Raw genomic sequence first — 57,671 nt, forward strand, 5'->3', positions numbered from 1 at the left:
ACCCGGATTATCGCAGCTCATCCCGCGGGGAAATGCTGCTGCAACGGGTGGAAAGCCAGGCGCGTCAGATGGGTTTGCAAAAGCTGTTCGTGCTGACCACACGCAGCATCCACTGGTTCCAGGAGCGTGGTTTCACGCCGGCGGAAGTGGACGTGCTGCCGATGCAAAAACAGGCGCTGTACAACTACCAACGCCGTTCGAAGATTCTGCTGGCGGACTTGTAATCCTCTGCGGGCGTGGCCTACGCCCGTCTTCTTTCAAGCTGTAGCCTTGTTGACTGCAGTTTGAAAGCCTCAGTACCCGTTTCGCTTTTATACCGTTATCTGCAAGCGCTCCGCCAACCCGCTGCGGCGTTGGGTTGGCGTGCGGATCGCCCGCATCAGCACGCTATCGGTGGCATACAGCGAAAGCTGACTACGTGCGCGGGTGATGGCGGTATACACCAGTTCACGGGTCAGTACCGGCAGGAAATGATTGGGCAACACCAGCACCGTATGATCAAACTCCGATCCCTGGGACTTGTGTACCGTCATTGCATAGGCGGTTTCATGCGCCGGTAAACGGCTCGGTTGCACCGATTTGATGTTGCCGTCCGGCAGTTGGAAGTGCACGCGCAGCTCGCCGCTCTCATCACGCAAGGCGATACCGATATCGCCGTTAAACAGCCCCAGCGCACTGTCGTTGCGGCCAATCATCACCGGACGACCGGGATACCAACGCCCCAAAGCCCCTGGCGTACGCTGGATCAGCCCGGCCCGTTGCAACCCCGCCTCGATACGCTCGTTCAGCCCGGCGATACCGAATGGCCCTTCGCGCAGCGCGCACAGCACCTGGAAACGACCAAACGCCTCCAGCACCTCTCCCGCATCCGCCCTGGCGGCGACCCGCTGCAAATAATCACCATAGCCTGCTACACAGGCGTTCAGCAGGGCCTGATAGTCCTCCGTTTCTGCCAATGGGTAACCCGCAACGTCACTGAAGCTGCCGCTGAGTGCCCAAGCCGCCCGCTTGCCGTCACCGGCATTCACCGCAAAGGCCAATTGGCCAATGCCCGAATCGGCATCAAAACGATAGCTTTTGCGCAGCAGGCACAGGCTATCTCGTACCGCCGCTTCTGCCTGTGCACTTTGCCCCTGCAACAGGCAGCCGGTCAGCCGGGTGAGTTGTTCCGCGCGAGCCGCGCTGTATCCCTGCTCGGCAAAACGGCAGATATCCCCCAGTACAGCACCGGCCTCTACCGACGCCAGTTGATCTCTGTCGCCAAGGAAAATCACCCGCGCCTGGGTGGGCAATGCGGCAATCAAACGCGCCATCATCGGCAGATCGACCATTGAAGCCTCGTCCACCACCAGCACATCCAGATGCAGTGGGTTGCCGCGGTGATAACGCATGCGCTGGCTATTGGGCTGAGCGCCCAACAGGCGGTGCAGCGTCGACGCATCGGTGGGGAACAGCGCGCGTTGCTCTGGGGTTAACGCCAACTGCCTGCCGGCGCTGCCGAGCGATTCGGTCAGACGCGCCGCCGCCTTGCCGGTGGGTGCCGCCAGTTGAATACGCAAGCGCCTTCCATCGGCAAGCTGTACCAGCGCCGCCAGCAATTTGGCGACGGTGGTGGTTTTGCCGGTGCCCGGCCCACCTGAAATCACAGCAATACGCCGCGTCGCGGCCACTGCGGCAGCAATTTTCTGCCAGTCCGGCTCATTCGTCGCCTCGCCGAACAGCCGATCGAGAATGGCACGCAGCTCGGGCTCGTCAACCGCCTGATGGATACTGTCGCTGCTGATAAACTCTGCCACCTCGCCTTCGTTCTGCCACATGCGCTGCAGGTACAAACGCTGCTGTTGCAGCACCATCGGCATGGCGCTGCTGCCGTCACCCACCGCCGCACTGGCCGTCAGGCGCTGCTGCCAACGGGCAAGATCCGGTTGCCCAGCCGCCAGCCACACGGCTTGAGCCAATTCCGGCTGACGCCCCTCAAACAGATTTTCCGGCAGTAACTGCTCCAGCATCAAACAAACATGGCCGGCGCCGGCCTCTGCGCTGAGACAAGCTGCAGCCAGCAAAATGTCAGGCTCTTCCTCCCCGGCCACTATACGGGCGAACTGCAAGTCCAGCGGGCGCAGCACGCCAAGTGCCTGCGCACGCTCCAGTAGAGCGATCATGGTTCATCCTCCGCCGTAATGGCTTCGCCGCTGAACAGGCGGTCCATGCCTTCCACCAACTGCGTCGCTGGGCGGCAGGCGAAAATGCCGTTTCCCGGGTGCTGTGCGTCTACCCCGCGCAGGAACAAATAAATCACTCCGCCGAAGTCGCGCTGATAGTCATAATCCGGCAACCGATGGCGCAGATAACGATGCAGTGCCAGCGTGTACAGCTGATATTGCAGATCGTAGCGGTGTTCCGCCATCGCCTGCTCCATCGCCGCACGGGTATAAGCGCTGCTGTCCTCTCCCAGCCAGTTGGATTTGTAATCCAGCAGGTAGTATTTTCCCTGCCAGCAAAACACCAGGTCGATAAACCCCTTCAACATTCCCTGCACCTGCTGGAAATTCAGCGTCGGGCAGCGGGCTGAAAGCGGATCGTGTTTTTTCACCAGCTTATCCAGCTCGCCCGCCTGCAAAAGCTTTTCTATGGGTAAGTAAAACTGCAGTTCGGCCTGTTTATGCTGCGGTGCCAGCGCCGACAACGAAACACCGGCATCATTGAGCGGGACATTCAGCAACACCTGCATCCATGCCAGCAGTACCGGTTGCCAGTGCTCGGCAAACCCTTGCTGTTGCAACTGTTCAAACAGCCATTGCTCATCAAGGGGTTGGGTGAAATCCAGCGTTTCAAACAGGCTGTGCAGGAAGGTTCCCGGTGCAGCGCCGCGCGGGAAGGTATGCGGTGTGAGCGCTGGCTCACTGTCCAGTGCCTGTTCGCCTGCGGCGTCGACATCCAGCCGTGGCAGCAGATCCTGCATCAGGCCAGAGCCGTGTTGCTGCAGGCCGGTGTAACTGGTCACCCGCCAGAAATCCTGCACCGGGCGCGTGAAACTTTTTGCCGCCAGTTCGGTTAACGCCGGCGCTTGGGGCAGCCAGGCCTGTTCATCCAGTTGTTCAACCAACGACAGCGCAATTCCCCCTCCAGCCAGTTGCTGCAGACGTTGTTGCAGCCAGGCCGCATCTCCGGCCTGGCCGGCCTGCACCAGGTAACCCAGCGCGCTGCGGTGCAAATCGGTATCACCCTGTTTCTTGCGTGTGCCCTGGATCAATGGCGCCATGCCGATGCTGCAGTGGTATACCGAACGGGTCAAGGCTACGTACAGCAGGCGCAAATCCTCCGCCAACCGTTCTTCTTCCGCCCATTCGATACTTTCTTCATCGGCGTTAAGGTCAAGCAGGGCCTGGAAACTCTGCCGATCGTGGTACAGCACCTGCTGCTGCTGGCGGAAATTGCCGACGAACGGCAACCAGACCAGATCGAACTCCAGCCCTTTCGATTTATGGATGGTGATCACCTTCACCAGATGGCGATCGCTTTCCAGCCGCAGTTGCTGGTTGTCGGATTGGCGATTTGGCTGGGCAATCTGCTGTGCCAGCCAGCGCACCAGCGCATGTTCGCTGTCGAGTTGCGCAGAGGCCTCTTGCAACAGCTCCCCCAAGTGCATCACGTCGGTCAATCGACGCTCGCCGCCGGGGCTGGCCAGCAGATTTTCCGCCAGGTGGCGCTCATTCATCACCTCACGCAGCATGGGCAAGACACCACGGCGCAGCCAGAGCGTGTGGTATTCATCGAACTCATTGACCAGCATATCCCAGGCGCGTTCGTTGCGATTCAAGCCGTCCAGCGCCTGCGTATCCAACCCCATCAGCCCGGTCGCCATGGCGCTGCGCAGCGTACGCTCCTGCTCCGGCGCCAGCACCGCCTGCAACAGCCACAGCAAATCCTTGGCTTCCGGCGTATCAAACACGCTGTCGCGGTTGGACAAATAGACCGACGGGATGGCCAGAGCGCTGAGCGCATCACGCACCAACGCCGCCTCATTGCGGCTGCGCACCAGCACGGTAATATCGGAAGCCTGCACCGCCCGCCGCTTTTCGCCGTCCACCAGCCAGGCCTGCTGACGTTGCCCAGCACTGAGCCAGTCACGGATTTGCGTGGCGCACAGGCGCGCCATCAATTGTTGGTACTCACTAACGCCAACGCCTTCACCCTGCTGCAGCCAAAACTGCATCGCCGGCTGTGGCTGATCATTCAGCTCAAACGCCAACCCGCGATTTTTCTCGGCGGCGGCCACCTCAATAAAGGGAATTTGACCGAACAGGAAGGGTTTTTCTACCTGAGTAAACAGATGGTTAACGCTACCCACCATTGCCGGTGACGAGCGCCAGTTAGTCTCAAGCGTGTAGTGGGCGCTTACCTCGGAACGGGCGCGCATATAGGTAAAGATGTCGGCACCGCGGAAGGCATAAATAGCCTGTTTCGGGTCACCTATCAGCAACAGGCCGCATTCCGACCGGCCGACGTAGAGCTTTTGGAAGATACGGTATTGCTGCGGATCGGTATCCTGGAACTCATCGATCATCGCCACCGGATAACGCTGGCGAATCGCCTGCGCCAACCGCTCGCCGCCTTCACTTTGCAGCGCACTGTCCAACCGGCTTAGCAGATCGTCAAAACCCAGTTCGGCGCGTTGGCGTTTCTCCTGTTGAATGGAGAGACGAATCTCACTCAGCGCCCGCGCCATTATCAAATCGCGCAGCGTCAGCGGCTCATCAAACAACTCATCTATTGCCACAAACAAGGCATGTCGGGGCGGATCGCCCTTTTTGGTTTTATCCAGCAGCACTGACTGACGGAATTTTTCCAGCTCTTTCGGCAGTTGGTAATCCTGGGTTTCCAGCACCACCCATTCGCCCACTTTATGCAACCAGTTAGGCAGGTGTTTGCTGCTGTAGCTGCGCTTATCAACGCCGGACTGGCTGATTAGCGTCTCCAGATCCCCCGCCGCCGCCTGCCACTGTGCTTTGATAGCCTCAATGCGCGCCACGATCTGCTCATGGCGCACCAATACCGTTTCTTCATCTTTCGGTGGCCGACGCAACGTTGGCGCTTCGCCGCTCAGATAGCCGGAAAGATCGGCCAGCAGCGCCTCCGGGCCGCTCCACTCCTGGCTCACCGCCCGGGCGACGCCCAGCGGTAACGGATAACAATGGCGACGCCAAAAGTCTGCACAGGCTTGACGCCGTAGCGGCAATTCATCCTGCACCAGCGTTTGCTCAAACAGAATGCCGGACTCAAAGGCGTTGTGGGTCAACATGCGCTGGCAAAAACCGTGGATGGTGTAGATCGCCGCTTCGTCCATCTGCCGTTCGGCCGCTAGCAGTTGCGCGGCGGCATCGGGCAGATCGTCAATCTCCGCCATCAGCGCAGACAACAAAGGGTCCTTGCTGAGACCGCGGACGCAAGCAATGCGTAACGCATGGATATTGCTGCGAATACGCCCACGCAGTTCTTCGGTGGCCGCCTCGGTAAAGGTCACCACCAGAATCTCCTCCACCGTCAGCCGCCGGGGAAAGGCCGCCGCCTGGCCCAGGCCAAGCAGCAGGCGCAGATACAGCGCACCTATGGTAAAGGTTTTGCCGGTCCCCGCCGACGCTTCTATCAGCCGTTCGCCAAACAGCGGCAGCGTCAGCGGATCAAGCCTCTGCGGGGCAGTCTCTGTCATGGTGTCGCCACCTTACGCGGCAGAGTTTGCTGCAGGGCAGAGGCGTTTGGATAGGTGACCCAGTCTTGCTGCACGGCATAATCCGCTTTCTCTTGCCCGCTGCCGCTGACCTGCGACAGCACCGCCAACCCCTGCGGCTGGATGACCGCCTGGTGGAAGTAATCCGCCAGCTTGGCCGGCGTCAGTTGCTTAACCTGCTCAATCAGCTTCTCGCGGGTATCGAAGGTAAAATTGCCGCGATCGAAATCATTGGCAAAGCGGCTGGCTTCTTCGCTCAAGGTTTGCGGGCGCTGCTTCAGTTCGTTGATCATCGCCTGCTTGTACTGTTCAAAATCCGCGTCTTTCATCTCACGCAGGCGCTTTTCAGTTTTCGGGTAGAAATCCTGATAGCGTTGATACAGATATGCCGGCTGCTTGCTGTTGCTTTGCAGCAGGAAACCAATTCCCCACTGGCGGCCCACTGACATTGGGAAAGCAAACACCGCATAACCCAATTGTTCCTGAGTACGCAGTTGGCTGTAGAACCAGGGCTGGATAATCTGCCCCAGCAGCGAGCTGTAAGCCATGCCGGTCACTTCATCATACCCGGTCGGCACATAGACTGCCGCCAGCGCCGAGTCGGTGCTGCTGCCCGAACGCTGCAGGTTAGCCAACTGTTTTTTAGCCACTTCAACGTCTTCGCCGTGCCACCATTCAATACCGGTGCAGCCCAGGCGGTGTTTCAGCGTTGAGGCCAGAGTATCCACCTGTTGCTTGCTCATGTTGCCCACCACCAGCAACTCCGGTGTGGCGTCGGCCAACAGGCTGTCGCGGTATGCCAGAACGTCTTTCAGCGTCAGGGTCTTCAGCACCTCGCGGCGCTCACTGCGCTCGGAGTACGGCACGCGGGAAACCATCTGCACCGGTTGGATCGCCAGCTCGAACGCTTTCCCTTTCTCAGCCGAATCCAGCTGTTCCAGATACCAGGATTTGGCCTGTGCCAGTTGATCTTCCGTCGGCGTGAAGTTGGAATAGCCCTCAATCAGCGAGGTCAGCAACTGCGGCAAACGCTGGGTAAAGCCGTTGGCATTGAACATCAGGCCATTGTTCGGCGAAGTCGAGAAGCTCAGCCCGCCAATCGAGGCCTGATAACTCAGTTGATCCAGCGAAATACCCGCCAGATAGTCGGTCAGCGAAAACAGCACCTGATTGCGTGCGGAGTCCATGGTTTTTGCGTTGCGGAACGCCACTGTGACATCGGCTTTCGGCTCGTCGGCAAAGTAACGGCTTGGCATATACAACACCCGCAGACCCGGCTGATCGACCACCATTTCCGGTTTCTTGAACTCGTGAGACGGTTTGTTCAGGGTAAAGTCATCGGGAATATACGGATTCAGCGCAGGCAACGAGAGACTGATCCCCTTGCCCAACTGCTGCCACTGTTCGAAACGCTGCGGCTCGATTTTATCAACCTGATAAGGTGCGTTGACGAAATAGGCCATCTTGTTATGCGGCTCATTCGGGCTGACAAACCAGATGCGCGCATTTTGCGGCGTCATGGCGTCCAGCCGTTCGGCAATCGCCTTGGCGTCATAGCGATCGGCCAGGTAAGGCGCATCCAGCGTGTGTTCTACCGGCACGCGCAGCATGGTGTCCACCAACCATTCTATGTAGTCCATATCGCGGGTGATCGACGGGTAGCGGAAATCCAGGTTGAGAACGTGGGAGATCTCATCGAAATAGCTTTGCTTGATGCCTTCGCTGCGCAGCATTTTCAGGTAGTTAAAGATGGCGGCCACCACCTCGTCACGCTTGGCCAGGCCTTTATCGGTCAGGGATACGCTGATTGAGAATACCCCGCCGTTGCGATCCACCATCGGATCGGCCCCGGCATTGATCGCATCCGCCAGCCCCTGTTTTTGCAGCCAGTCAGACAGGGTATTTTGGCTACGGTTGCCAATCAGGTAGCTAATATAAGTATCGGTCTTACTGCGGAATTCAGCGCTGTTGTTATCGATGCGGAACTCCACTTTCAGCTGCTTGCGCGGCTGTGCCGGCACATAGTGGATAATGATGCCCTGCTGTTCAGGGGTGACCGCCGGGACGGTAATTGGCGGCACGCTGGCTTCGCGATTGGGCACTTTGCCGAACGTATTGGCCGCCAGTTCGGCCAGTTCCGGCAATGGCTTGCTGCTGTACAACACACCCATCATCAGGTTGCCCGAATAATAACGCTGGTAGAATGACGTCAGTTCGTCATGCAGCTTGCTGCCCGGCTTGTCCTTCAGGGTATCGAGGTTACCGCCAGAGAAACGCGCGCTCGGGTGAGCCGGGTTCAGCGTTTCCGCCCCGACCTGCGCCATGCGCATGCCGTCGCGTGAACGCGCCATCGTCAGTTCGGCATTGACCGCATTGCGTTCACGATCGGCATTGCCGGGATCCAGCAGAGGCTCCGCAATGGCGTCCGCCATGCGGTCTACCGCCGGCGCTAACGCGTCGTTTTCCACTTCCAGATAGAACGCGGTGCGATAAGACGCGGTGCTGGCGTTATGGCTACCCCCGTGCTTTTTCAGAAACTCCGCCAGGTTTTCCGGCTGCGGATAGCGCTTGGACCCCATCAGCACCATGTGCTCCAGGTAGTGCGCCAGCCCAAGTTGGCTGTTCGGATCCTCCAGCGATCCCACCGGCAGCGCCAGTGCTGCCAATGATTTTGGCGCCTGAGCATCGGATACCAACAAGACGGTCATGCCGTTTGCCAGCTTAATCGCCTGATATTGGCGTGGATCGTGATCGCTTTTGTTGATCTTCTCCGCCAGCGGTTGCCATCCCTGTGCGGCCCAGCTTAACGGTGCCCAACACATGGCCAATAATACTAACCCGGTAATGCGGGCCAACTGTCTGCGCATATCCAAAATGAACCCCTATTCTGACACCGCTACGCCAAATCCCTGACGTTGGCGGTGTGCATCAAAACAACACAACAAAAGGCTATATACCTGTACGTTATGTAAGACCGGAGCTAACCCCGATAGTTGAATATAATCCTGCTTATTTTTACCACCTCAGGGCAATCAGTACCACCGGGGATGTGACCTAAGGTCATGCCAAGGGATCAGCCTAAATTATGCTTCGCCACCGGCAACAGGTAACGTTCTGTTTCGGCCAGAATTTGCTCTAAACAGGCATTGTCCAACTGACGGAATACTCGTTGGACATAGGCGTCTTCGCCTTCTCCAGGAATACGCTGATCGCCCTGCCAGGTTTGCAATAACTTGGCCCGCGCTTTGATTTGTACCTCTTCATCCCAGTCAATGCTCTGGGTTTCCGGTTGATAGCACTGGCTCAGCCACGCCCAACCGCTTTTATTCAGCAAGAGCAACGGCTGGCATAAACCACGCTGATAACCCGCCACCAGCTCAGCCAACTGCTCGCGGGCATCCTCGGCGGTTAACGCGGCAAAACGCCACGCGGCGCCTTTGCGGCCATAAATACGGCTTTCCCCCGTGCCGCCAGCGCAGCAGTAAGCCAGATGTTCCAGCCACAACAGTATGCCATCAACCGCCGACAGGGTGGCCGGCCGCCAGCGCAGCAACCCATCCTCCTGTACCTGATGCAACCAGCCGCTGATATGCACCCCGGCAATGTCGATATCCAGTTCCAGACTGTGCCCCTCGCTGCGTTCGGCGCGCACCTGCTCGGCCAGTTCGCTCATCTCCTCTTGCTGTTTCTGCCAGTAAATCTCGCCGAAGGGCCCAAAAGGCAAGCCGCCGGCGGCACGCGCCCGCTGGAACAAACGGGCGGCATCCTCGCCGTCAATCAAGGTATTCAACAATTGGCTGTTGAGCTGGTAGCGGCTGAGATTATCCAGGATGAAAGGCTCTTCGTCCGGCAATTCGGTTTCTTCAAGGATAAAACTGACCCCCAGCCGCAGTTGGAAGAACGCGCGGATTGGATGGCGATAGAACCGCAGCAAATCATCCAGCGAGATCTGGGTCTGCTCATCAGGCAATAGCGGTTGGTTAAACGGCGGATGCGCCGCACCGCGTTTATCAGCTGCGGGCAGCCATTCGGCGGCATAGCTTTGCGCTTCCGTGCCGGGCAAAAAATTCTCGGCGGCGAACGGCATGCGCGCGTGCCAGCTAAGCAAGTGTTTACCGACCTTCAGTGCGCTGGCATCGGCGTCCAGCGCCTCATCACCCGGCAGGCAATAACTTTGCTCCAGATACTCCAGCAGTTCGGTTACCAGCACCGAAGGGTAACGCAGGCTGTTATCCTGAATGGAACGACCGATAAAGCTGATATACAGCCGCTGCTGTGCCGACAGAATCGCCTCCAGGAACAGATAACGATCGTCGTCGCGGCGGCTGCGATCGCCGCGTTTTACCTGCTGTGCCATCAGATCGAAGCCCAGCGGCGGCAAAGTGCGCGGATAAACCCCGTCGTTCATGCCCAGCAGACAAACCACTTTGAACGGAATGGAACGCATCGGCATCAGCGTGCAGAAGTTGATTTGCCCGGCGAGGAAGCGTTGACTGATACGTTCCTGATCGAGACGCGCAGCCAGTTCGTCACGCAGAATAGTTAATGGCACCTCATCGGGGTAGCGCGCCGCCAGCCCGTGTTCAAACACTTTGCTCCACTGCTGCTCAATCAGCGCCAGTGCCGCCTCGGTTTCGCCGTCCGGCTCAAAGAAGGTATCAAGCAGTTGGCGGCAAAGCGGCAGCCACTCCGACAAAGAACGCGCCTCGGTCAACCGTTGCCGCCAACGGCTGAGGGAGGCCAACAGTTCGGCCAACTGCCCGGCCAGCTCCGCGACCAGCCCGCTCGATTCATCATAAGGCAGCACACCCTGCCAGTCCCCGGCATTGCTGTCCATGGCGTAGCCCAACAGCATTCGGGTAATGCCGAATTGCCAGGTATGCTGGCCGGTGGCCGGCAGATCCAGTTCACGTACGTTGTCGTCATCCAGCCCCCAGCGGACACCGGACTCCCCAACCCAGTGGCGTAACAGGCGCAGCCCCTCCTCCTGGATAGAGAAACGCGCCGCCAGCGCCGGCACTTCCAGCAGCGCCAACACTTGTTCGGAAGTAAAACGGCTCTGCGGCAGATCCAGCAGCGAGATAAACGCCTGCAACGCCGGGTGCGACTGGCTCGCCTTGCGGTCAGAGATCGCAAACGGCAGATAGCGTTCAGGGGAGGCATTGCCGAACACCGCCTGAATATAAGGCGTGTAGCTGTCGATATCTGCCACCATCACGATGATATCGCGCGGCGTCAGCGCAGGATCTTCCGCCAGCATGGTCAACAGCTGGTCGTGTAAAACCTCCACCTCACGCTGCGGGCTGTGGCAAGCGTGCAGGCTGATAGAGCGATCCTCGGGATCGAGCCGGCGTTTGGTCGCGCTGCTCTCCAGCGTCTCCAGCGTGGTGCCGATGACGGCGCTATTTTTCAACTCCAGCATATCGTGCTGAATGGCGTGCAATAAGTTATCCGCAGGGATATCTACAAACGCAAAAATCTCCTGTGCGGATTCTATCTGCGAGAGTAAAAAGTGGTGGTCACGCCCCAACTTGCCCCATGAAGCCAACAGCGGGTTGGGCAGATCTTGTTCGCCTTCAGCATTAAACAGCGCGGCGGCGTTATCGGGATCTCTGAATAATGCATATTCCGTTTTATCCTGATAATGGCGCCGCTTGCGGCTCTGCAATTTGGCCAGGAATGACTGGCTCTGAATATCCCCCCAATAGTAGCGACACGGATTGGTGAACATCAGGTGAATATCAATATGGCGACCCAGCGCCTGCAAGGCCTCCAGATACACCGGCGGCAGCGCCGAGATACCGCAGATGAACACCCGCGGCGGTAACCCTTCCGGGCAGCGTTCCGCCTTTTCCAGCACGCTGATAAAGCGACGATACAGGTTTGCACGATGCCATTCCGGTTGCCCCAGCTCATGGGTATATTCGACCAGCCGCGCCCACAGCGGTGCCTGCCATTGCTGGGCCTCCGCCAGCCCATCAATGCTTTCACCTTTTTGCCAGCTTTCCAGCCATTGCGGGCGATACACCAGGTATTGGTCAAACAAATCCGCCACTCGGCCGGCAAGCTGATGAATTTTACGCTTGTCGCCGTCGTCGGTGAGGTAATGTTGCAACGGGGCAAATTCCGGCCGGGTGAGAAGATCCGGCAGAAGCCACATCAGTTTCCAGGTCATGGCGTCTTTACTGAAGGCGCTCTCTTTCGGGATGCCGGGCAAAACCCGGGTGAACATGTCCCAGATGAAGGTTGCAGGCAGTGGAAAGACGATATTGGCGGCGATGCCAAACTGTTCCGCGAGCTGCATCTGCAACCACTGCGCCATACCCGGGCTTTGCACCAGCACCACTTCCTGTTGAAAGGGATCGGCCAATGGCTCTCTGGCTATCAACGTGCTGGTCAGCGTTTTCAGCAAATCCAACTGATTGGAATGATAAACCCTAAACATGGGTGCTCCCTTAAAACATAATATCTGCCGGGATACCGGCGGTGCAGTACCAGCGATTCAATTCAGCCCACTGCCGCTGAGGCGTTTGTATTCTTACCGTCAGCCGTTGGCAAGCGGCTTGCGGAGAGTTCAGCCGCATCTCGCGCTGCCACCCGGGCGGCAAAGGCAACAGTTCTGCATCCGTGCGACCGGTGGCCGCAAAGACTTCCAGTTGTTGGTGCGCCAACGACCATGCTTGCCGATACTGCCACTGGCGCTGAAAAGAGTGCAACAGCACCTGATGATACTGTAACAATCCCAGCAGCGACACCGCGAACAGCAATGCGGCAATCAGCACTTCCGGCAGGCTGAAACCTCGTTGGCGCCATAGCCCTGCTGCGGGAGCCACCCGCACGTTAATCCGCACAGTCCGTTTCCCGTTTTTCGGGGCAAAAATCCAGCCAACCGCCGATTTCCGCCCTTAGCTCAAAGGTACTGCCCGTGCCATCCGGTTTGGTCAATTGATATAATCGCAACGGCTCCCCTTCACTCATCGCCCCGTCCCCCCGCACCAGCACAATCCCCGCCTGGGCGGACAATTTGGCGCAGGCGCGCAGCTCTGCGGTTTGCTGGCACCACCAGCCGTTGGCCCCTAACCGGTTGCGGGGCCAGGACTGCGCCACGCCCCAACTGAGCGCCGAAGCAGCCTGGTTGTATGCCTTCAGATAGCGCTGTTGATCGGCGGCCAGCAGCAAAGCGCTATCCAGTTGGCGATGCTGGGCATTCAACAACATCAGCCCCATCACCAACAGCAGCATCACTGCCGCCAGCGTACTGCCGCCACGCTGCCCGACGGCACTCATGGTAGCGAGGCCATGTTAATCGCCCAGTACAAGTTGCGGCGTATAGCGTCATCCGCCTTCGAACGCCCGGCCAGCGACAACATGACCCATGTTTTGCCGCTGCTGCCCGCGACCGATTTGACGCTGAAAGTTTCAATGCGCACTTCGTCGTTATCCAGTAACCGCTCCCAACCCGTGCCGTGGCAGTGGGTTACGCCGCGTTGCCCTTCCAGCGCCCCCTGTCGCAGCCGGTAACCAAAATATCCGGCATCTGCGCCAAGCGTCTCCCAGCGGCCGTTACGGGTGATATCGTAAGCCATGATCACACAACTGCCTGCGGCCTCTCCCGGTGCATGGCCAATCAGTAATGCCCGCCCGTGGCAATTACCGGCGCAGAAACCGGCGCGACGCAGATCTTTCTCAATGCCGAACGCCAACTGCCGAAGCACCGATTCCAGCCGGTAGTGCCGGCCGACATCGACACTGTGCTGCCGCAACACCGGGTAGGTTTTAGCCGCCGCCAGCATAATCAGGCTGCCGAACGTCAGCGCCAGCATCACCTCCGGCAGCGTGAAACCTCGCTCTAGGGCTGGCATGCCGTAATCCCCCGCATGCTTACGTCCTCGCTGCACAAGCGCAGCCGCCCTTTGGCGGACAGCACCAATCGAAGGCTGCCGGCACCGTTGCTGAGCACAATATGCCCAGCCTGCGCGTTATTGCGTAATCCATAAAATCCCATTTCCTTTTGGGTGTGATCTGTCAGTCTTACATCCCGGTAATGCGGGTGGAATAGGTCATCGCTATGTCCCTCGCACCCCGAAAGTGGCGGATTACTGCCGATGCACCAGGGATCGCCGGTTTTAAACCCCAACAGCGCCGTGCGATTGCGCCAATTAGCGTCTGCCTGCATCCGGGTGAGAAACCCCAGCAGTTGTTGAGCGGTATGTTCCAGCCGCAGGCTCTGCTGATAATGGCGCCAATGGCTGACGCCCCAGCCGGTGAGCATGCCCGCCAGGGTGATCACCACCAGCAGTTCAATCAGCGTCATGCCGCGCTGGTCTTCTGTATTGAAAATCAGGTTGTCGTTCATGACGGCCAGTGTACTCAAGGGGGCAAAACGGGGAAGCGAGGTTTACTCAGGCTGAAGCGCTCTGCGCAACCTTTCTATGCAACAGGCAACAGGCCAAAATAAAATGCGAAGCGGAGCGCAAACAGGGCCACGGCCGAGGGAGAAAAAAGCAAGGGCGCAACCAGTGCGCCCTTGGAGATAACTTATGTGGCCAAACTCAGATGGCAACCGGTGCCTTGATGGCTGGATGCGGGTCGTAACCTTCGATTTCAAAGTCTTCAAAACGGTAATCGAACAGCGAAGCCGGTTTGCGTTTGATCACCAGTTTCGGTAACGCACGCGGCTCGCGGGTTAGCTGCAACCGGGTCTGCTCCATATGATTGCTGTACAAATGGGTGTCACCGCCGGTCCAGACAAAATCACCGACCTCAAGATCGCATTGTTGCGCCATCATATGCACCAGCAGCGCATAGCTGGCGATGTTGAACGGCAGGCCAAGGAACACGTCGCAGGAACGCTGATACAGTTGGCAAGAGAGTTTGCCGTCCGCTACGTAGAACTGGAAGAACGCATGGCACGGTGCCAGCGCCATCTGATCCAGTTCACCCACGTTCCAGGCCGAAACTATGATACGACGTGAATCCGGATCCTGTTTCAGTTGTTTCAGCACGTTGCTCAACTGGTCTATCTGACGCCCGTCCGCAGCGCCCCATGCGCGCCACTGCTTGCCGTACACCGGGCCTAGATCGCCATGCTCATCTGCCCACTCGTCCCAAATGCTGACGTTGTTTTCACGCAAATAAGCCACGTTGGTGTCGCCGTTCAGGAACCACAACAACTCATGGATGATGGAACGCAGGTGGCACTTCTTGGTGGTCACCAACGGGAAGCCTTCCTGCAAATTGAAACGCATCTGGTGGCCGAAAATCGACAGCGTGCCAGTGCCGGTACGGTCGGCTTTAGGGGTGCCCTCGACGAGCACTTTGTTCATCAAATCCAGATACTGTTTCATTTTTTCCTCACGACAGTTGTTGCTGCGGGCGACGACGATACGCCCAAATCATCATAATAATACCGGCCACCACCATCGGGACGGACAGGATCTGCCCCATGCTGACAACGCCGTCGAACAGGCCAAGCTGAGCATCCGGCTGGCGGAAGGCCTCGACGATAATGCGGAATGCACCGTAGCCAATCAGGAACAGGCCGGATACGGCCCCCATCGGCCGCGGTTTGCGGATAAACAGGTTCAGAATGATAAACAGCACCACGCCTTCCAGCAGCAGTTCATACAGCTGGGACGGGTGCCGCGGCAGCACGCCGAACTGGTTCAGCAGCGGCAACAGCTGCGGATCGGCCGCGGCAATGGCGACGTCTTCGCCGCGCGAGCCGGGGAACAGCATTGCCCAAGGCGTATCGGTGGTCACGCGGCCCCACAGCTCGCCATTGATAAAGTTACCCAAACGGCCGGCGCCCAGGCCAAACGGGATCAGCGGAGCAATAAAATCGGAAACCTGGAAGAAGGTGCGCTTGGTACGGCGGGCGAACCAGAACATCACCAGGATCACCCCCAGCAGACCGCCGTGGAACGACATGCCACCGTCCCAGACTTTAAACAGGTAAAGCGGATTATCCAGGAACAGCGGCAGGTTGTAGAACAGCACATAACCGACGCGGCCACCGACGAACACACCGAGGAAACCGGCATACAGCAGGTTCTCCACTTCATCCTTGGTCCAGCCGCTGCCCGGTTTGTTGGCACGGCGCACCGCCAGCCACATGGCAAAAACAAAGCCAACCAGGTACATCAGGCCATACCAGTGCAAAGAAACCGGGCCGATAGAGAAAATCACCGGATCAAATTTAGGAAACGCCAGATAGCTATTGGTCATCTATCACCACAACATGTCTATTATTCTTCCCCAACCGGGGGCGGCAGGTGCCAAACGCGCTAAAACACTCTTTTTCGTTGCTTTCAACGCAGTCGAGGAGGCGGATAATAGCATAAGCTTAACCGCCTCCGGACTGGCCGACAGGGAAAAGTTCTGTAAAAAAATCAGTCTGCAACAGCCTTTACTTGCCGCCACGGATCAATCCGCCCATGCCGCGCCGCTCCATAAACGCCGCGACCTGGTGGCGCACTTCGGTCGTCATCTGGGCGCCCAGCACCCGTTGCGCCAACACTTCGGCGTCGGATAGCTCAATATGCCGCAGCAAATATTTGATACGCGCCACGCTGCGCCCATTCATGCTCAGGTTACGATAGCCCATGCCCACCAGCAGCAACGCGCCCATCGGATCCCCGGCCAGCTCACCGCACAGGCTCACCTGCAACCCGACCGCGTTGGCCTGAACCACGATCAGCTTAAGCACTTGCAGCATTGAAGGATGCAGGCTGTCGTACAGCGCCGCAACGCGGGTATTGTTGCGATCCACCGCCAGCAGGTATTGGGTCAGGTCATTGGTGCCAACCGAAATAAACTCAACCCGCCCGGCCAGATGGGGGATCAGGAAAATCATCGACGGCACTTCCAGCATTACGCCAAGCTTGGGTTTCGGGATTTCATATCCGAGCACCTCTTCCACTTCGCGCCCTGCCCGATCGATCAACCGCCTGGCCTCGTCGATCTCTTCCAGGCTGGTGATCATCGGCAGCAGGATGCCCAGATTGCCGGTCCCGGCATTGGCACGCAGCATCGCGCGCACCTGAATCAGGAATATTTCCGGCTGATCAAGGGTGATGCGGATACCGCGCCAACCCAGGCAGGGATTTTCCTCGCTGATCGGCATATAAGGCAGCTGCTTATCGGCACCGATATCCAGCGTCCGCAGCGTGACCGGTTTGTTCGGATAGAGCTGCAACATGCCCTGATACTGCGCGACCTGCTCTTCTTCCGAAGGGAAGCCGCTCTGCAACATAAAAGGGATTTCGGTTCGGTACAAACCGACGCCATCGACTCGCCCGCCCAAGAGTTGCTCGTGTTCCGGGCTGAGGCCGGCATTCAGCATCACCTGAACCCGCTCACCGCTTTTGAGCTGGGCCGGCTGCTCGACGTCGTCTTCCGCCAGTTTGCTTAACTCAAGTTCTTCGCTGATCAGCCGCTGGTATTCCTGGACCAGCACCGGTTCAGGGTCGACCAGCAGCTCGCCGCGATAACCGTCGACAATCAGCAGCCGCTGGCTGAGCAGCGCAGGCTGGATATCCGCGCCCATCACCGTCGGCACGCCCATCGCCCGCACCAAAATCGCCGCATGGGAGTTGGCGGCGCCGTCGCGTACGACCACGCCGGCCAGCCTGTCCTGCGGCATTTCAGCCAACAGGGTGGCAGTCAGTTCGTCCGCCACCAGCACGAAACGCGCCGGCCACTGAGTCGCGCCCTGTGTGGTGTCGTCGAGGTGGAATAGCAGGCGCTGACCGAGCGCGCGCAAATCGCTGGCGCGCTCGCGCATATAGGTGTCTTGCAGGCTGGCGAACTGGGCGGCAAAGACCTCGATCACCTGTTTAACCGCCCATTCCGCCACGGAACCGGCGTCAATTTCGGCAAACAGCTCGCGCTTGAGGCGGGCGTCGTTCAACAGGTGAGAGTACAGATCGAAAATCGCCGCGCTCTCTTTTTGCGAGCTGGCGGCAAAGCGCTTGCTGAAACGGCGGAATTCCGCGCCGGCTTCTTCCAGCGCCTGCGTCAGGCGTTCCCGCTCGCTCACGGTATCGAGCGTCGAGGCCTTGTAAACCTGATCGAGCGACGGCTGGCTGCTGTCCTGCCAACCTTCCGCCACCGCTACGCCGGGGGATGCCGCCAGCGCTCGGATGCGGGTCTGGCGATATTGGCCAAAAATGGCGTTAAGCTGCGATTGCGAAAGGATCCCGGCCATTTGCGTAGCCAGAGTCACCATGAAGGATTCTTCGCTTTCGTCGAACTGGCGCAGCTCACGCTGCTGCACCACCAGCACCCCCAGCAGTTGGCGGCGATGAATAATCGGCACGCCCAGGAAGGATCGGAAACGATCCTCCTTCACCTGAGGTATGTATTTGAAGCTGGGGTGGCTCTGCGCGTCCGCCAGGTTTATCGGCTCTGCACGGCGCCCGACCAACCCGACGATGCCTTCATCAAATGCCAGCGCGATAGCGCGCCCGCGCGGTTTTTTCAACCCGCGCGTCGCCATCAGGTAGTAGCAGCGGCGATCGTTGTCTGCCAGATAAATGGAACAGACTTCCGTATCCATCGCCAGACAGGTTTCATTGACCAAAAGATCCAGCGCATCTGTCAGACTGGCCGCCGCGGCCACCTTCTCAACAATTTCTCGCAAGCGCGTGAGCATAGTCGGCTTAACTTAACCTCTCTTTCGGCGATAGGCGGGGGGCTGCCGCTGTGTTGCCTGCTCCTGCATCGGCATCACGGTGACGGCGAATTCTTTCATCACCCGGCGGTAAACGTCGCGTTTGAACGACACCACCTGGCGTACCGGATACCAAAAACTCACCCAGCGCCAGCCGTCAAACTCCGGCGTGCTACTGCGTTGCATATTGATATCCGCGTCATTGCACATTAACTGCAACAAAAACCATTTCTGCTTTTGGCCGATACATACCGGCTTTGTGTCCCAACGCACCAAACGTTTTGGCAATTTATAGCGCAACCAGTTGCGGGTTGAGGCCAGGATGCGCACATCCTTTTTGCTCAGCCCCACTTCTTCGAACAGCTCACGGTACATTGCCTGTTCTGCGGTTTCGCCAGGGTTAATCCCACCTTGGGGAAACTGCCAGGAGTGTTGACCGTAACGGCGAGCCCAAAGGACCTGCCCCTGACGATTACAGATTACGATACCAACATTCGGGCGGTAGCCATCATCATCGATCACCGGACTACCTCGATAAGCTTAATTTCGCATAGATGTACTGATTGTTTCACACAAGCTACAGGCGGTAAACCACTGCTTTGCAGCGCCGTAAACCGGATAACATTGGGATAACTCACAGATAATGGCAAAGTTATAAACATGCGAGGCGATTTCACGGCGGTTTTATTCACTTTTTCTGTGGATAGGTGTGTGAAGAACTCAAGGGATAAGCTGGTACAACTCTGACGAGCCTAAAAACACCGTTAAAACCAATTCAATATTAATTCAATAAAAACAAAAAGATACATTATTATCAACAGGTATGGACAGGGCAGAAATGTGATCTGTGCACGGTTAGGATCTTACCCTGGCGAAAGATCCACCAACGTCGTTTTTATCCACAGATTATCCGTATGAGTTACGCACAAAACGGACAATTTCGCAAAAAAAGGCCCGCGTCAAGGCTGTAAATCGAACCAGTGATCGGGAAAAATTTGGGTTATCCCATAAATCTGTGGATAAATAGGTGTAAGATCCTGTTTATTGTCGGTGGCTTCAGGTGCACAAGCGCCGGAGGGAATTTGTTTCCTGCGCGACGGGAGAAAAAAAGTCATGAAAAATCATGCTGCTATTAGTCTATTCCCGTGTCTTTTCCAGCCGATGTTCGCTGTGCACAAATGCAGTACATTTTTCAACCAAATCTGACGGACTTGCATTATGGCGTTTTTATCCCCTCTTCCCCTTCCGCCGGAAAACGAACGGCAGCTGTTTGAACGAGCGCAGCAGCTTGCCGGTTTTACCCTGGGTGAACTGGCCGCGCGTGCCCAGTTGCCGATCCCCAAGGATCTGAAACGCGATAAAGGTTGGGTGGGTATGCTGCTTGAGCTGTACCTCGGCGCCATGGCGGGCAGCAAACCGGAGCAGGATTTTCCCGAACTGGGCATTGAGTTGAAAACCATCCCGATTGACGCTGCCGGCAAGCCGCTGGAAACCACCTTCGTCTGTGTAGCACCGCTTACCGGCAACAGCGGCGTTACCTGGGCCAGCAGCCATGTACGCCATAAGCTGGCGCGGGTATTGTGGATACCGGTAGAAGGCGAGCGACAAATCCCGCTGGCGCAGCGGCGCATAGGATCACCGCTGCTGTGGAGCCCGAGCGCCGCTGAAGAAGAGATGCTGCGCCGGGATTGGGAGGAACTGATGGACCTGATCGTGCTCGGCCACGTTGAGCGGATCACCGCTCGTCACGGAGAGGTACTGCAACTGCGGCCCAAGGCGGCCAACAGCAAGGCGTTGACCGAGGCCATCGGCGAACAGGGCCAGCCTATCCTCACGCTGCCGCGCGGTTTTTATTTGAAAAAAAGCTTCACCGGCGCGTTATTGGCAAGACATTTCTTAATATGATCCTCTTTGTTTAAGCCATGTTTAGCTAACAGTGTCGCCGTACCAATAAACGCGTATAATTCAGCCTTTGCTTTTTATTAAGGTGTGGCTTGGCAATGTTCGATTGGATTATGGATCCCAATGCCTGGTTAGCGTTAGGTACGCTGACCATTCTTGAGATCATTCTGGGTATTGATAATATTATTTTCCTGTCTCTGGTGGTGGCCAAACTGCCGAAAGCGCAGCAGAACAAGGCTCGCCGTATCGGTCTGGCCGGCGCCATGCTGATGCGTCTGGGGCTGCTGGCTTCCATCGCCTGGGTGATCCGCCTGACCCACCCGCTGTTTACGGTGATGGACCACAGCGTCTCGGCGCGCGATCTTATCCTGCTGCTCGGCGGGCTGTTCCTGATCTGGAAAGCCAGCAAAGAGATCCACGAAACTATCGAAGGGTCCGATGAAGAGCATCACACTAAAGTGAACGGCTTCTTCGGCGCCATCGTGCAGATTATGTTACTGGATATCATCTTCAGCCTGGACTCGGTGATTACGGCGGTAGGCCTGTCCGATCACCTGTTTATCATGATGGCGGCGGTGGTGATTGCGGTTGGGGTAATGATGTTTGCCGCCCGGCCGATCGGCGAGTTCGTTAACCGCCATCCTTCAGTGAAAATGCTGGCGCTGGCGTTCCTGATCCTGGTGGGCTTCACCCTGATGCTGGAAAGCTTCCAGATACATATTCCGAAAGGTTACATCTATTTTGCGATGTTCTTCTCGATGTCCGTCGAAGCGCTCAACCTGATGCGCGGCAAGAAAAACCAGGCTCCGGAGTAACCCCTACGGGAGCGTGCGAAAGCCGCTCCCGTTTGCATTTTTATCCTTCCTTCAACTCTTCTGCATACTTTCTCTTACCAAGATAAGGACTTATCCGAAACACGAGGTATCCAGAGTTTGCTAATCTTGGAAGAAGACTCTTTTCTGCATACATACATAATTGAGGATCGGCAGGATGAAAAAGTGGGTAATGGCAGTTTCTGCGTTGGTGATCGCCGCCGGGCTGACGGGCTGCTCCAGCGATTACGTGATGGCGACCAAAGACGGCAATATGATCCTGACTCAGGGCAAACCCGAGATCGACCAGGATACCGGCCTGATCAGCTATAAAGATGAAAAAGGCAACAACCGCCAAATCAACGGCGATCAGGTTTCGCAGGTCATCGAGCGTTAATCCCTCTACTATTTCAAGTTACAGCCAGGCGTCTGATAATTGCGTTTAATACCGCTACACCCCAAGCTTGAGACGGGTGGGGAGCATGCAGTTTAGCCGACCGTTGAGCGGATGGGACGCGCGATACGAGCCTCCATGGATGGATTCACGGCGTGTCGGCGCTCTGCATGCTCCTCACCTGTAGCACTATTAGGCGCAGCTATTTAGAGGTAGCTTGAAAGACGATGGGGATATCGCCTCCTCTCCTGCGCGATAGCCTCCTCCCTCCGCACTGAATCCACTTCCCCCATCTTCACGGCTTGGTTTATAGTCGAGAAAGGCGATATCACCGTCTTGCAGGTGATGAGACTCCTGTTTCACCGGGCGTAAAGGCCCGTAAGCGCTAACTTGAAAGGAAGGCCGTTAATGCAATACCACCGTATTCCCCACAGTTCTTTAGAAGTGAGCGTGCTGGGACTGGGCACCATGACCTTTGGCGAACAGAACAGTGAAGCCGATGCCCATGCGCAACTCGACTATGCATTAGCCGCTGGCGTCAACCTGATCGATACCGCAGAAATGTATCCGGTACCGCCCCGCCCTGAAACCCAGGGGCTGACCGAACAGTACATTGGCAGTTGGATCAAGGCGCGTGGCAACCGTGAGAAAATAGTGCTGGCCAGCAAAATCGCCGGGCCGGTACGCGGCACCGACAGCAGCATCCGGCCGCAACAGGCGCTGGACCGCAAAAATATCCGCGCCGCGCTGGACGCAAGCCTGAAACGGCTGAACACCGATTATCTCGATCTTTATCAGTTGCACTGGCCGCAGCGCCAAACCAACTACTTCGGCAAACTCAATTATCAATACACCGACGATAAAGCTACGGTTACCCTGTTGGAAACGCTGGAAGCGCTGACCGAGCAGGTGCGCGCCGGTAAAATCCGCTATATCGGGGTATCCAATGAAACGCCGTGGGGCGTAATGCGCTACCTGCAGTTGGCTGAAAAACACGAGCTGCCGCGCATTGTCTCGATTCAAAACCCCTACAGCCTGCTGAACCGCAGCTTTGAGATCGCTCTGGCAGAGATCAGCCAGCACGAGGGCGTTGAACTGCTGGCCTATTCCAGCCTGGCGTTCGGTACCCTGAGCGGCAAGTATCTGAACGGCGCCAAGCCAGCCGGAGCGCGCAATACGCTGTTCACCCGCTTTAACCGCTATTCTGCACCGCAAACGCAACTGGCGATTGCCGAATATGTCGCGTTAGCCAAAAAGCACGGGCTGGATCCTTCGCAGATGGCGTTGGCGTTCGTGCGGCAGCAGCCGTTCGTGGCCAGCACCCTGCTGGGCGCCACCACGCTGGAACAATTGAAAACCAACATCGACAGCTTTGACCTGGTGTTGGATGAAGACGTGTTGCAGGGGTTGGAAGAGATCCATACCCGCTTTACCATTCCCGCGCCATGAATAACTCGGGGCGCAGTTTGTTGCGCCCCGACAGCTGTCCGTTGCGGTTATTTCGCGCCGCGCTGTGAAAACCACAGCGCGGTAATCGCCAGCGTAAACACCGCGCCAAAACCAATCCCCACGCCGACCACCGGCACGCTCACTTTCACCGCCAGAGAGTACAGACCCAGCATGAGCAACATGGCGGTATTCTCCCCCAGGTTTTGTACTGCAATCGCATTGCCGGCGCCTACCGAACGTTTTCCTCGTTCCTGCAACAACGCGTTCAGCGGCACCACAAAGAAGCCCCCCAGTACACCTATCGTCAGCAGCAGCGCATAAGCATTAAACAGGGTGGTTTGCAGCGCAAAGATTGCCACCGCTACACCAATCAGGATCCCGGCCGGCATACAGCGTTTCACCGTTTCCAGCGTGACAAAGCGCGCAGCCGCCCCGGCGCCAATCACAATCCCTACCGCCACCATGGCGTTCAGCAGCGTCGGCGTGGCGTTATCGGCGATGCCAAGCGCCACCGGCACCCACAGCACCAACAGAAAACGCAGCGTCACCCCCGCGCCCCAAAACAGGCTGGTGCCAATCAATGAAAAACGTGTTTGACCGTCGCGCCACAGCACAACGCATGCGTTGAAGAAAGCGCGGGTCATCGCGCGCGGCGTCCAGGAAGCCGCCGGGTGCGCCGCCGGCAGGCGTGGAATGTACAGGTTGGCGATCACCGCCGCCGCATACACCAGCGCGCAGACCGCCAACGCCGCCACAATGTGCCAGTCGGCCAGCACACCACCGGCAACCGAGCCAATCAGGATCGCGGCAATGGTTGAGGCCTCCATCAGGCCGTTGGCCTTGACCAACTTTTCGCCGTGCGTGATTTCACCCAAAATGCCGTACTTGGCCGGGGAATAAGCGGCGGCTCCCACGCCCACCAAGGTATAACCGAGGAAGGGATTAAGCCCGAAACAGATGACCAGCGCGCCGGCCAGCTTCAGACCGTTCGCCACCATCATCACCCGTCCCTTGGCGAAACTGTCGGCGATCTGGCCGACAAAGGGCGCCAGAATAATATAGGTGGCGACAAACGCCATCTGCAAAATCGGTTGGCTCCAGTCGGGGTACAGTTGCTGCTTGATCAGCGCCAGCGTGGCGAACAACAAAGCATTGTCGCCGAAGGCGGACAAAAACTGCGCGCAAATCACGGCAATCATGCTGCGCGAGAGCAAAGGCGAGTCGGTATTCAACGATGGGTTCATCGGGCATTCTCCGGCTGTTCGGCCATTTTACGCAGGGTTACAAAGTCCGGTTTACCACTGCCGAGTACCGGCAAGGCTTTAAGCGGACGAATATCACGCGGTACCGCCAGTTCGGGGCTCCCCAACTCGCGCGCAGCACGCAGCAAGGCTTCTCGGGTGATGCTTGCGTCTGTGGTAAACAGCACCAGCGCTTCCCCCTTGCTGCTGTCGCTTTTCACCGTGGCGGCATGCTGCCCTTCCGGCGCCACGCGCTGCGCCAGCAGCTCCACACTCTCCAGCGAGACCATTTCGCCGGCCAGCTTGGCAAAGCGCTTTACCCGGCCGCGAATGACGCAATAACCCTGCTCGTCCAACGTGACGATATCACCGGTGTCGTACCAACCCGGTTGCAGATTGCCATTTTCATCTTCCGCCGCCGGCGGTTCCAGTTCTCCCGGGCGTTCCACCCGCAGATAACCTTTCATGATATTCGGGCCTTTCAATTGCAGGCGGCCACCGTTATCAATGCCCGGTACCTTCATCAGACGCGCTTCCATCTTCGGCATAATACGACCCACGGTGCCGACCTTGGCCGCCAGCGGAACGTTGATCGACACCACCGGCGCACATTCGGTTACGCCATAGCCTTCCAGAATGCGGATGCCGTATTTATTCTGATAAATCTGTTTGGTGCTGTCCGCCAATTTTTCCGCGCCGGCCACCACGTAACGCAAGCGGGCAAAATCATACGGATGGGCGAAGCGCGCGTAATTATTGAGGAAGGTAGCGGTGCCAAACAGCACGGTGCAGTTGCGGTCATACACCAGTTCGGGCACCACGCGGTAATGCAACGGGCTGGGGTAAAGGAAAATGCGGCTACCGGTCATCAGCGGGGTCAGCAGCCCGACCGTCAGGCCGAACGAATGGAACAACGGCAGCGATGACATAAAACGGTCACGTGGGGTGAAATCGGCGATGGTGCGGATCTGTTCAACGTTGGCCAACAGGCTGGCGTGGGAATGCACCACGCCTTTTGGGTTACCTTCCGACCCCGAGGTAAACAGGATCAACGCGGCATCGTCCGGCTGTTGCGGCAACATGGCGTGCGCCGGCTGGAACAGGTGGCGCAGGATCCACAGCTTGTCTGCCAGGGTCAGGGTATCTTTAAGATCCTCCAGGTACACCCAGTTGGCCTCCGGCACCTGCTCCGGCAAGTGTGTCAGTTTGCCCTTTTCCAGGAACTGGCGCGAAGTGACGATGGTTTTGATGGTCGCGGCAGTCATCGCGCTTTTCAAACCGTTGGAACCGGCGGTGTAGTTGAGCATCGCCGGAATGCGATTACGCACAGAGGCGCCGAAAATCGCCGCCACGGTGATGGTGGCGTTCGGCAACAACATGCCGACATGTTCACCCTCGGCGGTAAAGCGCTGCAGGATACGGCTGACGCCCAACGCTTTTTTGATAAGCTGCCGGTAGCTGTCTTCCTTGAAGGCGATGTCTTCGATGCAGGGTTTGTTGCGACCATAGCGGTGCTGAGCCGCCAGCAGGGCGCGAAACAGCGTTTGCGGCTCGCGAGTGTCCATCCGCGCCTTCATCATAATCTGCATCAGCCGGTCACCGGCCAATGCACGACGATCGCGGGCGCGCGGCGCCTCCGGCATCGGCAGCGACGTCGGCGGTAAAATACGGATGCTGATCTGCGGGAACCAGCGGATCTTGAACACGCCGGCCATGCGGCCAAAGGGGCTGAACTCGGCGCCGTCCAGCCGTATCGGTACCAGGGTCGCGCCCGATTTGGCGGCGATAAACGCGGCGCCGTCATAAACCTTCATCAGCGAACCGGTAACGGTGATACGCCCTTCAGGGAACACCACGATCGGCCGGCCTTGTTCGATCATACGCACCAGCTGTTTGATCGCCATCGGTTTGGTCGGATCGAGATAGACCAGATCGATATAGGGTTTCAACCAACGCATAAACCAGCGATCGCCGATGCTGGCATAGACCGCAAACACCGGTTTAATCGGTAAAAACAGCGCCAGCAATAGGCCGTCGAGGAAGGAGATATGATTGGGCGTAATCAATAGCTTAGGCTGTTCGAAGTGCCGGGCGTCGCCCTCAACGCGAATTCGATACAGCAGGCGGAACAGCGTGCGCAGCACGGAAAGGATCATGCCCTTCTCCCTTTAGCCAAAATGAGCGTAAACAGTTGTAGGGAAAAGAATACTATACGGCAGGCAAAAAAAAACCTACGCATCCGCGTAGGTTGGTGCAAGTGAAAATGGCTTCAACATACAGAGCATGCTGATTTCTCACCAATCAATACCTCTGGGATCACCTACTCTAGAGAGATGCCGATCAAGAAACTACCGACGAATCGCAAGAGTTCTGCTCTAAATGCAACCAGCTGTAAATTTCCCGCATTTTATGGAAATAACTCAATGAAACTTAAACAATCCTGGGATCGGGAGGAGACAAAATCGAATCCTGCGCAGGCGGGCTGGGAGGGCGTCAGGCAAAAAAAAACCTACGCATCTGCGTAGGTTGGTGCAATTAGTATGGGTTCAACACACGAGTTGTTGAAACTCACCAATCAATACCTCTGGGAGGTTCAATTTACCCCGTTGCGTCGAAAGCCAGCCAGCGGGCAATCGCAACATTAGGGCGCAAAGTGTAACCAGCGGTGTATCCCCATCGCCATTCATGCTTCAGCGTTGTCGGCTGCACTCTGTCAGGGTAACGGGCGGATATACGCGCCCAATTGACGTGGGCGCAGCATGCCGCGCCCACGAGCCTGGCTGGAGATGAACAACCCCGTCGCCTGGCGGCAATGCGAGTTCCTTAAGAGGGCATCGATGTTTTACCGTACGCTTACCTCAACCAGGCAGCTCATGGCATTCGGCCCCTGCGTCAACGGCGAGGTACCGATATCCAGCGTTAAAACGTTCGGGTTACCGGACTGCTCCACCGCCAGGCGCTGCGCGCCAAAGCCTGGGTCGAACCAGGCGCCGGTGGCCATCAGCACCACACCACGGGTGACGCCATCAGTGATGGCAACGCCCGCCAGGCAACTGCCGCGCGCATTGCTGACCTGCACCTCGGCGCCCTCGGCAATACCGCGCATCGCCGCATCCTCCGGGTGCATATGCAGCGTCTCTCGGCCCGCCGTTTTATTGCCCTGCGCCAGCGGCGCCGGATCCATCTGGCTGTGCAGCCGGTCGCCAGGCTGGATGGAAATCAGGTGTAGCGGCCACTCTTTGGCCTGCGGCGCGCCCAACCATTCAACCGGCGGCTGCCACTGCGGGTGAGGTGCAAAATCCGCATAACGGTAACCGGCGATTTTCTCGCTGAACAACTCAATTTTGCCGCTTGGGGTTTGCAATGGATTGGCCTGCGGATCGGCACGGAAATCGTCAAAGAAAACGAACTCCTTCGCCGGTGTCGGCAGTTCTACATAGCCTTTACGCCAGAAATCCGCAAACTCCGGCCACTCGACGCCAGTACCTGCCTGCGCCTGCCCGCACTGCTGATAGATGGATTCGATCCAGGCCTGTTCGTCGCGGTTTTCGGTGAATTGTTCACGGTAACCGAGCCGCTCCGCCAGATCGGCGAAAATATCAAAGTCGTTACGTGCCTGATGCTGCGGCGCTATCGCCTGGTGCATCGCCAGCACATAGCGATCGCGCGATGAACCGCCGATATCGTTGCGCTCCAGCGAGGTAGTGATCGGCAACACGATGTCCGCCATCTTCGCCGCCGACGTCCACCAGATATCCTGCACAATCACCGTATCCGGTTTTTGCCACCCTTCCACCAGCCGATTCAGCTGTTGATGGTGATGGAACGGGTTGCCGCCGGCCCAGTGAACGAGATGGATATCCGGGTAGTGCAGCGTTTCCCCACGGAACGAGTAAGGCTCGCCGGGCTGCAGCAACATGTCGCAGATACGCGCCACCGGTATCGCCAACCCGCAAGGATTGGTGCCTACCGGCATCATTGGCCCCGGCGTATCCACCCGCGGGTTGCCGACGCCGTTCATTGAGCCGTGGCCAAACGAGAATCCGCCGCCCGGCAGGCCGACCTGGCCGAGCATCGCCGACAGGGCGATCATCATCCAATACGGCTGTTCACCGCGGTGGGCACGCTGAACCGAATAGGAGCAGGTAATAAAGCTGCGTACGCCGATCAATTGCTGCGCCAGCAGGCTGATACGCGCAGCCGGAATACCGGTGATAGCACTGGCCCATTCCGGCGTTTTCGCCACGCCGTCGTCCGTGCCGCGCAGATAATCCGCCAACTGCTCGTAACCCACGCAATGGCTATAGAGGAAAGCCTCATCCTGCGCGCCCCGGCGCTGAATTTCATACGCCAGCGCCAGCATCAGCGCCACGTCGGTGTTGGGGCGGATCGGGATCCATTCGGCATTCACAAACGCCGGGCAATCATCACGCATCGGGCTGATGTTGATCACCGGGGTGCCTTTCTGCGCCAGCTTCTGCAGCCAGGGTTTGAGCGTATGCTCCGCTGCGCCGCCAGAGGATATCTGGGCATTTTTCAACGCCAGCCCGCCGAAGGCGACAAACAGCTCGCAGTGTTCGACCACGCTCGGCCAACTGGTCACGCGCCCGGTCAACGGGGTAAAGGTGCCGATAACGTACGGCAGGAAAAACTGCGCCGCGCCCCAGCTGTAATTGCCCAGTTGGTCAACGCCACCGCCGCCGCTGAAATAAAAACGCCGCACCAGCGAGCGCGCATGATGCAGTCGCCCGGCGGATGACCAGCCATAAGAGCCGGTAAACAGGCCTGAAGGGCCGTAGCGATCGCGCACGCGGCGGTTTTCTTCCGCAACCAGATCAAGCGCGAGATCCCAGTCCACTTCAACAAAATCTTCCCGGCCACGCAGCGTGCGATCGCTGCCCTCGCGCTTCTGCAGCCAGGAACGCCTCACTGCCGGCTTGCGGATACGCTTGTCGGAATAGACCATTGGCGCGATGGAATCGAGCAGCGGGGAAGGATCCTGATCGTCGGCGAAAGGCTCACAGCGGATGAGCCTGCCGTCTTCAACCACGGCGGTATACGCCCCCCAGTGTGCGAGTTGCGGGTAACGTTTAATGGACATGAGGTTCTCGGACAATCAATAGATGCACAAAAGTAACATCAGCCGACGCGCGGTTTCAAAGCACAAATTGCTCTATCACTGTACCTTGCGAGCCTAAGCGCACATTAAATCGCTCATATCTGCAACGGCCGCCACAAGTTGCGATCACCACCGCTTGCAGCCCCGGGCTTTTTCCGCAAAACTGGGGAATGTAAGCGATTACCCAGGATGTATTACAGATATGGCTACGATAAAGGATGTTGCCAGGCTGGCGGGTGTTTCCGTGGCCACGGTGTCTCGCGTGATAAACAATTCCCCGAAAGCCAGCGAAAGTTCGCGCACTGCGGTGCTGGCGGCGATGGAACAACTGCAGTACCACCCTAACGCCAACGCCCGCGCGCTGGCGCAGCAATCGACCGAAACGCTTGGGCTTATCGTGTCCGACGTTTCCGATCCCTTCTTTGGTGCCATGGTCAAGGCAGTGGAACAGGTGGCCTACGCCACCCACAACTTCCTGCTGATTGGCAACGGTTACCACGAAGCTGAAAAAGAGCGTCAGGCGATTGAACAGCTGGTACGGCACCGCTGTGCCGCGCTGGTGGTTCACGCCAAAAAACTGACCGATAACGAACTGAGCGGCTGGATGCAGCAGATACCGGGCATGGTGCTGATAAACCGCACGCTGCCGGGCTTTGAGGCACGCTGCGTGGCGCTGGACGACCGTTATGGTGCCTGGCTGGCCACCCGCCATTTGATCCAGCAAGGGCATCAACGCATTGCCATCGTCTGCTCCACCCACCAGATTTCCGACGCAGCGGACCGTTTGCAAGGCTATCTCGATGCATTACAGGAGCATGGCATTGCGGTGGATGAAAAACTGATTGCCTACGGTGAGCCGGACGAAATTGGCGGTGAACAGGCGATGACCGAGTTGCTCGGGCGCGGCAAGCACTTCACCGCTGTGACCTGTTATAACGACTCAATGGCCGCCGGCGCGCTCTCGGTGTTGAGCGACAACAGTGTGGACGTACCGGCCCAAATGTCATTGATCGGTTTTGATGACGTGCTGATTTCACGCTACCTGCGGCCACGCCTGACGACCATTCGCTATCCGGTGGTGGCGATGGCGACTCAGGCTGCCGAACTGGCGCTGGCGCTGGCCAACAACCAGCCGCTGCCGGAGATCACCAACATGTTCAGCCCGACGCTGGTACGGCGCCATTCGGTCGCCAGCATCAATAACGTTTACGAGCAGAATTAAACCAGTGCCCGGTGGTACAGCCGCACCGGGCGGTCAGGGTAATCCAGCGCATCGCCAATATAATGCCAGCCGTGGCGTTCGTAATAACCGCTGAAATCGCTGTACAGATAAAGTTCGCTGAAGCCCGCTCGCCGGCTGTAGTCCTGCACGTGTTGTTGCAACCTCAGGCCAAGACCGCTGCCGCGCTGGCTTTCATCCACGTACAGCGCCGCCAGCCAAGGGGTCAGATCCTGGCGGCTGATCAGGTCACAGCGCCACAGACCGACGGTGCCCACCAGCGTCTCCCCCTGCAACGCGATAAAGGTGATCGGCAAATCCGCGCCTCGCAGGCCGCTTTCTACCACACTGGCGAAAAATGCCCGGCTGTTTTCGTTGCCGAACGCCCGCCATTGCCAGTCGACCACCTGTTGCAGGTACTGCGGGTAATCCGCCAGAGGCACAATGTTAATCATATTTCCGCTTCCTCCCGTTGCCCGATAGCAGTCTAGTGCCGTTCCGCCACCGCGTAAACCCGATGGCAAAAAGCCAGGCAGCCAAGCGCTAACCCTATGCTAGACTGAGCGTTATTTGCCACAGCGGATGTTGAAAGGGGTTAGCCACTGATGATCACCATGTTGGATGTTTCCCTTCGCGCTGGGGTATCCAAAGCAACGGTTTCACGCGTGTTAAATGGCACCGGCCAGGTGAAAAAAAGCACCCGCGACGCGGTGTTCAAGGCGATGGACGAACTGGGTTACCGCCCGAACTTCCTCGCCCAGTCGCTGGCGAACAAAAGCTCCAACAGCATTGGGCTGGTGGTCTCCAACTTCGACGGCCCTTATTTCGGGCGTCTGCTGCGCCGGGCCGCCAAACTTATCGAGGCCAGCGGCAAGCACCTGATAGTCACCGATGGTCACGATACGCCGGAAGATGAACTGCAGGCGGTGCAGTTGTTGGCCGATCGCCGCTGCGACGCGATCATTCTCTATACCCGTTTCATGTCCGAATCGGCGTTAATGGCCCTGCTGGACAGCCTGCCGGTACCGATCATGGTGATCAACCGCGATCTGCCGCAGGCACGTGCGCGCTGTGTTTTCTTCGAACAACAGCAGGCCGCCTTCCATGCGGTCGATTATCTGATTCGGCAGGGGCACCGCGAGATTGCCTGCATCACCGGCCCTATCGCCACCCCCACGGCCCAGGCGCGGTTGGCGGGTTATCGACAAGCGCTTGAACATCACAAGATTGCCTTCGACGATGCCCGCGTGGCCTATGGCGACAGCAGCGTGCAAAGCGGCTATCAGGGCAGCCGCAGCCTGCTGGCCGGCGATACCGGTTTCAGTGCCCTATTCGCCTGCAACGACGATATGGCCGTCGGTGCGATGAAAGCCTTGCACGAAGCGGGCAAGCGCCTGCCGCAGGACGTCTCGTTATTCGGCTTTGACGACGAACCCAGCGCCGCCTATTTGCAACCCGCGCTATCCACCGTTTACCTGCCGATAGACGTGATGATCGAAGCGGCTATCAGCCAGGCTTTCCGCCTGATCAATGGCGAAAACCTCCCCCCGCTTTCCCCGTTCACCGGCGAACTTCGGCTGCGCGACTCCGTGGCTCCAGGCCCCTACGCCGGTTGAGATTCTTGGGCGCAGCGCACTGCGCCCGTCGGTATCAGATGAGTTCCAGCGCAATCAACTCTTCAATGGTCTGCCGGCGGCGGATCAGTCGTGGCTCCCCCTTTTCGAACAACACTTCCGGCAGCAGCGGACGGCTGTTGTAGTTTGAAGACATCGAAGCGCCATAGGCACCGGTATCATGGAATACCAGATAGTCGCCTACCTGCACCGGCGGCAATTCGCGGGTTTCGATGCCGCCACCGGCCTGTTGGGTGAACACGTCGCCGGATTCGCACAGCGGCCCGGCAATCACGGTGTCGCGCAGCGGCTGATGCTCGGTATTGCGGCCATCGGCCGGCAGCAGAGAAATATGGTGATAGCTGCCATACATCGCCGGACGCATTAAATCGTTAAAGCCTGCATCCACCAGCACAAAGTGGCGGCTGCCCATGTCTTTCACCGCACGCACTTCTGCGACCAACACCCCGGCTTCCGCCATCAGGAAGCGACCGGGTTCGATCTCCAGGCTCACCGGGTGGCCCAAATGGGCGGCAATGCGCTCGCGCGCGCTGTTCCACAGGCCAAAATAGTGTTCAGTATCAATCGCCTCTTCGCCGTATTGATAGGGGATCGACAGCCCGCCGCCGGCAGAAATCGCGCTGATATCATGACCCAGATCGATCACCTGCTGCACCATGGCGTCACACACGCGCTCCAGATGCTGGTAATCCACGCCCGAACCGATATGCATATGCACACCGATCAGCTTCAGGCCGTATTGCTGAATTTTTTCCACCGCCTGCGGCAAATCGGCATACCAAATCCCATGCTTGCTGTTCTCGCCGCCGGTATTGGTTTTCTGGCTATGGCCGTGACCAAAGCCCGGGTTGATACGCAACCACACCGGGTGGCCAACGGAAACCTGGCCCAGTTGATCCAGCATATCGATCGAGCCGACGTTCACCGGGATTTTCAACTCGCTGACGCGCGCCAGCGTCGCGTGGTCCAGCACGTCGGCGGTAAACACGATGTCGCTTGGCTCACCGCCCGGCTGAAAACCGGCCTGCAGCGCACGCTCAATCTCGCCTAGCGAGACAGAGTCCACCTTGACGCCCTGTTCGCGCATCAGGCGCAGAATATGAATATTCGAGCAGGCTTTTTGGGCAAAGCGGATCACGTCAAAATGGCGCAACTGGCTGATGCGCTCACTGATGATGGCTGCGTCATAGGCCCATACCGGGCAGCCAAAACGCTGAGGCAAGGCCAGCAGGTTAGCGGCATTGAGGGCGGTCGTCGTGTCGTGCAAAGCGCGTGGCATGGTGATGTTCCCGGATCAAAAATATGGCTGAAGTAATGTCGTCAATAGTGCCGCACTCTTTCTTGTGTGGAAAATATCTATTTAGCCGAAGTCTATTCATTTATGATATGGGCTTGCCCGTTCATGGAGTGTGCCGATGCACGCGATTACCCTGCGCCAGATTGAAATTTTCCATGCGGTGATGACCACCGGCAATCTGACCGAGGCGGCAGCGCTGTTGCAAACCTCACAGCCCACCGTCAGCCGAGAACTTGCCCGCTTCGAGAAGCTGATCCAGCTACAGCTGTTCGATCGGCTGCGCGGACGTTTATACCCGACGGTGCAGGGCCTGCGGCTGTTCGAAGAGGTGCAGCGCTCCTATTACGGCCTGGAGCGCATCGTCAACGCCGCTGCAGGTATCCGCCAGTTCCAGCAGGCGCAGCTTTCCATTGCCTGCCTGCCGGTATTCTCGCAGTCGCTGCTGCCGGTGGTGTGCAAACCCTTTATCGATCGCTACCCGGAAGTCAGTTTCAGCGTGATACCGCAGGAGTCACCGTTGTTGGAAGAGTGGCTGTCGGCGCAGCGCCACGATCTGGGTCTGACGGAAAACACCCTGACCCCGGCAGGCACAGAGCGGATGACGTTGATGACGCTGAACGAGGTGTGCGTGCTGCCGGCCGGGCATCCGCTGCTGGCGAAAACGGTGCTGACACCACAAGACTTCGACGGACAAAACTTTATCAGCCTGTCGAGCACCGACAGCTACCGTCAGTTGCTCGACTCGCTGTTTAATGAGGAAGGCGTTAAGCGCCGTCTGGTCATGGAAACCCACAGCGCAGCATCGGTGTGCGCCATGGTGAAAGAAGGCGTGGGGTTGTCGATAGTCAATCCGCTGACGGCGCTCGATTACGCCAACAGCGGCGTACACGTACGGCCGTTCAGCGTTGAAGTACCTTTTACCGTCAGCCTGATCCGGCCGCTGCACCGCCCTTCCTCGGCGCTGGTCACGGCCTTCATTCAGCATCTGCAGCAGCAGGCAGAGAGTCTTCCCGCCCGCTTGGCCGCAGTGATTAAGCGCTAGCCGGCCGTTTGGCCCGGCTGAAAGTCACCAGACACAGCACCAACCCCAGCAGCGCAATCGCCGCGGCGGCCAGCGGCACGCTGGTCAACCCCAGCCCCTGTGCAATCACCACGCCGCCGACCCAGGCACCAATGGCATTGCCCACGTTAAACGCGGCGATGTTCAGCGTGGAAACCAGGTTCGGTGCTTTTTTACCGTAGGTCACGACGTTGATTTGCAGCGCCGGTACCGCGGCAAACGCCGCAGCCGCCCACAGGAACAGGGTCATTTCCGCCGGCACCATGGAATGGCTGGTCCAACTGAACAGCGCGGCAAAGAAGGCAATCACCAGAAACGTGCAGGTCAGCGTAACCGGCAAACGCCAGTCTGCCAAACGGCCGCCGACGATGTTACCCAGCGTCAGGCCGACCCCCATCAGCAACAGCGTCCAACTCACGCCGTGCGACGAAATGCCGGTCACCTCAGTCAGTAACGGTGCGATATAGGTAAACAGCGCAAACATCGACGCAGCAAAGGCCACCGTCATCAGCAGCGAAAGCCAGATACCGCCGCCGCGCAGGGCCGCCAGCTCTTTTTTCAGATCGGTCGGTGCTTCATCCTCCACCGCCGGCAACTTGCTGTACAACGCCAGCAGGGACAGCACGCCGATGACCGCCACCGCCCAGAAGGTGGAACGCCAGCCCAATGCCTGCCCCAGCGCGGTGCCGAGCGGCACCCCCAGCACGTTGGCCAACGTCAGGCCGGTGAACATCAGCGCCACAGCGGAAGCTCGGCGATTCGGCGGTACCAGATTGGCGGCCACCACCGCGCCGATGCCGAAGAACGCACCGTGGCACAACGCGGTGACAATGCGCGCCAGCATCAGGAAATCGTAGCTGTAACCCAGCGCGCACATGATATTGCCGAAGATAAAAATCACCATCAGCAACAGCAGCGTATTCTTGCGCGGCAGCTTCGCCGTCAGCAACGCCATGATCGGCGCCCCTATCGCCACGCCGAGGGCATAGCCGCTGATCAACCAGCCGGCTGAAGGGATTGAGACCTGAAGATCCCCCGCCACCTCAGGCAGCAGCCCCATAATCACGAACTCGGTGGTGCCAATGGCAAATGCACTTAACGCCAGTGCAAGCAGAGAAACAGGCATGTGTAACGCTCCCAGTCGACAAAGCCCCGGCATCAGGCGCACGGGGCCGGTAAAAACTCGCGGAATTGCCGGACAGCCTGACAGACTGCCCGCGAAAAAGGGTCAGAGATGTTGTTCAATCTGTGGGTTATTTTCTTAACCCTATAATTATTAAGTCTTATTCACTCTTTGCATGCTACAGAAATAGCACGGCGACCGGCGAAAAAACCAGTGACAACGCTCCCCTTGAGCACAAAAAGCCCCCATCCGCCCGCTAAACGCTTGAATGCGCTGACGATGAAAAATGTGTGAAAATGTTGCTGCCATGTTAACGATATCAACGCAGCGTCGCCCGCCAGGCGGGATCATTGGCAAACCACTCCACCAGAAAATCCAGCATGGTTCGCAAGGTGGCCGGCATTTGGCGACGCGAGGTATAAATACCGTAAATCCCCATCGACTGCGGCCGATAATCCGGCATCAGTTCTATCAGTTCACCGCTTGCCAGCAATGGCGCCGCCGAATAATAAGGCTGCATGGAAATGCCGGCGCCCTGCACCGTCCCCGCCATCAGCACCACCGATTCGTTGGCGCTGAGGTTGCCGCTGACCGCCACCGCCGACTTCACGCCCTGAGAATCAAAATGCCACAGGCTTTTACCGAAGTAGGAATAAGTCAGGCAGTTGTGCAGCGCCAAATCCTGCGGATGGCGCGGCGTGCCGTGCGCTGCCAGATAAGCCGGGGAAGCGCACACTACCGAAGCGCAAGAGGAAAGCGGTCGTGCGATCAGATTGGGGTCCAGCTCATTGGTGATGCGCAGCGCCAGATCGATGCGCTCCTCCACCAGATTCACCGCCCGATTATTCATTTGCAAATCCACCGCCACCTGCGGATGGCGTTTGAGGTATTGGGCCACCGCCCCCACCAGCGCTGTCTGGCCCAGCGACTGTGAACAGGTGATGCGAAGCAGACCGCGCAATTCATCGCTTTGCTCGCCTTCGACCAAATCAATCTCACCCGCCAGCGCCAGCATCTGCCGGCAACGTTCGAGAGTACGCTCTCCTGCGTCAGTCAGACTAAGCTTACGGGTAGTGCGGTGCAGTAAACGCGCGCCGGCCCATTGCTCCATCTGCGCCAGATAGCGCGTCACCATCGCTCGCGACATTTCCAGCGTTTCCGCAGCGGCAATCATACTTCCGCGATCAACGATGGTGATAAAAACCTCTGCTGCGGTAATGCGATCCATGATTCGTCCGATTTACGCAATGAATAATTGCTCATTATCCGGTTTTTCTAACGCTTTATGCAACCTAACATCTGTACAACAACAACTGATACCCAAAAGGAACCTCTGCCCATGTTTAAGAAATCATTATTGACCCTGGCTTTCGCCGGCATCGCCACAGTAAGCACCTACGCCGCCGCGGCTGACTCCCTGACCATGGAAGTGTACAACCCGGGTGAGAAAAGCGTGTTCCCGGTTTCTTCGGAAATCATCAGCGGTAAACACGAAGTGGCGCTGATCGACGCCCAGTTCCAACGCAACGACGCCGAAGAACTGGTGAAAAAGATCAAAGCGACCGGCAAGACGCTGACCACCGTCTACATCAGCCATTCCGATCCGGATTTCTACTTTGGTTTGGACGTGATCAAAGCTGCGTTCCCGCAGGCAAAAATCATCGCGTCACCGGGTACGATCAAAGAAATCAACGCCACCAAAGACGGCAAAATGGCTTACTGGGGCCCGATCCTGAAAGACAACGCACCTAAAGCGGTAGTGGTTCCGCAGGCATTGCAGGGCGACAGCTTCACTATCGACGGCCAGAAAGTGGAAGTGAAAGGCCTGACCGGCCCAACGCCGGAACGCACCTACGTATGGATCCCTGAACTGAAAGCGGTAGTGGGCGGCGTACCGGTAGCCGGTGACAATATCCACCCGTGGATCGCCGATAACCAGACCGTGGAATCCCGTGTTCACTGGCAGCAAACGCTGGAAGGCATCAAGGCGCTGAAACCGAAAGTCGTCGTCCCTGGCCACTTCCTGCCGGGTGCGCCGCAGACTCTGGAATCCGTGACCTTCACCCAGAATTACCTGACCACGCTGGAAGCTGAGCTGCCGAAGGCCAAAGATTCTGCGGCGCTGATTGCGGCAATGAAAAAGCATTACCCGAACCTGAAAGATGAATCTAGCCTGGAACTGAGCGCCAAGGTGCTGAAAGGCGAGATGAAGTGGCCGCAATAAGCGCGTCGCCAATCAAACTACATTGCCTTTGACAGGCTCAATGTTCTGCGGTGCGAAGCCGCAGAACATCACGAGGAAGAAAGATGACCGGTACAACTCTGCATTACGTTTTCGATCCGCTTTGCGGCTGGTGCTATGGCGCAGCACCACTGGTGAAGGCGGCCAAGAGCATTCCAGGGCTGACTGTCGCCCTGCACGCCGGCGGCATGATGACCGGCAATAATCGCCGCCAGATCACGGACGAATGGCGTAACTATGTGATTCCGCATGACAAGCGCATTGCGGAGCTGACCGGCCAGACCTTCGGTGAAGCCTATTTCAATGGACTGCTGTGTGATACCACGGCAGTGATGGACTCCGAGCCGCCGATTACTGCGATTCTGGCGGCGGAAGCGCTGGGGGGACGCGGGGTGGATATGTTGCACCGCATTCAGATAGCGCATTATCAAGAAGGCCGACGCATCGCCGATACCCCGGTGCTGGAAGCCCTGGCGAAAGAGCTGGGCCTGCCCTCGGCTCCGTTCATTGCCGAGATGCGCTTTAACGCCGGCGCGCCGACCGCACAACACATTGCGGAAAGCCGCGCGTTTCTTGCCAAAGTCCAGGGCCAGGGGTTCCCGACCTTTGCGCTGCAAGACAGCGAAGGCCAGCTACGCCAGATCCCGGCAGGCAACTATTTGGGTAACGTTGATGCCTGGAAAGCGTTGTTGAACGGCGCGGTGAACTGGGCTTAATACCGGCTTCGGCTTCGGCTGCGAGCTCCGCAGCCGATTATTCGACCCGGACGAAAGTCCCCTGCGCCTGCACGTTAAAACCAAATCCGCAGTCGCCCTTGGTACTCATGTCCACCGCATCCGCCGTAAATTGCATCACCACATCACAGGCCATCCCGTCCTGCGGCTCCCGCTGACGGTACACCGCCTTGCCCCGTTCAATCGGCAATACCTTGGCGAACTCGCCCATATTCGGCCCGTAATACAGCCCCATTTGCGGCATATAATAGCCGGAATAATTAATCAGCCAGCGTTCGCCCTGCGGTTTGACCTCTACTTCGCTCCATACGCCGCGCCCGGCGTACTGCCAATAGACGCCAACCGGCCCGCTCGCCGGCGGCTGCTTTGCCAGACGTTGCTGCAGCAGTTTCAGGTTATGCTGAGATTTTGCATCCTTCGGCGCCAGTTCCAGATAGGCGCGCGCCTTGAGCAATTCACCGGCGTGCATCAGCGCCAGCGCCACGTTGTTATAGGCGGTGGCGATCGCCTGATCGTTCAGGCCGCAAAACTCACTCCAGGCGGCCTGATCACGGAAAACATCGGCCGCCCGGCCATAATCGCCCCGCTGATAAGCGCTTTTCCCCAGTACGGCGTAGCCCGCCACTTTCTGGCAATCGGCATCAATATCCGGCTCATCAATATGTGCCATCACCTGGCCGCTGGCGAGCGCACCATAGGTCAACAGCAGGGGAACCAACGCCTTCATGCCTTATCCTTTCCAGAGTGAGTAACCGGTAATTCGGCGCCAGTATAACCCTCATGCCCCCCGGCTTCACCTCTAAGGATTCACCCGCAATATTTCAAACGGTTAGCCCCGTTAAAACTGCTTACATGTCACGGTTTGTTTGTTACCAGGCGGCGGCTCATGCTGATCGGAACGTAAAAAACCCGAGAACCCTATGAACAGCTCCCCTACGCAAAAACACGCCGTCTGGCAGTTGATTAAACCTTTCTGGGTTTCGGAAGAAAAATGGCGAGCCTGGTCGATGCTGATCGCCATCGTCGCCCTGTCGCTCGGGCTGGTGTATATCAGCGTGCAGATCAACCAGTGGAACCAGGTGTTCTACGACGCGCTGCAAAACAAAAACTACCCGGTGTTCAAGACGCAGCTGTGGCGTTTCACCTATCTGGCTCTGATCTTCATCGTGCTGGCGGTGTATAAAATCTACCTGACGCAGGGCCTGCAAATGCGCTGGCGGCGCTGGATGACGGAAAAATTCATGGGTAAATGGCTGGCGCATCAGGCCTATTACCATACCGAGCAACAGCAGATCGTCGATAACCCGGACCAGCGTATCGCCGAGGATCTCAACGTCCTGACCCAGTACACGCTGTCGCTGTCGCTTGGGCTGCTCTCCAGCCTGGTGACGCTATTTTCCTTTGTCGCCATTCTGTGGCACGTCAGCGGGCCAATGACCTTTATGATTAGCCAACACACACTCACCGTTCCCGGTTATATGGTGTGGTTCGCTCTGTTGTATGCCGGACTGGGTTCCCTGCTGGTCTGGTGGGTCGGCAAGCCGCTGGTCCAGCTCGGTTTTAACCAGGAGCGTTATGAGGCGAACTTCCGTTTTGGCCTGATCCGCATCCGCGAAAACAACGATGCCATCGCGCTGTATCACGGCGAACCCCGCGAGGCGCAACAGTTGGGTGACCGTTTTGATACTATTCGCGCCAACTGGTGGTCGATCATGCGCATCACCCGGCGGCTCAACATCGCTTCCAACTTTTACAGCCAGTTCGCCATTGTTTTCCCGCTGCTGGTGGCGGCACCGCGCTATTTTTCCGGCGCCATCCAGATGGGCGGCATGATGCAGATCGCCTCCGCTTTTGGCGAGGTGCAGGGAGCGCTGTCGTGGTTTATCGACGCCTTCAGCGATCTGGCTACCTGGAAAGCCTGCGTGAACCGTCTGGCCGGCTTTAATGCCGCAGTGGATCAGGTTCACCATCAAGAACGCGGTATTCAACTGCGGCCGGAGAGTGCCCAGCCGTTGGTGCTTGATAGTCTCAGCCTGCAACTGCCGGACGGCCAGAGCTTGCTGGATGCAAGCTCCATGACGCTGAAGCGCGGCGAACGCGTGCTGATCGTCGGCCCGTCGGGCTGCGGCAAGTCAACGCTATTACGCGCCATCGCCGGTATCTGGCCGTACGGCTCCGGCACCATTGGGCTCGACGCCGCCAGCCGCGCATTATTCCTGCCGCAACGCAGCTATATTCCGATAGGCACGCTGCGAGAAGCTCTCAGTTACCCCCACCTCGCCGCCGAATACAGCGATGAGCAACTGCTGAAAGTGCTGGAAAATTGCCGTCTGAAACATTTGCAGCGCTGGCTGGACACCAGTGCCAACTGGAGCCAACGCCTGTCGCCGGGTGAGCAGCAGCGGTTGGCCTTTGCCCGGGCCATTTTGACCCGTCCGGATATTCTGTTCCTCGACGAAGCCACCAGCGCGCTGGACGACGAAACCGAGCAACTGATGTATTGCCTGCTGGTCGATGAGCTGCCGCAGGTGACGCTGGTGAGCGTGGCGCACCGCAACAGCGTGGCCAAATACCATCAGAGTTGCTGGCGCTTTAGCCGCCCGGAACAAAACGAACCGGCGCGCATGGCGCTTGGCCCGCTGCCCGTCGCCGGCTAACGGAGCGACAGTGGCCCGATGAACCAGCTTATCGTTCATCGGGCCACCGAATCGCTTAGGTACAGTCCCCGCTATAGACGCCAGATCCCATCGGCGTCGGTTAGTCGCCCCCCTTGTCAGACCCCGAGTTCTTCCCTAAACTTGCGCACAGATATCGGCCCCCTGTCGGTACGTAAGCGTTAACGTCAATCAACGCATCATGTCTTGCAGCATTGATTGGCTGCATGCTGGTGCGAGGAATTCATGTCATACCCTGCTTTATCCCCAACAAAATCTGCCGCCATAAAACGCAGCCGTTTACGCCATCCCTTATTGCTGGTGGCCGGTATCATGTTGATCGCCGCCAATCTGCGCGCCGCACTGACCAGCGTTGGCCCGTTGCTGGAACAGATCCAACGACAGCTAATGTTATCCGCCACTTCCGCCGGCTTGCTTAACTCACTGCCGTTGATACTGTTTGCCGTGCTCTCGCCGGTGACGCCGAGCCTGGCCAAACGCATGGGCATCGAACGCACGCTGGGCATGGCGCTGCTGCTGCTTACGACAGGCATCGTTCTGCGCTCTCTGCCGCAAGCGGGCATGCTGTGGATAGGCAGCATAGTGATCGGCGCCGCCATCGCGTTTGCCAACGTGGTGTTGCCAACGCTGGTCAAACGCGACTTCCCCAGCCGAGCCGCCGCCATGATTGCCGGCTATGCGGCGGTAATGTCGCTGGCTGCCGCTACCGCCTCCGGCCTGGCAGTGCCGCTGGCGGAATTGAAGAACCTCGGCTGGCGTTTCTCTCTGCTTTGCTGGAGCCTGCCGGCCCTGTTGGCGCTGCTTGTCTGGTTGCCGCAGTTGCGCCGCCCACCGACAGTAACGGCCGGTGACGCGCGACAGGCCCCATTGACGCCATCCCGCTCGCCATGGGGCAGCGCGCTCGGGTGGCAGGTAGCGCTGTTTATGGGTTTACAGTCCATCACCTTCTATACCATTATCGGTTGGTTCAGCGCCTTTGCCGCCAGCCACGGCACTTCGCCGCAACAGGCCGGTTTCGAACTGTTTATCTACCAGGTGGTGGCGATCGCCGCTAACTTTGCCATGGTATTTATTCTGCCGCGCGCGCGCGATCAGCGTGCTATCGCGTTGTGTGCTTCATCGCTGATTTTTATTGGCGTCACCGGCCTGATGTTGCTGCCAGAAAGCTCGCTGATATGGCTGATTTTTGCCGGATTGGGGGCAGGAAGTTCTTTGGTGCTGGCGCTGTCATTCTTTGGCTTGCGCAGCGGGCATCAGCACCAGGCCACGCAGTTGTCGGGCATGGCACAATCGGTAGGCTATTTACTGGCGGCGCTGGGCCCAACGTTGTTCGGCCTGTTGCACGACCTGACCCAGGGTTGGCAATTGCCGCTGGGTATCCTGCTGGGCCTGACCCTGCTGCAAATGCTGTTTGGCGTTCTCGCCGGGCGTAATCGCATCATCCGCTAACGTCGTGACGGGTGGGTAGCGCCGGTGCAGGATCCGGGGCGTCCGCCTGCCAGAGATCGTCAATAAAATCGCGCTGTGCAGCGTTCAATTGCCAGCGAGGCGGTATCCTGGCAAGACTGCGCTCTTTGGTGCTCTTGCCGTTTTTAACGCGTTTTTTGTCCATCGACATGTTTCCTAAATCATCAGCAACCCATAAATCGCGGCGGCAACACCCAACCAAAATACCCCACAGCCGATAAACACGCACAGCCAAGCCTTACGTTTGATGTCTACTCCATCCTTGCTTATCACTCTGCGCCTCACCAATAGATTAAATTGATTGACACTGCATTATTGATACATTTAAACAATCAATAAAGTAGCCTTGCACTATGGAAATTTAAATAAAACATGCTGGCAACCTACTCTGAACGACGAGCACGACGGGAAAAACAGTTCCACGCTTCGCACAGACTAATAACAACCCAATAATCAGTATTCAGGCAGTGTGCCACGAGACAAACGATCAAAATCAAACCATTGGTAAATGAATTATTATTAAAACTAATGATTGGATTTAACCGAAATTGGCGGGAGGTTTGAGGGCAAAGACAAATAAAGAAGAGAGCTTCCGCTGCGGGTTGAAGGACTGCTCCCATCGTTCAGGCCGCGTAAACGGCCTGAACAGGGTGAGATAAATCAGCTAATCTGCGTAACAGAATCCTTGCTGGCGCGCTCACGTTCGCTGCCGGACAATTCAATGAGACGCCCGTCACGCATTTGCAGCAGCCGATCGGCATGTTCGAAATAGTGGTCGTCATGGCTGATGGCAAATACCGTTTTACCCAACTCGCGCAGCTGCGGTAACAACTCTCGATAAAAAATGCGCCTAAATTGCGGGTCCTGATCCGCCGCCCATTCGTCCAGTAGCAGGATATCTCGCTGTTCCGCCACCGCCAGCAGCAGCGCCAGACGTTTGCGCTGCCCTTGCGACAGTTGCGGATTGGTCACTCGCAGGCCATTAAATTCCAGTTTGCCTTTCATGTTCAACCGGTTAAGCCAACGCTCCACCAGTTCGGCGTCAGGCTGTTGACCATCGGGCCCCTGCAAATGGTGGAATGGGTGAAAATCGGTAAAGATAGCGGAAAACAAACGGCGATAGCCGGGCATGCTAGCCAGGTTCTGCTCGACGCCATCCAACAGGATCTGTCCACTGACCGGTTGATATAACCCGGTCAACAGCATCGCCAGCGTGGATTTTCCGCTGCCGTTGCCGCCAATCAGAAACACCAACTCACCGCGGCGCAATGTCACAGAGACCGGCCCGACGGCAAACCCGGCTTTCTGCTCCGTAGCGCCGTAATGAAATACGATGTCACGCAGTTCCAGCGTTTCCCAGGTTTTGGCTTCAACCGCAGGAAACACAGGCTGATAATCGGCAAGCCGCAGGGCTTTGATCTTATTGAAAGCCACTTCGGCACCGATCAGCGTCGGGAAAGCCCCCACAGCCTGCAGCAATGGCGTGCGCAGGAACAGCAGTGTCAGTGAATAGGTAGCCGCAACGGCGGTATCTGCCCAACCCAGACTGTTGGCCATATAGAACACGAGGCCAATAGCCCCCAGCATCATGATATTCGACCAGTTCACAGCGCTGAGATGGAAGGTATCGGCACGGATAATATGGTAGCGATAGTCTTCAGCATCCGGTTGATAGGCCTGTTGGTAGAGCGCTTTCGCGCGGTCGCGGTTCAGCGCCAACTCTTTACGCCCGTCAATGGCTGACTGGTAGTGTTGGTAAAGATGCTCTTCCGCCTCACGCACGCTGCTCAGGTGACGATACACCCGCGATACCAGATATCCGCTGCCAATCACCGTCACCGCCACCCAGACTGCGGTCACCGCCAGCATCCGCGGTGAAAGCCAACCCAGATAGGCCGCAGACCCCAGCGTCAGTATCACCCCCTGCACCAATTCAGGCAGGCGGACAAAGGCAAGGGTGATGGTGCGGATGTCGCTGGCCAGGCTCGCCAGTAGAGAGGCGCTGCCCAATTGTTCAATCCGTTCGATATCGGTATCCAGGATCCGCTTCACAAGTTGGCCGCGCAGCCGGAACACGAAATGATGACCGAGCGTGGTCAGCGCCAACTGAGATCCTAACGTCACCGCCATCAACAGCGCCAGAATCCCGAGGAATTCCGGCAGCACGGTCAGTGGGTTGCCGGTCACCGTCATCAGCCGCAAATTTATAAAGGCAATGATACCAATGCCCAGCGCCGCGCTGGCCATGGTCAACGCCATTACCGCCAGAAACGGCCAACGATACTGGTGGTAAACCACCCGAAGCAACTCCATGAGAAACCCTTACCCTGCCATCTTGAGATGGCAAGCATTGTAAGCGGCGAGAGAATGATATCAATAATAATTCTCATCCATGGCCTTCATCTGCAGACATTTAATCCGCACAGGTAACGATAAACGGAGGGGGGAGCCAGGCCTATCTGAGAAGAAAGCTTTATCGGCAGCATTAAATTATTTCAAATAAAAAGAGACTGCAAATTAACAAAAAGAAACAAACAGCAGCATTGTTAGGGATATAAACAAAAATATAAAAGCAAAGCATTCACCGCGAATATAAAATAATAGAAAACATATAAATAACCTCTCCATGAAAAAGGGCGGTAACTTTATTTTCTTTGCCGTTACTTATCATTCAATGCTTTAATAAAAAATCACAGGTAAAAACCAGCCAACATTCAACATCCAGGTAATTAAGATGAAGAAAAGGAAATTTCTCAGCCAGGTTGAAATTGAGCAGCTTATCTCAGCCGTTCATGAAGGTAAAAACAGTATTCGGGACCGCTGCTTGTTATTGATGTGTTTTATTCATGGTTTACGGGTCAGTGAACTGCGTTCATTACGCTTACAAGATATTGATATGACCACCAATCGGGTACATATATTCCGATTGAAAAATGGCTTTTCAGTCCAACACCCCATACAACCCAGGGAACGTGATGCCCTGTTGAAGTGGCTTGGCCAACGTTCCGGTTACCTTGAAGCGGACAGCCAGTGGCTGTTTTTATCGCGCCACGGCGGGCAAATTTCACGGCAACAGCTGTATCGATTGATGAGGATGTACGGCGAGATGGCCGGCATCAGCGTTCAGGTTCATCCTCACATGTTGCGCCACTCCTGCGGTTATGCCCTGGCCGACAGAGGTGTCGACACCCGGTTGATTCAGGATTACCTGGGGCATAAAAACATCCAGAATACGGTCATTTATACCGCTACCAACGTGGAGCGCTTCCGCATCATCAATATATAACGCCAGTATAGTCGTCCAGGGGCTCACTATTTCTGAAGACGCATTAAGCGTCTTCAGGCGTACCCTGTTTCATGGGTTATTCCCGACACCGAGAGTGCTTTAGCTACTCCCCGGAAAATTTCCGGGTAATCCTGGTGTGCAGAGAAAACAATTCGCTATCGTTTGTCACTTGAAGTTTACGCATCGCACTGCATTTATGCGCACTGATCGTTTTGATGCTGCGACACTGCAGATCGGCTATTTGCCGCAGGCTCATACCGTTAAACAAAGAAGCCATAACATCACTTTCGCAACGAGTCAGCTCGTGCATGACGGAAGTCTCCCGGCAGGCAGAACGAGCCAAACAGGCACCAATCTGCGGACTCAGTACCCGCTCACCGTTCAGAACCCGGTTGAAGAATTCAGCCACCAGTGGCAATGCGTCATCTCGAGCGACGATGCTGATATTAGGCTGACTCAATAACGGGCCCAACTCTTCGGCACTTTGGCTACGGGTGTAAACCACCACTCTGAGTGCCGGCAATTGCATGCACAGATTAAGCAGAATCTCCCGCCCCTGTACGGTGGTCTCATCCACACCGGCCAACTCCGCAATCAGGACGTTAGCCTGCTGATAGACCACACTATCTGCGGCCTCCCTCATACTGGTTTCCTGCACCACAATCTTTCCCGATCTCGAGAGAGAACCAATAAAACTGGCCAGCCCATCAAGCATTAAGGGACAACGATCCATTAATGCGATGTGTAGAGGTTGATGACGCGAAGAATACATATTCTGCTCCTGTCTTATCTCTCCTGCCGCGTTAATGCGCTGTCAGGCGCCGTTAACGGACAAAGGACGGGCCATTCATGGCCATCCATTTTCCCTGAAGATATAACTCACCATCATTGTGAAAACCCAGCTTCAGCATGGCATTGCGTTTATGTGTACTGACGGTGCGGATATCGCGATGCATCGTCAAGGCCACGCTGGACACGCTCTTACCGGAGAACAACTCTGCCAAGACATCCAGTTCACGGGTGGTCAGAGGCCGCCCTGGAGTGGCTTCATGCAACTGACGCTGGCGGATCCGGTGGCTAAAGCTGCATTTTCCTGCCAATACCTGCTGTACACAGTGCGTCAGGGCGATAGCGGGCTCTTGTTTTAGCATCAATCCGTGAATACCGGAGGCAATTAACTGCCTCAATATTCTGGACTCATCCAACGCCGTGCAAACCAGCAATGCGGTTTGGGGAGAGCCCGCTTGTACCTCAGCAATCAGGCGTAAGCCATCCAGCACCGACTCTGACTTGCCACACAGCTCCATAATTAATAAACGGGGCCTGTGTTTGAGCAATACAGACGGCAGATCGGCAAGACACCTGACGTGCAGGATCCTATCCTGGCGATAACCACATGATTCAATTAATTTATTACGTATTCCAAGCGCGGTGACCGGGCAAGGTTCCATAATGACTGCATTACCATTCTTTTTATCGTATGCATCATTTGAAGCTAGCGAAATACTGGGTTGATAATAGGTATTCATATCACCGCCTCCGATTTGTTATTACGGTTACTTGTCCGGTCAGTGTCACCAAATTTAACGTTTTGGGTCGCGATAAAACTTCAGCGTAAATGGCCGTTTGATCAGAAATCCAATGCTGTAAGTTCGCCGGATAAATATTTATTCATAAATAAAAGAAATTTGCAGTACACCGTCTATGCTGCCGGGCGTTGCACCGCCATAAGTGCTGTATGCTCGGGCACGGAGATCAAATTTGGCCTCATGCGTAAATTGATTGACCAATTGAACCATGCTCTTATTATTGCCCAGATTTACACCTCTCTGATTTTGCAACTCAATCTGCACTCGGCTCGAGGTCCCGTTGTTCTTATATAAAGTACCGCTCTCCTCTGCCGCCGAGCCGGTAAAGGTCGCAGTCGCCGAAGTTGTGGTGGCCGGACAATTTTTCAGCGTTATGGGAAACTCGATCCATTCGCTGGCAGAGCCGGAGCGAGCCAAAGTGGCAGCGGAAATAGTGTCGCCGAGGTTAACCTGGATATTACTGTTTGCCCCATCTACAACGCAGGGAGCTGCCTTAATATTGCCGGTTATTTGGAGTTTCGCCGCCACCGCTACCGCCGGAATTCCCCCCTGAAAAATACCGACAAGAATCATTATCCGGCTTATTCCGCTAAAGCCATTAAACATAGCAATTTCCTTTTCTTTAAGAATCAAATGACCCGCTACCCATAAAATTCCAGTTATTCTATTTCTGCCTGGATGGTCGCAGTGGCGGTGAATACACCAGCCGCAGGCACCTGCCCGGTGGTGTTTATCGGATACACGCTGAACCTGGTGCTACCACTCTGGCTGGGATAGAGAAAATCAACCGGCAAACGACCGCTGTGTGGCGAAATGGGGTCGCCAAATCGGTCCTCGATCATCACCCCAATACTACTATTGCTGGTTCTAAGCGCTGCGGGCATATTGCTATCAACCTCTCCTCTGAATGACAGGCTGACTTTGACTCCAGAGGAAATATTGCGGCAGGCCAGGGTCAACTCTTTCTGGTGCGGGGTAAAACCCGGCGGCATCATCCCTTTAGTCCGCAAACTGGTAGACAGGATATCGCCAAAATCCACCACTACCGTCTGTGGGCTAATTTCGCAGTTTTGCGGTACCGTCACCACCCCGCTCATTGATACGGTAGATACCGGAACCACGCTGCTCACCCCGTTGGATACCGCAACATAGGTTTCAACCAGTTGGGTGCTGGGAATGATGGTCTGACCGACAAACGGGCGCCGAAAGTACAAATGAATTCGCCCTCTGGCACCGCTGGAATAGTGCGCACTGGCGCAACTCTCATCCTGACCCATTTCGTTTTTTAAATTCGATACATTACTGAAGGGGGTAGGAATGTACTCATTCCTATAACCGCCTACATAGACTTCGCTGGCAACAGCCAGATACTCGTTCAACGCGTAATAAGATAAACGTCCGTCGCTATGAGTCTGCGTTGGCAGGCTAGACTTGGCGGTGATATAGGAAGCAGTACGGCTTTTACATTCGCACTGCACATCATAAGTACCGCTCAGGTTCCAGTTATTGCCCGCAGCGTTTTCAATCACCAGGCCGGCGACGTTCTGCGCCGGATTAGTAAGCGTAGGTGTAAACGTAAACGAAAAAGGATGGGGCCCCCCCGACGGTTTACATTGCCCCAAAGCGGCTAGAGCCGGCTGAGCGCTGAGCATAGAGGCAAATAGAACACTATATACAAGCGTTATTCGTTGAGTTGATTTTACTGTTGTCATCACACGCACCTTATAAACACAGACCCTTGACCAAGCGAATCCCACCGCTTTCAGGCTGATTAGCCAATTGATAGCTGACCTGACACTGTTGCGCAGCGCCATTTCCCCACTTGACCTGCAGCCGACCGCTTTCAGCCAACCCAGCCAGGTAAACTTGTCCGCCGTCACCGACAATACTGGCATTGCCCTTCTGATCATTAAGAGCGCTGACGGTCGCGCCGAACGGGACCGGGCTTCCGGCCCTGGTTAACAACGTCATCAGTACGCGCAAACCGACATTGGGACTAAAACTGGCGCGCACTACGGCGCCGCGAGTCGGGATCACCGTTTGACTGCTGAGGGTCATATCCACATCGTCGGCAAAAGAATCACCGTCCAATCCAACGATATTGCGGCGGTACGGTGTCAGATAGGGCACTACCGCATAACCGCGCCAATCGGTATTCACGCCGGTCTGATTCAGCACGTTGACGCCCGCGGCACCGGGCGCCTGTACCAGCGCTACCGTGTCGCCCAATGGCTGCGACAGCGTGATGCCGTTTTGATGCACCAAAACACCGCCCTGGATCCCGTAGTTCACCTGCTGACGATGACGATCGTAGCCATAGCCCAGGTTCAGCTCAGCCAAGGAGCCTTTATAGTCGGCTTGAATGCTGCCATTGGCGCCTCCCCCTTTTCCGGTATATCCCTGGCTGAGGCTGTAGTTCAGGTTATTGCCTTCCAGTGCGCTGCCACTCAACCCAAGGTTATGGCTGGTGGGGCCATTGCGGCTGCTGTTCATGTTGTAGGTGGCGTAACTGCCCGGCAGCCATTTACTCAACGGGACGCTGACGTTAAAGGCCAGGATGTGATCGCGCACGTTGGTACGCTGGCCGTTACTGTCAAAACCGTTCTGGCTGAAGGTGTAATTGAAACCGTAGCTAACGCTTTGCCAGTTGTTGTTGTAGCCGACGCTGGCCGATTGCGAACGGCGGCTATCATTCCAGTAATCCTCGTTGAACAGGCTGAGTGACAGCGTTCCGCCCCCTTCCCACAGGTTCTGGCTCAATATCAATTCGGCGCGGCTTTTCTTGTGGTCGTTATATTTGGCACTGTTACTGCCATAACTTTCCAACGCCTCTTGCAGGGTATAGAAGCCGCGAGTGGAATAGCGATAACTGGCCAGGCTGAAGTTGGTGCCGGTTTCGATAACGTTTTTACCGTAGCGTAAACGCCATGATTGCCCCTGGTCCTTGGGCTGGGTTTCCTGTTTGGTCCAGGCCTGGGTAACGTCGGCAGACAAGGCCCCGACAGCTCCCAGGTTTTGCCCCCAGCCCAAAGCCAAGGCTTGATACTTGCTCGCGGCCTGTATGCCGCCGTATAAAGTCGCGCCCCAAGGCAGCCCATAAATGCCGGTAGCCTGACTGAAAGGCCGTTCATCGACCTCACTGCCGTAAGAACGATATGTCCCACTGGTGAGGCTGTATTTGAACCGCCCCTCACGCTGCAGAACCGGCACTACGGCATAAGGCACCACAAAGTTTTGCTCCTGGCCATTGGCTTCCCGCACGCTCACATTCAGATCGCCACTACCGCCGGTGGGGTAAAGATCGGTAATCTCGAACGCACCGGGCGCCACATAGCTTTGGTAGATCACATAACCATTCTGTCGAATCACAATCTGGGCATTGCTGCGCGCAATCCCACGTACTATCGGTGAATAACCTTTCATGCTATCCGGCAGAATTTCATCTTCCGAGGCCAACTGACCGCCACGAAACTGCACGCTGTCGAAAACATCGCTAGAAGTGGTGCTATCACCCAAGATCAAACGGCTCTGCAAGGCAATGATATCGCGCTGCAAATAGGTATTGATCGAACGCCATGAAGAGGCGCCACCGCTGTGCTGATTCCACACCGAATAGTTGCGCAGCCGCCAGGCACCCCAGTTAATTCCTGAGCGCAGGTTGAGGTAATAGTTGTCATTGCCCTGCCCTTTGCTTTCACTCACCTGGCTGTTGGCACCCGAGAAGCTATAGTTGACCAACAGAGCCGGTACGCCGGCATCCCACTTGTCAGGGGATACGTAATCTCGCGCGTGCAAATTCAAAGCAGCCTGGGGAATGCTCAAATTCAGCCGCAACTGGTTGAACAAAAAAGTGGCCTTTGCCTGTGGAATGGCCTGCTCCAGGTTGATGCAATCATCCGAGCCGGCGATCGCGGGAAGTGAATTCAACCTGACACCTAACTCGGTCAGTTTTTCAGCGCTAAGGCAGGGCTGCAGCTTTTTTTTCCCTGCCGCATCCTGTTGGAGCCTGAACTCGACATCCAGGGAATCCACCTGCTGGCCATTAAGATAAAGATCGACCCGGTAACTTCCCGGTGCCTGGGTGCTATTTTCCTCGAAAACTGAAAGATCCGCTCCGCGCAGCGCCGGGTTATCTATTTCCAGCAACGCAGGGTTAAAGTAATCACGCGCTTGCGCCACGCTCGGTGAATTCAGCAGTATCGCCTGGCAGGAAAACAGACATGCCAAGATAGCCTTGGATCTTCGCAAACCAATACAATTCGGGTTATTCATCGTTTTAACTCCCTGTCCCGCTCCTTTCGGCCGCCGCTAAAATCAGGCAAGCCGTATCCTTCCCCCATTTTCTGTCTGGGGATAAAAGCGTTGTAAAATAATCCGTTATAACGTACTGGCGAACGTCTTTCCGGTACCTCCGTAGTCATTGATTATTTGCCAACTGAGGTTTCCACCAGTGCTCCCCCCCGCAGACAGCGGGAAACTGGCGGTGGCCTGTGGCGCAACCATAGTGCTGCCGGCAACGGCACTGCCGTTGAGCTTTAAATTGAAAAAGGTGAGGTAATAAGGAGACGGGTTGGTCACCCGTAAAGCGTTGCCGCTGCGCTGCCACGTCAGCTTGCCGACAGCCTCTTCCAGATTGCCGGACAGACCTTGCGGGCGATAAATCAGCTTGATGCGAGTCTTGATCGCAATTTGCAACGTGTTGTCTTTCTTCTCTACCGACGGAATGGCTTTTACATTCAGCCAATACAGCGACTCTCTGTCTGACGGCAGATTGCCGCCCGCGCGCACTACCCGCAAAAGGTTATTTTGCCCGCCATCCAGCCGGAAAAGTGGTGGCGTAATGATAAAAGGCGCTTTGGCACTGTCGCCCTCTTGCGCGTCAACCCACGATTGGATCAGGTAAGGCTCGGCGTCCGGATTGCTGATATTCAATGCAGACTCTTTTTTGGCGCCGTCATAAATCAGACGGGTCCCGCCCACCACCACCCCAGCCTGGGCCGGCACCCAAAACATCATCAGCAACGCTGCAACCAACGTGAAATATCCTGCTTTCATTCTCTTTCCGTCCTGGTCATCCATGATTAAAGAGCCAGAGATAGTTTCCCCTGGCCCATTTAACTAACTGCCGAAAGTCAGCTAAACCCTTATTGGTAGACGACGGTAAAGTTTGCCGTCGCGTTGGCGCTACCAGTACCAACAGCTGCATAGGCATAATAACGGGCCATAAAGTCCAGCGTGTTATCCCCAGTGGAAACCAGAGTGTAAATGCGTGAATCTACGCCAAGATTAATCACGTTGTTCTGATCATCCAGCAGTTGTACCCCCACACCGGTCGCCGCATCAGTCGCCGCCGTCAGCTCCAGTAAACCGGCCTGGCCTACGACTTTGGTACCGTCAAAACGCACCGTGGCGCCAGAAACTGTTTTCGGGCAATCTTTCAGTACCAGGCTGAACTGTTTGGCCCCTGCGGTCTTGCCTAAGGTAAATGCGTCTTTGGAAACCTTACCCAAGACAACTTCCTTGTTTTTAGATGTGGTATCTACGGTACAGGACTGATCGGTAATCGAGCCCTTGAAGTTGACTACGCCATCGGCAGCGAATGCCGAAGTGGCAAATACGGACGCGCTAACAACGGCTAAAGCCAGCAGATTCTTTTTCATCCTAATTTCCTTTTAATAATGCAAAAAATGCATTGGTTTATTTCCGACATAACCTTATGTCACTCCTTTTATTTAGTTCACAAACCGAGATGTATTCTCCGACAGGAGTGATTCATTGCCGCGAGCCTATTCATCCAAACGGTTCATTTTGAACTAAAGTGACTCCTTTGGTTTTTCATGCTGATTATTTAATTTATTTTAGTTTTTTATGAAGCAATTAGAGGATCATGTAAGGGTAAATGGTTGAAAAAATCAGAACCTTGAATGGATTACTTAGTGAGGTTGGAAATTAAGCAGGATTATACTTAGATCACGGCTGGTGATAATTTAAATGGATATCGCTCATCCTTTTGTTTTTAAATAAAAAAATAGAATATTTAGGAAAGTGCTGATGCGAGTATTGACATTGGTTTTACACGTCCTTACAGTATGTTTCACTTTAGTTCAAAGTGACTCCTTAAATATATTAACTTAAATCCTGCTTACCAAATTTCCTTGAATCTTTGCGCGTTGCTGGCGGTATAAATGACTGTATTCTGGATATTCTTATGCCCCAGGTAGTCCTGAATTAACCGGGTATCGATCCCACGATCGGCCAACGCAAATCCACAGCCGTGACGCAGCATATGAGGGTGAGCGTTTACTTCCAATTTAGCCGCTCTGCTGTAATGCCGAATCAGAGAATAAATTCGTTGACGTGACAGGCGTCCTCCCCGGTTGGAAAGGAATAACCATTCTCCATCGGCCCCACGGTGCTCTTTGCGTTTTTCCAGCCAGCGCCGCAGGCATTGCCTTTCACGCAGGTATAATGGGTGCACGGTAGAAAAACCATTCTTCAACCGATGGACATAGATATTACCGCCCTCCAGATCGATATCCGAGAGTCGCCAGCCGCCAATTTCACTGGCGCGACAACCATGTATAAAACACATATATATCAGGCAGTAATCACGTTCTGGATTCTTCCCCTGCAGCGTAACCTCAAGCAACCTTTCAACTTCGGAAGGCATTAGATGTTTACGATTGGACATGGTACCTCTATTACTTTGATCAGAAAAATGTGGCTGTCATTTTCCTTTTACATCACCACAATGGATACGCGGAGCGTACTCCGGTTTACGGATAGGTTCCTGCATCCTGCGCGGAGTATAGCGGATTTGATCTGACTGAACAGCTCTGGTTGAAGTTGAAAAGTGCCGACATGATTTATGCTAAAAATGAACCGCATGCTGAGCATGCAATCCTGAGTAAGGTTAATGATTTCAACATGTACAACCTCTATTTCATTAAAAAAAACCACTTAGAACGCCAAAGAAAACGATTTTCATCACAATAACCGGCGAGTCGTCGCTATAAATAAAGAATATTCCTAACAATGTTTCACGGCTGTTCCAAGCCCTGTTTTATATGTAACAAAAGGAACTAAGAATACTCACACAGTGCATATTGATAATTTCATCGTCTTATTTATCGATATCGAGGAATGATAATCGGGGACGGAAGAGAAGTATTAAGGAAGAACAGCCATACCTCGATGTGAAACCTGAGGCATCTTATTATCCTCTATGGGTTTCAAGTTGGCCGCTCAAGCCGCATCCATGCGCTCGCGGCATTCGTACATCCCTGTACAGCACAGCCAAGCACCCAGCCACCTCATCTCAAGGAGCTTACTCAGATAAGTCGCTGGGGTGACAAATCTGCCCGGAGCAGATTTGAACGCTGCTTGCTGCGGCCCGGAGGAGAGTGGCCCATGGACGGGCCACGTAAATGCGTGCAGGCAACAACGCTGCACTTGAAAGACGACGGATAGACAGTTATTGCGCGGACATATAATGACAGAGCTCTGATAATGTCAGATCCGGCTGGTCAATAAACATCTCCGCACTGAGTGATATCCCGAACTCTCGCTTGGCCAGCAGCATCAACTCCACATAATCCAGGCTATCCAAGCCTAACTGCCGTAAAGGTATATCTGCCGACAGGGATGCCCGATCCAACTCCCTGGCCTCGTATAGCAGGGTGCAAACAGCTTCATGCAAGATTTGGTACTTTTCCATCATCATTCCTGCTGGTTATTAATATCGGCCTTGCCAAACACCAATGCCGCATTAGCGCCCCCAAAACCAAAGCTGAGGTTCATGACGTGCCTCAAATCCCCGCAGCGATGCCCTTCGCTAACATAGTCAAGATCGCAGGCCGGATCGGCCTCGTTCAAATGGCAAGTGCCCGGGATTATCTGTTGCTGAAGAGCCTGCAAACAGAGGATGGATTCATAGCTGCCGGAGGCGGCGATCAGATGGCCGGTATAAGATTTGGTACTGGAAAGTGGAGTCCGGTATGCATCCGCTCCCAGCGCCAGTTTGATGGCTTCGGTTTCATTTAGATCGTTGAGCGGCGTTGAAGTGCCATGCGCGTTGATATAGTCGATTTCGTGGCTGCCAAGACCCGCCTGCGCAAGAGCCCGTTGCATGGTTTTCACTCTGGCCTGCTTGTCATCCGCTGGAGCAGTAAGATCGAAGGCGTCCGAATAATTGCCGTATCCTTTGATTTCTCCCAATATCGTTGCGCCGCGCGCCAGAGCGGCATCGCATTCTTCCAGGCACAGCACCGCCGCCCCTTCAGCCAACACAAAACCGTTACGCGCCCGACTAAATGGGCAACTGGCTTTGGTGATATCCTGCTGCTCATTGCTCAACACACGCAGTACATCCATATTCCATATAGCGCCATTGTTCCTCAGCGACTCGGCAGCGCCGGCCAACATCATGGTTGCGCGGCCACTGCGGATAATCTCAAACGCCTCGCCAATAGCTATGCTCCCCGTTGCGCAGGCAGCGGCAGGTGAACTCTGATATCCCCTGAGCAACCAACGCTGGCTGCAGATCGCCGTCGCGATATTGGGCATCGCATGAAAACCGCCGAACAATCGGCCCAAGCCTGAATGCTGATAATCCACGTTATTCACCAGGATCTCATCCTGCCCGCCCCACCCGCTGCCGATAATGGCACCGCAATCCAGCGAAGGATAAAAATGTGCCGGCCCAGTCGAGGCTGAAGAGAATGCCATGTCTATCGCTTCCGTCGCCGCCGCCAAGGCCAGCCGAGCAAAACGCGGTAATCGACGCAGGGTCGCCCGCGATATACCTTCAAGCGGCGGCTCTTCATCCATCAACGCAAAAAAACGTGAGCGGATCCCCGCAGCCGATTTGTCGTGATACCGATAGGCTAATCGGCACGCCATAATAGCCTGCCAATTTTGTTGCGCATTGGTGCCTAATGCCGTTACAGCACCGTAGCCGGTTACCACAACCCGCCTGTGCAATCTTCCCTTATCCATGTTTAATTCCTTTCCCTTGATTCCGAGATGCTGCGCCCCCCAGCGCCAACCACAGTTGCATGGTGGCATTCAGATAACGGTACTGCTGCTCCGACAGCGCATTCTCACTGGACAACAGCGCATCCTGAGCATCCAGCAACGTCTGCAATGACACCGCACCGGCCTGATATTGGTTCTGCGCCAAAATAACGCCTTGCCGACTCATCGCCAGATGCTGCCGTTGGTTGTCGATTTGCCGTTGCGCTTCCAAACGCTGCTCCATAGCATTATCCACGTCCGCCAAGGCGCGATAGACGGCATCACGAAACTGGATTTCCGCCTGTTGCGCCTGCAACAGCGCTTTCTCGCTGGATAATTGCATTTTTCGCCACTCAATAAACGGCAGCGTCAAAGACATCCCCAGCGCGCGCGTCGGATCGCTGAACCATTGCCGAAAGACCCGGCTGCCCGCCTCCAGCGCCGCATCCAGGCTCAGTGCCGGATAAAAATTCAAACGAGCCAACTCGGCTCCCGCCAGAGCAGCTCGCAACCGCCGTTCCGCAGCCTGGACATCAGGCCGCTGCGCAATCACGGCTACCGGCTGGCGTTGAACAATGGGGACACTCTCGATAGCCAGCGATTGACGCTCCCAACTCCGTGCAAACGGCGACTGACCAAACAGCAGCGCCAGGGAATTACGCGAGTTCTCCCGTTGCCGGCGCAGGTCATGCTGCTGGTTTTCCCGTTCAAGCAACTTTTGCTCGGCCTGCAACACTTCAAACTTTCCAACGTCACCAGCGGCATGCCGCGCCTTCACCCGTTGCAGGGTGTTTCGGGCGATCGCCACCGCAACCTGCTGCTGTCGATTTTGCTGGTTCAAATTGGCGATTTGCCAATATAAGCGAGCAGCGGTGCCAATCAGCACCAGCGCCGTATTTTTCCGGTCCAATTCGGAGGCGTCGGCCAGCCATTCAGCCTGTTCACGGGCCCGCGCCAACTTGCCCCACAGATCCAATTCATAGCTCAGGGAGAAGGCCGTCTGGTAGATCTC

The 57,671-nt window shown here is 56.4% G+C and carries 47 protein-coding genes (2 of these 47 only partly in view); 13 read left to right on the forward strand and 34 right to left on the reverse strand.

The features are described 5' to 3' along the window. Positions 1–224, forward strand: the final stretch of a protein-coding gene (gene argA / locus ACTJJ1_RS21940) for an amino-acid N-acetyltransferase (protein ID WP_004952264.1). 1,102 nt of this gene lie to the left of the window's left edge; only the last 224 of its 1,326 coding nucleotides appear in the window; its start codon lies beyond the left edge, outside the window; it ends in the stop codon at positions 222–224. 87 nt (positions 225–311) lie between these two features. Here the strand turns inward: argA and recD are convergent, their stop codons facing one another. The 12 genes from recD to rppH form a co-directional block, all read right to left on the reverse strand. Further along, the gene (gene recD / locus ACTJJ1_RS21945) at positions 312–2,162 is read right to left on the reverse strand and encodes an exodeoxyribonuclease V subunit alpha (protein ID WP_440835277.1); all 1,851 of its coding nucleotides are present in this window, start codon (positions 2,160–2,162) and stop codon (positions 312–314) included. Continuing rightward, on the reverse strand, positions 2,159–5,710 hold the full coding sequence (gene recB / locus ACTJJ1_RS21950) for an exodeoxyribonuclease V subunit beta (protein WP_440835279.1): 3,552 nt from the start codon (positions 5,708–5,710) through the stop codon (positions 2,159–2,161). The genes recD and recB overlap by 4 nt, the downstream gene beginning before the upstream one ends. Beyond that, positions 5,707–8,595, reverse strand: coding sequence for a pitrilysin (gene ptrA, locus ACTJJ1_RS21955; RefSeq protein ID WP_062792596.1), 2,889 nt, complete (start codon positions 8,593–8,595; stop codon positions 5,707–5,709). The genes recB and ptrA overlap by 4 nt, the downstream gene beginning before the upstream one ends. A 206-nt stretch (positions 8,596–8,801) precedes the next feature. After that, positions 8,802–12,173, reverse strand: coding sequence for an exodeoxyribonuclease V subunit gamma (recC, locus tag ACTJJ1_RS21960; RefSeq protein ID WP_409443822.1), 3,372 nt, complete (start codon positions 12,171–12,173; stop codon positions 8,802–8,804). A gap of 10 nt (positions 12,174–12,183) precedes the next feature. After that, the gene (locus ACTJJ1_RS21965) at positions 12,184–12,579 is read right to left on the reverse strand and encodes a prepilin-type N-terminal cleavage/methylation domain-containing protein (RefSeq protein WP_440835281.1); all 396 of its coding nucleotides are present in this window, start codon (positions 12,577–12,579) and stop codon (positions 12,184–12,186) included. Beyond that, entirely contained in the window at positions 12,569–13,015 is a 447-nt protein-coding gene (locus ACTJJ1_RS21970; RefSeq protein ID WP_004952275.1) for a YgdB family protein, read from the reverse strand. The genes ACTJJ1_RS21965 and ACTJJ1_RS21970 overlap by 11 nt, the downstream gene beginning before the upstream one ends. After that, positions 13,012–13,590: a prepilin peptidase-dependent protein gene (locus tag ACTJJ1_RS21975; protein ID WP_208904361.1), complete on the reverse strand. Its 579-nt coding sequence runs from the start codon at positions 13,588–13,590 to the stop codon at positions 13,012–13,014. Before ACTJJ1_RS21975 ends, ACTJJ1_RS21970 begins: the two co-directional genes overlap by 4 nt. Then, positions 13,578–14,084, reverse strand: coding sequence for a prepilin peptidase-dependent protein (locus ACTJJ1_RS21980; RefSeq protein ID WP_440835283.1), 507 nt, complete (start codon positions 14,082–14,084; stop codon positions 13,578–13,580). The genes ACTJJ1_RS21975 and ACTJJ1_RS21980 overlap by 13 nt, the downstream gene beginning before the upstream one ends. 196 nt (positions 14,085–14,280) lie before the next feature. Further along, complete coding sequence (gene thyA / locus ACTJJ1_RS21985) at positions 14,281–15,075, reverse strand: thymidylate synthase (RefSeq protein ID WP_330763985.1); 795 nt, start codon at positions 15,073–15,075, stop codon at positions 14,281–14,283. Between the two features lie 7 nt (positions 15,076–15,082). Continuing rightward, positions 15,083–15,955, reverse strand: coding sequence for a prolipoprotein diacylglyceryl transferase (gene lgt, locus ACTJJ1_RS21990; protein WP_440835286.1), 873 nt, complete (start codon positions 15,953–15,955; stop codon positions 15,083–15,085). 181 nt (positions 15,956–16,136) lie between these two features. Continuing rightward, the gene (gene ptsP, locus ACTJJ1_RS21995; protein ID WP_004952283.1) at positions 16,137–18,383 is read right to left on the reverse strand and encodes a phosphoenolpyruvate--protein phosphotransferase; all 2,247 of its coding nucleotides are present in this window, start codon (positions 18,381–18,383) and stop codon (positions 16,137–16,139) included. Between the two features lie 12 nt (positions 18,384–18,395). Continuing rightward, positions 18,396–18,923, reverse strand: a complete 528-nt coding sequence (gene rppH, locus ACTJJ1_RS22000; protein ID WP_004952284.1) for an RNA pyrophosphohydrolase — start codon at positions 18,921–18,923, stop codon at positions 18,396–18,398. Positions 18,924–19,619: 696 nt separating this feature from the next. Between rppH and mutH the strand changes: the two genes are divergently transcribed. The 4 genes from mutH to ACTJJ1_RS22020 all read left to right on the forward strand — a co-directional run bounded on the left by mutH (position 19,620) and on the right by ACTJJ1_RS22020 (position 22,958). Then, complete coding sequence (gene mutH, locus ACTJJ1_RS22005; protein WP_020439683.1) at positions 19,620–20,306, forward strand: DNA mismatch repair endonuclease MutH; 687 nt, start codon at positions 19,620–19,622, stop codon at positions 20,304–20,306. Positions 20,307–20,401: 95 nt separating this feature from the next. After that, entirely contained in the window at positions 20,402–21,118 is a 717-nt protein-coding gene (locus ACTJJ1_RS22010; protein WP_004952286.1) for a TerC family protein, read from the forward strand. Positions 21,119–21,293: 175 nt separating this feature from the next. Continuing rightward, positions 21,294–21,512, forward strand: a complete 219-nt coding sequence (locus tag ACTJJ1_RS22015) for a YgdI/YgdR family lipoprotein (protein WP_004952287.1) — start codon at positions 21,294–21,296, stop codon at positions 21,510–21,512. A gap of 405 nt (positions 21,513–21,917) precedes the next feature. Next, positions 21,918–22,958, forward strand: a complete 1,041-nt coding sequence (locus ACTJJ1_RS22020) for an NADP(H)-dependent aldo-keto reductase (protein ID WP_004952289.1) — start codon at positions 21,918–21,920, stop codon at positions 22,956–22,958. Positions 22,959–23,005: 47 nt separating this feature from the next. Here ACTJJ1_RS22020 and lplT read toward each other — a convergent pair whose 3' ends face one another. The 3 genes from lplT to ACTJJ1_RS22035 form a co-directional block, all read right to left on the reverse strand. Beyond that, on the reverse strand, positions 23,006–24,202 hold the full coding sequence (lplT, locus tag ACTJJ1_RS22025; protein WP_440835291.1) for a lysophospholipid transporter LplT: 1,197 nt from the start codon (positions 24,200–24,202) through the stop codon (positions 23,006–23,008). Beyond that, positions 24,199–26,355 (reverse strand): bifunctional acyl-ACP--phospholipid O-acyltransferase/long-chain-fatty-acid--ACP ligase, encoded by a 2,157-nt coding sequence (aas, locus tag ACTJJ1_RS22030; protein ID WP_440835293.1) that lies wholly within the window; start codon positions 26,353–26,355, stop codon positions 24,199–24,201. The genes lplT and aas overlap by 4 nt, the downstream gene beginning before the upstream one ends. A gap of 686 nt (positions 26,356–27,041) precedes the next feature. Further along, positions 27,042–29,300 (reverse strand): molybdopterin guanine dinucleotide-containing S/N-oxide reductase, encoded by a 2,259-nt coding sequence (locus ACTJJ1_RS22035; protein WP_004952295.1) that lies wholly within the window; start codon positions 29,298–29,300, stop codon positions 27,042–27,044. Positions 29,301–29,520: 220 nt separating this feature from the next. On the opposite strand from ACTJJ1_RS22035, the gene galR reads away from it, so the two are divergent. After that, positions 29,521–30,540, forward strand: coding sequence for an HTH-type transcriptional regulator GalR (gene galR / locus ACTJJ1_RS22040; RefSeq protein WP_004952299.1), 1,020 nt, complete (start codon positions 29,521–29,523; stop codon positions 30,538–30,540). Here the strand turns inward: galR and ACTJJ1_RS22045 are convergent. Continuing rightward, positions 30,537–30,992 (reverse strand): GNAT family N-acetyltransferase, encoded by a 456-nt coding sequence (locus ACTJJ1_RS22045; protein ID WP_004952300.1) that lies wholly within the window; start codon positions 30,990–30,992, stop codon positions 30,537–30,539. The genes galR and ACTJJ1_RS22045 overlap by 4 nt on opposite strands. A gap of 150 nt (positions 30,993–31,142) precedes the next feature. On the opposite strand from ACTJJ1_RS22045, the gene ACTJJ1_RS22050 reads away from it, so the two are divergent. Then, positions 31,143–32,153, forward strand: coding sequence for a LacI family DNA-binding transcriptional regulator (locus tag ACTJJ1_RS22050; RefSeq protein WP_208904364.1), 1,011 nt, complete (start codon positions 31,143–31,145; stop codon positions 32,151–32,153). A 34-nt stretch (positions 32,154–32,187) separates the two neighbouring features. Here ACTJJ1_RS22050 and lysA read toward each other — a convergent pair whose 3' ends face one another. After that, complete coding sequence (gene lysA / locus ACTJJ1_RS22055; RefSeq protein WP_004952305.1) at positions 32,188–33,450, reverse strand: diaminopimelate decarboxylase; 1,263 nt, start codon at positions 33,448–33,450, stop codon at positions 32,188–32,190. A gap of 136 nt (positions 33,451–33,586) precedes the next feature. Between lysA and ACTJJ1_RS22060 the strand changes: the two genes are divergently transcribed. Continuing rightward, complete coding sequence (locus ACTJJ1_RS22060) at positions 33,587–34,510, forward strand: LysR family transcriptional regulator (RefSeq protein ID WP_004952309.1); 924 nt, start codon at positions 33,587–33,589, stop codon at positions 34,508–34,510. Here the strand turns inward: ACTJJ1_RS22060 and ACTJJ1_RS22065 are convergent. Together ACTJJ1_RS22065 and ACTJJ1_RS22070 are read right to left on the reverse strand one after the other, a co-directional pair. Then, positions 34,500–35,654, reverse strand: coding sequence for an MFS transporter (locus ACTJJ1_RS22065; RefSeq protein ID WP_004952311.1), 1,155 nt, complete (start codon positions 35,652–35,654; stop codon positions 34,500–34,502). The genes ACTJJ1_RS22060 and ACTJJ1_RS22065 overlap by 11 nt on opposite strands. A 316-nt stretch (positions 35,655–35,970) precedes the next feature. Next, on the reverse strand, positions 35,971–36,879 hold the full coding sequence (locus tag ACTJJ1_RS22070) for a LysR family transcriptional regulator (RefSeq protein ID WP_004952315.1): 909 nt from the start codon (positions 36,877–36,879) through the stop codon (positions 35,971–35,973). A gap of 111 nt (positions 36,880–36,990) precedes the next feature. Between ACTJJ1_RS22070 and ACTJJ1_RS22075 the strand changes: the two genes are divergently transcribed. Next, entirely contained in the window at positions 36,991–37,875 is an 885-nt protein-coding gene (locus ACTJJ1_RS22075) for an MBL fold metallo-hydrolase (RefSeq protein ID WP_004952320.1), read from the forward strand. An 83-nt stretch (positions 37,876–37,958) separates the two neighbouring features. Continuing rightward, complete coding sequence (locus tag ACTJJ1_RS22080; RefSeq protein WP_440835298.1) at positions 37,959–38,609, forward strand: DsbA family protein; 651 nt, start codon at positions 37,959–37,961, stop codon at positions 38,607–38,609. 37 nt (positions 38,610–38,646) lie between these two features. Here ACTJJ1_RS22080 and ACTJJ1_RS22085 read toward each other — a convergent pair whose 3' ends face one another. After that, positions 38,647–39,354, reverse strand: a complete 708-nt coding sequence (locus ACTJJ1_RS22085) for a tetratricopeptide repeat protein (RefSeq protein WP_004952325.1) — start codon at positions 39,352–39,354, stop codon at positions 38,647–38,649. Positions 39,355–39,547: 193 nt separating this feature from the next. Here ACTJJ1_RS22085 and ACTJJ1_RS22090 point away from each other — a divergent pair, with 193 nt between their 5' ends. Beyond that, positions 39,548–41,284 (forward strand): ABC transporter ATP-binding protein/permease, encoded by a 1,737-nt coding sequence (locus tag ACTJJ1_RS22090; protein WP_421413757.1) that lies wholly within the window; start codon positions 39,548–39,550, stop codon positions 41,282–41,284. A gap of 243 nt (positions 41,285–41,527) precedes the next feature. Beyond that, positions 41,528–42,751 carry a CynX/NimT family MFS transporter gene (locus ACTJJ1_RS22095; protein ID WP_122289300.1) on the forward strand — a complete coding sequence of 408 codons (1,224 nt, stop codon included), beginning with the start codon at positions 41,528–41,530 and terminating at the stop codon, positions 42,749–42,751. Here the strand turns inward: ACTJJ1_RS22095 and ACTJJ1_RS22100 are convergent. The 3 genes from ACTJJ1_RS22100 to ACTJJ1_RS22110 form a co-directional block, all read right to left on the reverse strand. Continuing rightward, positions 42,741–42,914 carry a hypothetical protein gene (locus tag ACTJJ1_RS22100; protein WP_172458766.1) on the reverse strand — a complete coding sequence of 58 codons (174 nt, stop codon included), beginning with the start codon at positions 42,912–42,914 and terminating at the stop codon, positions 42,741–42,743. The two genes, ACTJJ1_RS22095 and ACTJJ1_RS22100, sit on opposite strands and share 11 nt — an antisense overlap. 11 nt (positions 42,915–42,925) lie before the next feature. After that, positions 42,926–43,042 (reverse strand): YmiA family putative membrane protein, encoded by a 117-nt coding sequence (locus ACTJJ1_RS22105; protein ID WP_006327629.1) that lies wholly within the window; start codon positions 43,040–43,042, stop codon positions 42,926–42,928. A 387-nt stretch (positions 43,043–43,429) separates the two neighbouring features. Then, entirely contained in the window at positions 43,430–45,082 is a 1,653-nt protein-coding gene (locus ACTJJ1_RS22110; protein ID WP_440835301.1) for a multidrug ABC transporter permease/ATP-binding protein, read from the reverse strand. A gap of 421 nt (positions 45,083–45,503) precedes the next feature. Here ACTJJ1_RS22110 and ACTJJ1_RS22115 point away from each other — a divergent pair, with 421 nt between their 5' ends. Beyond that, a complete protein-coding gene (locus ACTJJ1_RS22115) occupies positions 45,504–46,055 on the forward strand; it encodes a tyrosine-type DNA invertase (protein ID WP_006327634.1) in 552 nt (183 codons plus the stop codon). Positions 46,056–46,158: 103 nt separating this feature from the next. Here the strand turns inward: ACTJJ1_RS22115 and ACTJJ1_RS22120 are convergent, their stop codons facing one another. The 11 genes from ACTJJ1_RS22120 to ACTJJ1_RS22170 form a co-directional block, all read right to left on the reverse strand. Beyond that, a complete protein-coding gene (locus ACTJJ1_RS22120; protein ID WP_037431628.1) occupies positions 46,159–46,827 on the reverse strand; it encodes a helix-turn-helix transcriptional regulator in 669 nt (222 codons plus the stop codon). A gap of 52 nt (positions 46,828–46,879) precedes the next feature. Next, positions 46,880–47,584 carry a LuxR C-terminal-related transcriptional regulator gene (locus ACTJJ1_RS22125; protein WP_440835303.1) on the reverse strand — a complete coding sequence of 235 codons (705 nt, stop codon included), beginning with the start codon at positions 47,582–47,584 and terminating at the stop codon, positions 46,880–46,882. Positions 47,585–47,722: 138 nt separating this feature from the next. Next, positions 47,723–48,250, reverse strand: coding sequence for a fimbrial protein (locus ACTJJ1_RS22130; protein ID WP_440835305.1), 528 nt, complete (start codon positions 48,248–48,250; stop codon positions 47,723–47,725). Positions 48,251–48,303: 53 nt separating this feature from the next. Continuing rightward, the gene (locus tag ACTJJ1_RS22135) at positions 48,304–49,356 is read right to left on the reverse strand and encodes a fimbrial protein (protein ID WP_440835307.1); all 1,053 of its coding nucleotides are present in this window, start codon (positions 49,354–49,356) and stop codon (positions 48,304–48,306) included. Between the two features lie 10 nt (positions 49,357–49,366). Then, positions 49,367–51,916: a fimbria/pilus outer membrane usher protein gene (locus ACTJJ1_RS22140; RefSeq protein ID WP_440835309.1), complete on the reverse strand. Its 2,550-nt coding sequence runs from the start codon at positions 51,914–51,916 to the stop codon at positions 49,367–49,369. Positions 51,917–52,021: 105 nt separating this feature from the next. After that, on the reverse strand, positions 52,022–52,699 hold the full coding sequence (locus ACTJJ1_RS22145; RefSeq protein WP_235195952.1) for a fimbrial biogenesis chaperone: 678 nt from the start codon (positions 52,697–52,699) through the stop codon (positions 52,022–52,024). An 89-nt stretch (positions 52,700–52,788) separates the two neighbouring features. Continuing rightward, complete coding sequence (locus tag ACTJJ1_RS22150) at positions 52,789–53,304, reverse strand: fimbrial protein (protein WP_006327647.1); 516 nt, start codon at positions 53,302–53,304, stop codon at positions 52,789–52,791. 482 nt (positions 53,305–53,786) lie between these two features. Further along, positions 53,787–54,335: a tyrosine-type DNA invertase gene (locus ACTJJ1_RS22155; protein WP_013814324.1), complete on the reverse strand. Its 549-nt coding sequence runs from the start codon at positions 54,333–54,335 to the stop codon at positions 53,787–53,789. A gap of 783 nt (positions 54,336–55,118) precedes the next feature. Further along, a complete protein-coding gene (locus tag ACTJJ1_RS22160) occupies positions 55,119–55,361 on the reverse strand; it encodes an acyl carrier protein (RefSeq protein ID WP_062792614.1) in 243 nt (80 codons plus the stop codon). 2 nt (positions 55,362–55,363) lie between these two features. Continuing rightward, positions 55,364–56,641 carry a beta-ketoacyl-[acyl-carrier-protein] synthase family protein gene (locus ACTJJ1_RS22165; RefSeq protein ID WP_440835312.1) on the reverse strand — a complete coding sequence of 426 codons (1,278 nt, stop codon included), beginning with the start codon at positions 56,639–56,641 and terminating at the stop codon, positions 55,364–55,366. Next, a protein-coding gene (locus tag ACTJJ1_RS22170; RefSeq protein ID WP_440835314.1) for an efflux transporter outer membrane subunit crosses the window boundary here: on the reverse strand, positions 56,634–57,671 show its 3' portion. The gene runs 354 nt beyond the window's last position; the window shows 1,038 of its 1,392 coding nt (coding positions 355–1,392); its start codon lies beyond the right edge, outside the window; it ends in the stop codon at positions 56,634–56,636. The genes ACTJJ1_RS22165 and ACTJJ1_RS22170 overlap by 8 nt, the downstream gene beginning before the upstream one ends.

Source organism: Serratia sp. 22264 (assembly GCF_052045345.1).
GTDB lineage: Bacteria > Pseudomonadota > Gammaproteobacteria > Enterobacterales > Enterobacteriaceae > Serratia > Serratia plymuthica.

What these genes read in the sequence shown, in the direction of transcription:
- recD (WP_440835277.1), bottom strand. Translation starts at nt 2,162, where the DNA reads ATGATCGCTCTACTGGAGCGTGCGCAGGCACTTGGCGTGCTGCGCCCG.
- recB (WP_440835279.1), bottom strand. Translation starts at nt 5,710, where the DNA reads ATGACAGAGACTGCCCCGCAGAGGCTTGATCCGCTGACGCTGCCGCTG.
- ptrA (WP_062792596.1), bottom strand. Translation starts at nt 8,595, where the DNA reads ATGCGCAGACAGTTGGCCCGCATTACCGGGTTAGTATTATTGGCCATG.
- recC (WP_409443822.1), bottom strand. Translation starts at nt 12,173, where the DNA reads ATGTTTAGGGTTTATCATTCCAATCAGTTGGATTTGCTGAAAACGCTG.
- ACTJJ1_RS21970 (WP_004952275.1), bottom strand. Translation starts at nt 13,015, where the DNA reads ATGAGTGCCGTCGGGCAGCGTGGCGGCAGTACGCTGGCGGCAGTGATG.
- ACTJJ1_RS21975 (WP_208904361.1), bottom strand. Translation starts at nt 13,590, where the DNA reads ATGCCAGCCCTAGAGCGAGGTTTCACGCTGCCGGAGGTGATGCTGGCG.
- ACTJJ1_RS21980 (WP_440835283.1), bottom strand. Translation starts at nt 14,084, where the DNA reads ATGAACGACAACCTGATTTTCAATACAGAAGACCAGCGCGGCATGACG.
- thyA (WP_330763985.1), bottom strand. Translation starts at nt 15,075, where the DNA reads ATGAAACAGTATCTGGATTTGATGAACAAAGTGCTCGTCGAGGGCACC.
- lgt (WP_440835286.1), bottom strand. Translation starts at nt 15,955, where the DNA reads ATGACCAATAGCTATCTGGCGTTTCCTAAATTTGATCCGGTGATTTTC.
- ptsP (WP_004952283.1), bottom strand. Translation starts at nt 18,383, where the DNA reads ATGCTCACGCGCTTGCGAGAAATTGTTGAGAAGGTGGCCGCGGCGGCC.
- mutH (WP_020439683.1), top strand. Translation starts at nt 19,620, where the DNA reads ATGGCGTTTTTATCCCCTCTTCCCCTTCCGCCGGAAAACGAACGGCAG.
- ACTJJ1_RS22010 (WP_004952286.1), top strand. Translation starts at nt 20,402, where the DNA reads ATGTTCGATTGGATTATGGATCCCAATGCCTGGTTAGCGTTAGGTACG.
- ACTJJ1_RS22015 (WP_004952287.1), top strand. Translation starts at nt 21,294, where the DNA reads ATGAAAAAGTGGGTAATGGCAGTTTCTGCGTTGGTGATCGCCGCCGGG.
- ACTJJ1_RS22020 (WP_004952289.1), top strand. Translation starts at nt 21,918, where the DNA reads ATGCAATACCACCGTATTCCCCACAGTTCTTTAGAAGTGAGCGTGCTG.
- lplT (WP_440835291.1), bottom strand. Translation starts at nt 24,202, where the DNA reads ATGAACCCATCGTTGAATACCGACTCGCCTTTGCTCTCGCGCAGCATG.
- aas (WP_440835293.1), bottom strand. Translation starts at nt 26,355, where the DNA reads ATGATCCTTTCCGTGCTGCGCACGCTGTTCCGCCTGCTGTATCGAATT.
- ACTJJ1_RS22035 (WP_004952295.1), bottom strand. Translation starts at nt 29,300, where the DNA reads ATGTCCATTAAACGTTACCCGCAACTCGCACACTGGGGGGCGTATACC.
- galR (WP_004952299.1), top strand. Translation starts at nt 29,521, where the DNA reads ATGGCTACGATAAAGGATGTTGCCAGGCTGGCGGGTGTTTCCGTGGCC.
- ACTJJ1_RS22045 (WP_004952300.1), bottom strand. Translation starts at nt 30,992, where the DNA reads ATGATTAACATTGTGCCTCTGGCGGATTACCCGCAGTACCTGCAACAG.
- ACTJJ1_RS22050 (WP_208904364.1), top strand. Translation starts at nt 31,143, where the DNA reads ATGATCACCATGTTGGATGTTTCCCTTCGCGCTGGGGTATCCAAAGCA.
- lysA (WP_004952305.1), bottom strand. Translation starts at nt 33,450, where the DNA reads ATGCCACGCGCTTTGCACGACACGACGACCGCCCTCAATGCCGCTAAC.
- ACTJJ1_RS22060 (WP_004952309.1), top strand. Translation starts at nt 33,587, where the DNA reads ATGCACGCGATTACCCTGCGCCAGATTGAAATTTTCCATGCGGTGATG.
- ACTJJ1_RS22065 (WP_004952311.1), bottom strand. Translation starts at nt 35,654, where the DNA reads ATGCCTGTTTCTCTGCTTGCACTGGCGTTAAGTGCATTTGCCATTGGC.
- ACTJJ1_RS22070 (WP_004952315.1), bottom strand. Translation starts at nt 36,879, where the DNA reads ATGGATCGCATTACCGCAGCAGAGGTTTTTATCACCATCGTTGATCGC.
- ACTJJ1_RS22075 (WP_004952320.1), top strand. Translation starts at nt 36,991, where the DNA reads ATGTTTAAGAAATCATTATTGACCCTGGCTTTCGCCGGCATCGCCACA.
- ACTJJ1_RS22080 (WP_440835298.1), top strand. Translation starts at nt 37,959, where the DNA reads ATGACCGGTACAACTCTGCATTACGTTTTCGATCCGCTTTGCGGCTGG.
- ACTJJ1_RS22085 (WP_004952325.1), bottom strand. Translation starts at nt 39,354, where the DNA reads ATGAAGGCGTTGGTTCCCCTGCTGTTGACCTATGGTGCGCTCGCCAGC.
- ACTJJ1_RS22090 (WP_421413757.1), top strand. Translation starts at nt 39,548, where the DNA reads ATGAACAGCTCCCCTACGCAAAAACACGCCGTCTGGCAGTTGATTAAA.
- ACTJJ1_RS22095 (WP_122289300.1), top strand. Translation starts at nt 41,528, where the DNA reads ATGTCATACCCTGCTTTATCCCCAACAAAATCTGCCGCCATAAAACGC.
- ACTJJ1_RS22100 (WP_172458766.1), bottom strand. Translation starts at nt 42,914, where the DNA reads ATGGACAAAAAACGCGTTAAAAACGGCAAGAGCACCAAAGAGCGCAGT.
- ACTJJ1_RS22110 (WP_440835301.1), bottom strand. Translation starts at nt 45,082, where the DNA reads ATGGAGTTGCTTCGGGTGGTTTACCACCAGTATCGTTGGCCGTTTCTG.
- ACTJJ1_RS22115 (WP_006327634.1), top strand. Translation starts at nt 45,504, where the DNA reads ATGAAGAAAAGGAAATTTCTCAGCCAGGTTGAAATTGAGCAGCTTATC.
- ACTJJ1_RS22120 (WP_037431628.1), bottom strand. Translation starts at nt 46,827, where the DNA reads ATGTATTCTTCGCGTCATCAACCTCTACACATCGCATTAATGGATCGT.
- ACTJJ1_RS22125 (WP_440835303.1), bottom strand. Translation starts at nt 47,584, where the DNA reads ATGAATACCTATTATCAACCCAGTATTTCGCTAGCTTCAAATGATGCA.
- ACTJJ1_RS22130 (WP_440835305.1), bottom strand. Translation starts at nt 48,250, where the DNA reads ATGTTTAATGGCTTTAGCGGAATAAGCCGGATAATGATTCTTGTCGGT.
- ACTJJ1_RS22135 (WP_440835307.1), bottom strand. Translation starts at nt 49,356, where the DNA reads ATGACAACAGTAAAATCAACTCAACGAATAACGCTTGTATATAGTGTT.
- ACTJJ1_RS22140 (WP_440835309.1), bottom strand. Translation starts at nt 51,916, where the DNA reads ATGAATAACCCGAATTGTATTGGTTTGCGAAGATCCAAGGCTATCTTG.
- ACTJJ1_RS22145 (WP_235195952.1), bottom strand. Translation starts at nt 52,699, where the DNA reads ATGAAAGCAGGATATTTCACGTTGGTTGCAGCGTTGCTGATGATGTTT.
- ACTJJ1_RS22150 (WP_006327647.1), bottom strand. Translation starts at nt 53,304, where the DNA reads ATGAAAAAGAATCTGCTGGCTTTAGCCGTTGTTAGCGCGTCCGTATTT.
- ACTJJ1_RS22155 (WP_013814324.1), bottom strand. Translation starts at nt 54,335, where the DNA reads ATGTCCAATCGTAAACATCTAATGCCTTCCGAAGTTGAAAGGTTGCTT.
- ACTJJ1_RS22160 (WP_062792614.1), bottom strand. Translation starts at nt 55,361, where the DNA reads ATGGAAAAGTACCAAATCTTGCATGAAGCTGTTTGCACCCTGCTATAC.
- ACTJJ1_RS22165 (WP_440835312.1), bottom strand. Translation starts at nt 56,641, where the DNA reads ATGGATAAGGGAAGATTGCACAGGCGGGTTGTGGTAACCGGCTACGGT.